Here is a 42,924-nt window from a genome sequence, read left to right on the forward strand (position 1 = left end):
GCAGATCGGCGGCCTCTCCGCCGCCTATCTCGACGCCATCGACGCGGGAGACTTCTCCACCTCGCAGATCGCAGCCTTCGGCGCGACCACGGTCGGCGATCTCTCCACCACCCAGATCGCCAATCTCACCTCGGCGCAGATCGGCGCCCTCTCGGCCACCGGCTTCGGCGCGCTCGCCTCGACCGACGTCCAGTCCTGGAACACGACCCAGCTCGCCGGCCTCACCGCCACTCAGCTCGGCCGCCTGACCACGACCGCCCTCGGCAATCTCTCCACCACCCAGGTCGCCGACCTGACCTCGACCCAGGTCCGCGGCCTCACCGCAACGCAATTGGATAATCTCTCGGCGAGCTATCTCGACGCCATCGACGCCGGCGATTTCTCCACCTCGCAGATCGCAGGCCTCGACGCGACGGCGGTCGGCAATCTCACCTCGACCCAGATCGGGGCGCTGACCGCGGCGCAGATCGGCGCGGTGTCGGCGAGCGCGATCAATTCGCTGACCACCACCGAGATCGACGCTCTGAGCAGCGCTCAGGCCGCCGGCCTCACCAGGACGCAGCTCGCCGCGCTCAGCACGACGAATTTCACCGCTCTGAGCGCGACGACCGGCATTCCGTCGCTGACGACGTCGGCCATCGCCGGCCTGACGACGACGGATATCTCCGCTCTCACCACGACCCAGGGCAACGCCTTCACGACAACCCAGATTCACGCAATGTCCGTGGCTCAAGCTATCGCGCTCGTGTCTCTCGTCGGCTGACGGCGGGAGGCGCGAGACGCGGTGACCTTCGTCACGCGTCCGCAACGGCGTTTCGGGCGAAATCGCTCGGGCGCCGCCCTCTCGAATGGACGTCGACATGCCTGCCCAGCCGAACGAATCGGAGTCCGCCCTCGCACTGTTCAAAAATGCGGTCGAAAAATCCCTCTCGCGCAAACTGAGCATCGCCGATCTGTTCACCGCCGCCGCGCAGCTCAAAGCGGCGGGGCTCGATCGGCGGGCGGTCGAGCTCTACAAGCATTGGATCGCCTTCAACGTCGACGATCCCGTCATCTATGCGGCCTATTTCAACTATGCGACCGCGCTGGCCGACGCGGGCGACCGCTCCGGCGCGATCAATGCGCTGCGTGAAGCGATTCGCATCCAGCCGGATTTCCAGCCGCCCTATATCAATCTTGGCCGGCTGCTCGAAGATTCGGGCCAGGTGGGCGCGGCGGTCGCGCAATGGATGGCGCTGGTCGAGCGCGCCGCGGCCGTCAATGGCGAGTCGGTCGCGCATAAGCTGAGCGCGCTGCAGCAGACGGCGCGCGTGCTCGAGAGCCTCAATAAGGACGAGGCCGCGGAAGATGCGCTGCGGCAGATTCTCGAGATCGATCCCGAGCGGGAGGAAGTGGTCCAGCATTGGATCGCGCTGCGCCAGCGCCAGTGCAAATGGCCGGTCGTGCAGCCCTCCGAGCGCGTGACCCGCGCAGATCTCGCCAATGGCATATCGTCGCTGTCCCTCGCCAATCATTGCGACGATCCGATGTTCCAGCTCGCCAAGGCGCATCATTACGAGAAGCGCGCCATCGGCCGGCCGAAGCGCCGGCTGCTCCCGGCCGAGAAAAGACGCGGCAAGGACCGGCTGCGCATCGGCTATGTCTCATCCGATCTGCGCGAGCACGCCGTCGGCTTCGCGATGACGGATGTGCTCGAATCCCATGATCGCGCGCATTTCGAGATCTACGCTTATTATTGCGGCATTGCGCGCAATGATCCGACGCGCGAGCGCATCGTCGCCGCCGTCGATCGCTGGACCGACATCAATGGAATGGACGACGAAACCGCCGCGGCGAAGATCGCCGAGGACGAGATCGATATTCTCGTCGATCTCAACGGCTACACCAAGGATGCGCGCACCAAGGTGTTCTCGTTGCGCCCGGCGCCGATCATCGTCAACTGGTTCGGCTTCCCCGGCACGATGGGCAGTCCCTATCATCACTACATCATCGCCGATCCGGTGATCATCCCGGACGAATCGGAAATCTATTATTCCGAGAAGGTGGTGCGGCTGCCCTGCTATCAGCCCAATGACCGCAAGCGCGTCGTCGCGCCGAACCGGCCGACGCGCGCCGAGGCGGGATTGCCGGAGAACGCCTTCGTCTATTGCTCGCTCAATGGAATGCAGAAACTCACCGCGCTCACCTTCGATCGCTGGGCGCGCATATTGACGGCGGTTCCGGGTAGCGTGCTGTGGCTGCTCACCGGCGCGGAGCAGACCAACGCGCGCGTGCGCGAGGAGGCGAAAGCGCGCGGCGTCGCGCCGGAGCGGGTCATTTTCGCCGAAAAAATGGCCAATCCGCACCATTTGGCGCGCTATCCGCTCGCCGATCTCTTCCTCGACAATTTCCCCTATGGCGCCCATACGACGGCGGCGGATGCGTTGTGGATGGGCGTGCCGATCGTCACCTTCGCCGGCCGCAGCTTCGCCTCGCGCGTCTGCGCCAGCCTGGTGCGCGCGGCGGGCGTCGGCGAGCTCGCCTGCGTCTCGGCGGAGGATTATGTCGCGCTCGCCATCGAGCTCGGCAAGGACGGGCGCAAGCTCGCCGGGGTCCGCGATCGTCTGGCAAAGGTCCGCGAAACGTCGCTGCTGTTCGACACGCCGCGCCTCGTCGGCGAGCTGGAGACTCTCTATCGCGATATGTGGAGCGATTACGAGCGCGGCGAGCTGCCGCGTCCGGATCTGCGCAATCTCGATATTTATCACGAGATCGGGCTCGATCTCGACCTCGAGAAAATAGAGCTGCTCGGCGACGCCGATTATGCGGCGCTCTATGAGCGCAAGCTCGCGGATTGGGACGCCGCCTATCCGATCGCGCCCGATGCGCGCATGTGGCGGCCGCGCTGAACGCGCGGCCATGCCCATGTCGCTCGGTCATAAGTCATTCGGCGAGCATTCGCTTCAAGAGCTCGATGACCTCGGACAGGCTCTTGTCCTTGGAGGCGAGATCCTCGACCTTGCGCACCGCGTGCAGCACGGTCGTATGATCGCGCCCGCCGAAGCGCCGGCCGATCTCGGGCAGCGAGCGCAGCGTCAGCACCTTGGACAGATACATGGCGATCTGCCGCGGACGCACGACATTGGCGGTGCGGCGCGAGGAGAGAATATCGGCGCGCGAGATATTGTAGTGGCTGGCGACGAGCTTTTGAATGTCGTCGATCTTGACGCGCTTGGGCTCGGCGCTGCGCACGAGATCGCGAATGGCGTTCTCCGCCGTCTCGACGCAGAGCGGCGCGCCGTTCAGTGTCGAATGGGCGAGCAGGCGATTGACCGCGCCTTCGAGATCGCGACCATTGGTGACGATCGTCTTGGCGATATAGGTGACGACCGCCGGCGGCACATGGAAGCTCGGCTGCGCCTCCTGCGCGGCGGCGATGCGCGCCTCCAATATCTTCATGCGCAATTCTTCGTCGAGCGGGCCGATGTCGACGCAAAGGCCGCCCTTGAAGCGCGACAGCACGCGCTCGTCGAGAGTCTCGAGATCGGAGGGCGGACGATCAGCGGCGACGACGACCTGCTTGCCGGCGTCGATGAGCGAGTTCAGCGTGTGGCAGAACTCCTGCTGAATCGATTTGCCTTGCAGGAATTGCACATCGTCGATGATCAGCACGTCGATGTTGCGCAGCTTCTCCTTGAAGGCGATCGACGAATGCTGCGTCAGCGCGGAGACGAAGCCGCTCATGAACTTCTCGGCGGTGAGATAGAGCACGCGGCGCTTATTGTCATTGGCCGAGCGCGCCACCGCCTGCAGCAGATGCGTCTTGCCGAGTCCGACGGCGGCGTGAGTGTAGAGCGGGTTGAACAGCGGATGCTCGCCGGGACGGGCGTCGGCGACGCGACAGGCGGCGGCGTAAGCGAGCTGGTTCGAAGGGCCGACCAGAAAGGTCGAGAACGACAGACGGCGATCGAGCGGGGAGCCGCCGAAGGACTCGCCGTCGGCGCGCGCGACGGCGCGCATCGGCGCTTTGGCGGCCTGAGGCTCGAGGCGTTCGACAATGGCCGCAGCCGGCGCCGGCGGCGTCTTCTCGACGGCTGCGCCGGAGGCCGTTTCCGCATCACGCGGGCGAGCGCGGCGCGTCGGCGAGCGCACGTCGATGACCACATGGTCGAGCGACGAAAACTCCGCGCACAGCCGCGTGCGGATGCGATCCGCATAATGAGACTGAATCCAGCTCTTCAAGAATTTCGTCGGCACGGTCAGCAGCGCGGCGCCGTCCTTCAAGCTTTCGAGCTCCAGCCGCGCAAACCACGAATTATAGACCGCCTCGCCGAGCTCGGCGCGCAACCGCCCGCGCACGCGCTCCCATTTTTGCCGGTTCTCGGTCGATAGCTCGCTGGAATTCGACTGGTCATCATTATTATCGGACATGGCTTTCTTTCGCGCAGAAGACGAGTCGAGGCGCGCCGCCTCGACAGCGTCGTCAGAGTGAAACGGATAGAGCGGTCGGTATTGATCGATATGCGCGATCGACGCTTAGGGGACGCTTACAGCCTGATCGGAGGACCCGCGGAACATTCACCGAGGTCGAGTGGATTGCATCCATCCTTTCGACCGCGGCCTCGCGCATCATGCCGCTGCGCCGAGTCGTCGCTCGTTCTCGTGTCGGCTCGCCGCCCAAAAGCCATCACATCACCCCTACATCCGCGATGAGCGAATGCTCGTCGCGGTCCTGATAATCGGATCTGAAGATACGCGGACAGAAACGCACCCAGCGGGAATTTGAGCCGATGCATTCGTAGCGTGGTCGACGCATTCCCCGAGTGCGTCGGGCAGTCTATCGCAGAGAAGGTGTCACCTGTGGGCCTACATGCGTTCACTCACCCATCCAAGCGACGCCGGACCTCAGCGCCACGTCACGTTCGGAACCTACACGCCCGCTTTTGCGCGCGCAACGATGGTCGAGCCGCAGAATGCGCGGATCGACGCCGCATCGCAGCCGCAGTCTCGCGTTTCGCCTGGATAAAGGCATGATTCGCCGCTCAGAAAAATTAATGGCCCGGCGATGCGCGAAAGAGCGTTCTGCGCATGAGCGCGGCGCGCGCCGCGGCAAAGAGACCGTGTCAAGCCCGGGGAGCGCTGACGGCGCAACGAGCCTTTAACGCAATTAACTGTTTTTAAACAAAATACGCTGCGCACAAGAAAAGCGTGTGAAAAAAAATCTCACACTACGCAGACTAGCGGAATCGGTTTCTCCGATCGTCGAACAATTACGCAGAACGCAAAAAAGCCCGGCGGAGCCGGGCTTTCGAAACGTGCTGTCTGGTTAAGAAAAGATCAGGCCGAAAGCGCTTTCACGCGCGCCGTCAGGCGGGACACTTTCCGCGATGCGGTATTCTTGTGAATGACGCCATGCTGCGCGGCGCGCATCACGACCGGCGCGACGCTCTTGAGCACGGCGGCCGCCGTCGCGGCGTCGCCGCTCGCGATCGCCTCCTCGACCTTGCGCACCTGCGTGCGCAGCTGGCTACGACGCGCGCGGTTGACGGCCGTGCGCCGGGCGATCTTGCGGACGGCCTTCTTGGCCGAGCTTGTGTTGGCCATCTGTGTTCCTTCGACGGTCGAGGCGAAGGGCGGGGTCGCCGCCCAAAAAAGCAAAGCGGCCGCGAAATCGCGGCCAGTTCGCGCGCCTTATACGCGGGCCGGCCGCGCTTCGTCAATGGCCGGCCGGAACGAGCGTTCAGCGATGCTCGAATTTGGGCGAGCGCTTCTCGATGAAGGCCGTCATGCCCTCTTTCTGATCATGGGTCGCGAACAGGGAATAGAACATTCTCCGCTCGAAACGCACGCCCTCCGACAAGGGCGTCTCATAGGCGCGCTCGACCGCCTCCTTGGCCATCAGCACCGCCGGCAGCGACAGAGCGGCGATCGTCTGCGCGCTCTTCAGCGCCTCTTCCAGAAGCTTGTCCGCAGGCGCGATTCGGGCGACGAGGCCGCAGCGTTCGGCCTCCTCCGCGCCCATCAGCCGGCCGGTGAGAACGAGCTCCATCGCCTTGGATTTGCCGATGGAGCGCACCAGCCGCTGGGTGCCGCCGGAGCCGGGAATGACGCCGAGCTTGATCTCGGGCTGGCCGAATTTCGCCGTATCGGCGGCCAGGATGAAGTCGCACATCATGGCGAGCTCGCAGCCGCCGCCGAGCGCATAGCCGGCGACGGCGGCGATGACGGGCTTGCGGGCGCGCGCCACGCCGTCCCAGCGCGCCAGAAAATCGTCGAGATAGGCTTCAGCGACAGTCTTGTCGCGCAGCTCCTTTATGTCGGCGCCGGCGGCGAAGGCCTCGGCCGAGCCGGTCAGCACGACGCAGCCGATCTCGGCGTCCGCCTCGAAATGCGTCAGAGCGTCGGCGATCTCGCCGATCAGCTTCGCATTCAGCGCGTTGAGCGCGCGCGGCCGGTTCAGCCGCAGCAGAGCGACGCGTCCATGGCGCTCGATCTCGATCGTCTCGTAATCCAAGGCCGGCCTCCTGTCTGTCTCGAACGCAGCGCGGTCCCTACTATGCGCTCGTCAAATTTCGAAGTCGCCTTCATTCGCCTCGATTTCGCCGAGACCCGCGGCGACCGCCTGCCCGTGCAGCTCGTCCAGCGTGATCGTGTCCAGCTTGGCCAGCGCCTGCCGTTCCGCCTCCGCGAAGACGGGATCGACCGCGAGCGTCAGCAGACGCGGCTCCTCCCCGTCCAGCGCGCCCTCCTCCGCGCGCAGAGCCACGCGCACGATCTCGCCGACATAGAGGCGGCGGCGCTCGCGCGCGAGCTCATAGCCGCCGGCCGGGCCGCGTACGCTCTTCAGAATGCCGGCGCGCACCATGGCTTGCAACATGCTCTCGAGATGGCGCGGCGGCAGATCGTGACGCGCCGCCAGCGCCCGCGACGACACCGGCCGCGACCGCGAATGCAGAGCAATGTCGAGCGCCGCCAGCACGGCGAGACGCGCGGGACGCGGCAGCAGGCTCATTCGGCCCCACCCCCGACCGCGTCCGTTCCGGTCGAGCCGAAGCCGGCCTCCCCGCGCGCGGTCTCCGCCAGCGCCTCGGCGCTCTCGACCAGCTCGACGCGCTCATAGCGCGCGACCACGAGCTGAGCGATGCGCATTCCGCGCGAAATCTCGAACGGATGCGCGCCGAAATTCACCAGCAGAACCTTCACCTCGCCGCGATAATCGCAATCGACGGTGCCGGGCGCATTGAGCACGCCGACGCCGAACTCCAGCGCCAGGCCGGAGCGCGGCCGCACTTGCGCCTCGAAACCGGGCGGCAGAGCGATGGTGAGGCCCGTCGGCACCAGATCGCGCGCGCCCGGCTCGAGCACGAGCTTGCCGCCCGGCGCGAGCGCGGCGCAGAGATCGAGTCCGGCCGCGCCTTCGCTGGCGTGAGCCGGGAGGGGAAGGCCCTCACCATGCGGAAGGCGGCGGACGACGATCTTGGTCACGGTGTTCATGGCGTTCCCCCGGCCGCGAGGCTTTCGCAAATATACGCGACGAGCCGCGCCGCGACCTCGTCCTTGCCGAGCCGCGGCCAAGATTGCACGCCCGTGCGCGTGACAAGATGAACCTCATTGCTGTCCGCGCCGAAAACCCCGGCGCCGACGTCATTGGCGACGATGAGATCGCAACCTTTGCGCGCTAGCTTTTCTTGCGCATGGGCGAGCACGTCGCGCGTCTCCGCCGCAAAGCCGACGACCAGCGCCGGCCGCCCCGCGCCCCTTTGCGCGACGCGCGCGAGAATGTCAGGATTCTCGCGCAGCGCGAGCGTCGGCGGCGCGCCCGAGGCGCTTTTCTTGATTTTGTCGGCGGAGGGTTCGACGCGCCAATCGGCGACCGCGGCGGCGCCGATGAAAATATCGGCCGGCAACGCCGCCTCCACCGCCGCGAGCATTTGCTGCGCCGTCTCGACATGGCGCGTGGCGACGCCCTGCGGATCGGCGATCTCGACCGGGCCGCTCACCAGAGTGACGCGCGCGCCGGCGCGCGCCGCCGCCGCCGCGATGGCGTGGCCCTGCTTGCCGGAGGAGCGGTTGGAGAAAAAACGCGCCGGATCGATCGGCTCGCGCGTCGGCCCGGAGGTGACGAGCACATGACGTCCGGCGAGTGGCCCCGGCGCAGCGCCGGGAAGCGGCAAGCGCGTGTCCACCCGCAGCGCCGCCTCTATCGCGGCGACAATGGCGAGCGGCTCCGCCATGCGGCCGGGGCCATATTCGCCGCAGGCCATCTCGCCCTCGTCGGGACCGACGAACAGCGCGCCGTCGCCGCGCAAGATCGCGACATTGCGCTGCGTCGCCGGATGCAGCCACATGCGCAGATTCATCGCCGGCGCGACCAGCGTCCGCTTATCCGTGGCGAGCAGGAGCGTCGTCGCCAGATCATCGGCGAGCCCCTGCGCCATGCGCGCCAGAAGATGCGCCGTCGCCGGCGCGACGACGACGAGATCGACCTCGCGCGAGAGCCTTATATGGCCCATCTCCTGTTCGTCGGTGAGCGAGAAGAGGTCCTCATAGACGCGCTCGCCGGTGAGGCTGGCGAAGGAGAGCGGCGTGACGAAGCGCGCCGCCGCCGCGGTGAGGACCGCGCGCACCGCGGCGCCGCGCTCGCGCAGTCGGCGCACCAGATCGAGCGCCTTATAGGCGGCGACGCCGCCGCCGACGACGAGCAGAATGCGCTTGCCCGAAAGGCTCTGTGGATCGGAAAAGACCACGCGACGGCTCCGCTGGCGATGGAAGGGCGGCAGAATACTCTTTTTCGCGCCGGCCCGGAAAGGGCGCGGGCCATCGAAGCCGTATCCGGTCGCGACGCCTTGGTCTATATTCGCGAGCGCCCGCGCGAGGGAAGGGATGTCGGACTATTTGGACAAGGTGAATCGCATTTTGATCTCGGCCGATCTCCTCGGCGAGGTCGTCGACATGCTGCGCGCGCCGCCGGCGGAGGAGGGCTCGGCCTCGGGCTCGCGCTCCGCCCGCCTGTTCGAGCTGCTCGAACGCCGCGGCCTGTCCGACACGGCCGATATCGTCGCCGTCGCCATAGATTTGCGCGTCACCGCTCTGCTGCGGCTGCAGAGCCTCGGCGCGCTCCGCGGCTGGACCAGCCCCGGCGACCTCGGCGTCGATCTCGCCCACCCCGATCTGCTGCGGGCCGCCGCCGCCGAGCCGCTGATCGAGACGGCCGACGGCGAGGCGGGGTTCGACGCGGCGAGCTTTCGCCTGCGGCTGCTCGCCGGGGCGGCGGTCTCTGGACGGGCGTGAGCGTTCGCGTTTCCCGCTCATCGCCCATGCCGGACGCGCAGAGCGAGGCGCTTCTTCTCCCCGCGAAGACGAAAAGCGATGAAAGCGTCGTCGCCGCCGATGGAAAGATTTTCTCTGACGTCTTCCATCGCATGACCTTCGGGCGCAGCGGCTCAGCCGAAGATTGATGAGCCATGCTCATAACCCCATGCCGATTTTTGTCATAACCAACAGAAAACAAAGCCGTTACCTTGTGCGCGTTCGGTTCGGTCCGGCCGACGCCCTCGGGGCCGACGCCTCACATTGAAGAAGCGCCTATGCGAATGAAGCTTTTTCTCGGACGGCCTCGATTGGCCGTGACAATTCTCGGCGCGACGGCTCTCGCGCTCTACGCATTCGGTCTCGGCGGCGCGAGACCCACACAGACGACAGAAGCGCCCAAGCCGCGCGTGACGGCGTCCAAGCCGACCGTCAAGACGATCGTCGAATGGGACCGATACACCGGGAGATTCAGCGCAGTGGAGAGCGTGCAGCTGCGCGCGCGCGTGAGCGGCTATCTGACCGATATTCATTTCACCGACGGCCAGCTAGTGAAAGAAGGAGACCTGCTGTTCACGATCGATCGCCGTCCCTTCGAATTGGCCGTGTCCGCCGCGGAGGCGGAACGCAGAGTCGCGGAATCGGCGGTCGCGCTCGCGCGTCAGGAGCTCTCGCGCGCGCAATCCTTGCGAAAAATCGGGGTCGCCGAAGAAGTCTACGAGCAGCGGCTGGCCGCTCTTCGACAGGCCGAGGCGCGTCTCGCTGCTGCAGGAGCCGCTCTGGATCGCGCCAAGCTCGATCTCGAATTCACCAATGTCCGGGCGCCCGTCGCCGGTCGCATCGACGCTCATGCCGTCAGTGTCGGAAACCTCGTCAATGGCGGCGATTCGAATGCGACGCTTCTCACCGATATCGTCTCTCTCGATCCGATCCGCATCACATTCGACGTCGATCAGGAGGCCTATCTGCGATACATGCATGGAGGATCGGACGGCGGACGGCCGAGCCTGCGCGACGCTCGAAATTCGGTGCGCATCGCGCTGTCGGGAGATGCGGACTTCACCCGTTCGGGAGAGCTGGATTTCGTCTCCAACCAGATCGATCGCGACAGCGCCACGATCCGGCTGCGCGCCATCGTCGATAATAAGGATCTCTCTCTCGTTCCGGGCCTTTTCGCCAGAATCGAGATCGCAGGAACCGGCGCGCATCGCGCGGTGATGATCCCGGACGAGGCGATCTCCGTCGATCAAGCGTCGCATGTCGTATTCGTCGTGGACCGCGGAAATGCGGAGCGGAGGACGGTCACGCTCGGACCGATCGTCGATGGTCTGCGCGTCGTGCGAAGCGGAGTCGGCCCAGACGATCTCGTCGTGACCTCGGGCTCGCAGAACATACGGGCGGGGCAAGCCGTCGCAATTCTCGAAGCAGCGCCATCGGCCGTCTCGAAACGAGCCGACGCAGGCGGGAGGACTCTCTCACAATGAATCTCGGGCGCTTTTTCATCGATCGTCCCGTCTTCGCGATCGCCTTGTCGATCGCTCTGCTGATCATCGGCGGCGTTTCGGCGAGCCGATTGCCGATCTCGCAATATCCTGAGGTGATTCCGCCGACCGTGACGGTGACGGCGCAATATCCGGGCGCCAGCGCGCAAACCATCGCCGAGACCGTCGCGACGCCGATCGAGCAAGAGGTGAATGGCGTCGACGACATGATCTACATGCAGTCGCAATCGACCAGGGACGGTCGATTCAGCCTCACCGTCACCTTTCGAACCGGCGCGAATCTCGACAAAGCGCAGGTGCTGGTTCAAAATCGCGTCGCGCTCGCCGAGCCGCGCTTGCCGGACGTCGTGCGCCGGATCGGCGTGAGCGTGAACAAGAATGCGCCCGACTTCCTGCTCGTCGTGCAGATGATCTCGCCGGATCGCAGCCGCGACGCCCTCTATCTGTCGAATTATGCGGCGCAGCAGGTCGTCCCCGTGCTTCGCCGGCTTCCGGGCGTCGGCAGCGCCGAAATCCTCGCCGAGCGCGAATATGCGATGCGCATCTGGCTCGACCCCGACAAAATCGCCGAGCTCGGACTGTCGGTCGGCGATGTCGTCGAAGCGTTGCGGTCTCAGAACGCCCAGGTGGCGAGCGGCGCTCTGGCGCAGCCCCCCATTCCGGGCGACCGGGCCTTTCAGCCTTCGATCTCCGTGCAGGGACGCTTCAAGGAGCCGACGGCCTTCGAGCAGATGATCGTCAAGCGCGGCGTCGACGGGCGCATCGTGCGCGTGAAGGACATAGGGCGAGCCGAGCTCGGCGCCCGCGAATATGGAACCAACGCCTATATCAACGACACGGCGGCGACGGCGATGCTCGTCTACCAGCGGCCGGGAACCAATGCGCTCGAAGCCTCGCAGGATGTGCAGAGCACGATGCGGCGGCTCGGCGCCACGATGCCGTCCGGCGTCGATTATATGATGACCTATAATCCGACCGAATTCTTCGTCCGAACGTCGATCGAAGCGCTCCAGCATACGATCTTCGAGGCCATCGTCCTCGTCGTCCTCGTCGTGCTGCTGTTCCTTCAGAGCGCCCGCTCCACGATCATTCCGCTGCTGGCGATACCGGTGTCGCTGATCGGAACTTTCGCGGTCATGGCGGCCCTCGGCTACACGATAAACACATTGACGCTGTTCGCGCTCGTGCTCGCCGTCGGCATAGTGGTCGACGACGCCATCGTCGTCGTCGAAAATGTCGAGCGCTATCTGCGCGAAGGGCTTTCGGCGAGAGAAGCGGCGCGCAAGACGATGGACGAGGTCGGCGGCGCGCTGATCTCGATCGCGCTCGTGCTCGTCTCGGTCTTCGTTCCGACCATGTTCCTCGACGGAATAACCGGGCAGTTCTTTCGCCAATTCGCTGTCGTCATCGCCGTCGCGACCGTCATTTCGGCCTTCAACTCCCTCACGCTCAGCCCTGCGCTCTCCGGTCTTTTCCTCCGGCGTCACGACGCCGTCCATCGGCCGGAAACGCTTCTCGCGAGAGTGACGACGCCGATCGTCGACGGATTCAATCGCTTCTTCGACGCGCTCTCCGAAAGCTATTCGGCGATCATTCGGCGCGTCGTCGAACGCATGACGATGATGCTGATTCTCTATGGCGCTCTGGTCGCGGCGGCGGTCTTCATATTTTCGATCGTCCCCCGCGGCTTCGTGCCCGTCGCCGACCAGGGCTATCTGATCGCCATAGCCGAGCTTCCCGCCGGCTCCTCCCTGCAGCGCACCGATGCGATCGTGCGCGAGATGGGCGCGCGCGCGCGCGGCATTCCGGGAGTCGGATGGGCGCATATGTTCCCCGGCCGTTCCGTCGCGACGGGAACCCAGAGCTCGAGCGCCGGCGTCGTGTTCGTTCAGCTCGAGGCGTTCGACAAGCGCTATGACGGATCGAAATCCGCGGCGGCCGTCAGGGCGGAGCTCGAGAAGCGTTACGCCGACATCACCGGAGCGCAAATCACGATCATCTCGCCTGCGACGATCCGAGGCATCGGATCGTCGGGCGGCTTTTCGCTGCGCGTTCAAGACATGGACAGCCGCGGCTCGGCGCGTCTCGCCGCCGTCACGCTCGATCTGGTGGCGGCGCTCAAAGCCGATGCACGCATTCAATTCGCTTTTTCGCCGTTCAGAGCGTCGGCGCCGGAGTTCTATCTCGATATCGACAGGACCAAGGCGGAGATGCTCGGCGTCCCGACCTCGCGCGTCCACGACACTCTGGAAGCCTATCTCGGCAGCGCCTATATCAATGACTTCAATTTGTCCGGGCGCACCTATCAAGTGATCGCCCAGGCGGAAGGCGCGAGCCGGCTAGACCCGGAGCAGATCGGGTCGTTGAAAGTGAGAAGCGACGCCGGCGCGATGGTCCCGCTGGGCTCGATCGCGAGCTTTCGCGCCAGAAGCGTTCCCGATCGCGTTCCGCGCTACAATCTCTATCCGACCGCCGAAGTGATCGGAGCGGCGCTGCCGACGATAAGCTCGGGAAGCGCCTTGTCGATCGTCGAAGACATCGCGGAGCGAACGCTGCCGAGCGGCTACACGATCGCCTGGACGGAGCTGTCCTATCAGGAGCGACTGGCCGCCGGCGGCGGCGGCCTCTTCGTCCTCAGCGTCATATTCGTCTTCCTCGTGCTCGCCGCTCAATATGAGAGCTGGCTCCTGCCGCTTTCTGTTATTCTGATCGTGCCTATGTGCCTGCTGTCCGCGATCATCGGCGTGATGTCGATGGGGCAGGACAATAATGTCTTCACGCAAGTGGGATTGATCGTGCTCGTCGGTCTCGCCGCCAAGAACGCCATTCTCATCGTGGAGTTCGCGCGGGACCTCGAGGCGCAAGGCCTATCGTCGACCGAGGCGGTGGTTCGCGCCTGCCGCCTGCGGCTGCGACCGATATTGATGACGTCTCTCGCCTTCATCCTCGGCGTCGCGCCGCTCATGATGGCCAAGGGCGCCGGCGCAGAATTGCGCCACGCGATCGGAACCGCCGTCTTTTTCGGGATGTTGGGCGTGACGCTCTTCGGCCTGCTGTTCACTCCGGTGTTCTATGTCGCGATCCGCGCGGCGGCGCGCCGACTCTCGCGGCCGCGCTCGTCTAGCGAAGCAACGACCGTCGCGTGAAGAAGACGGCGCTCTGGCGGCGCCGTCCTCGCCCGGCGACAGATCGCCGGGCGAAACAGCTCGACTGATGGACGACCTCATTGCAATCGCGCAACGCCTCGAAGCGCGCCGAGACCTTCGCTCCGCCGATATTGCAACAGTTCCAACGACCGCGCGATTCTATTGACTTGAAACGCCGGCTCCATGAGCTTGGCGAACGGAACGGGTGATCGCTCTGCGATCTCGCGAAAGCTCCAGAAGCGCGCGCTTGCGAGGCAAACATGATTTGGGCGGAATTTCTCGGCGTCGCGGCCCTGCTCATCGGCTGCGCCGCGCCTCTGCGCGCGCAGGCGAGCTGCTTCGACGATCTCACGGCGCGGCAGGTCTGTCTGGACCGTCCGGCCGAACGCGTCGTCACCATTCCAATGCCTTCCGCCTCCACATTCATCGCCGTGGACGGCGCGGCGCAGCGGCTCGTCGGAATGCATCCCGCCTCGAAGCGCGCGATCGACGAAGGGCTGCTCGGACGCATATTCCCGCAGGCGCGCGCGATCGACGCATCGATCGCGGGAGCGGGTTCCGACGGATTCATGCCCAATGTCGAGACGCTCGCTCGGCTCGACCCGGACATCGTGGTGCAATGGGGCGATCGCGGCGACGACATCGTCGGTCCCTTGCGCAACGCCGGCCTCACGGCGGCGCTGCTGCGCTATGGGACAGAGCCGTTCGCGCGCGGCAATCTCACGCTGATGGGCGACATCGCCGGCAAGCCGGAGCGCGCGAAGGCGCTCATCGCCTGGCGAGACGCGACGATCGCCGATATAGAGAAGGCGGCGCGCGACATCCGCGACGGAAGACGCCTGAAGGTCGTCTTTCTGCAGCGCGCCGCGAGCGGTCTCGCGGCCGCCGGCGCGAACAGCTACAACGACTTCTGCATCCGCCTGGTCGGCGGCGTGAACGCCGCGGCCGAGCTCGTGGGCGCGGGCGCGGTCAATGCGGAGCAGATCGCGCAATGGGATCCGGATGTGATCCTGCTCAATAGCTTCGAGGAGCAGCTCGCGCCCGCGCGCATCTATGACGACGCGATCTTGTCGGCGACGCGCGCCGCGCGCGAGCGGCGCGTCTACAAAATGCCGATCGGCGGCTATCGCTGGGATCCGCCGAGCCAGGAGAGCCCGCTGACCTGGATGTGGCTCGCGGATATCCTTTATCCAGGGGCGTTCCACTTTGATTTGCGCGCCGAGATCGCGCGCGCCTATCGCCTGCTCTACGGATTCTCGCCGTCCGACTCGGACATGGACGAGATATTGCGCATTCGCACGAATGGCGACGCGCGCCATTACGAGCGCTTCGCCACGAGCGCGACGCGATGAGCCTCGCGACCACGACCGACGAGACGCCACAGAGACGCGCGATTCCGCGCTGGGCCGGCGCGCTCGCCATCCTCACGCTGCTTCTCGCGGCTGCGCTGACCGCGCTCTGCGTCGGACGCTTCCAGATCGCGCCGCAGAAGGCCATCGCCATATTGCTGTCTCGCGTCGCGCCCCTATCCGCGGATTGGAGCGTGATGGACGAGCGCATCATTCTTCTCGTGCGCGCGCCGCGCGTGCTGCTCGCCGCGCTCTGCGGAGCGGGGCTCGCGGCCGGCGGCGCCGCGCTTCAGGGCGTATTCCGCAATCCGCTCGTCGCGCCGCAAATTCTCGGCGTTTCGCCGGGCGCGGCCTTCGGCGGCGCGCTCGCCATCTCGCTCGGCCTCGACGGATTCGCGCTCATCGGCGCGGCGTTCGGCTTCGGCGCCTTCGCGCTATTGCTGGTCGGATGCCTCGCGCGCGTCGACGGACGCAGCGACACTGTGATGCTGGTGCTGACCGGCGTCGTCATCGGCGCCCTATTCGCCGCATTGGTCTCTCTGCTGCAATTCGTCGCCGACCCCAACAGCTCGCTGCCGGCGATCATTTTCTGGCTGATGGGCAGCTTCTCGGCCGCGACCTGGGCGCGCGTCGGCGTCGCAGCGCCCGGCGTGCTCATCGGCATGGCGGCGCTGTGGCTGCTGCGCTTTCGCATCGATGTTCTCTCGCTCGGCGAGGAGGAGGCGCGCGCGCTCGGCCTGCCGGTCGAGCGTGACCGCTGGCTCGTCTTCGCCGCGGTCGCGCTGATCGAGGGCGCCGCCGTCGCCGTCGCCGGCGTGGTCGGTTGGGTCGGACTCGTCGTGCCGCACGCCGCGCGTCTGCTGGTCGGCGCGGATCAGCGCGCCCTGCTGCCGGTTTCGGCCGCGCTCGGCGCCGCCTATCTGCTCCTCGTCGATAGTCTGGCGCGCAGCGTCACCGCCGCGGAAATTCCGCTCGGCGTCATCACCGCGCTGATGGGCGCCCCAGCCTTCGCCGCCCTGCTCCGCCAGACGCGCCACAAGGAGCTCGGCGCATGATCGGCCTCGACAAGGCCGGCGTGCGGCGGGGCCCCCGCTGGATATTCAGCGACGTCTCCTTCCGGCTCGAGACGGGCCGCATTCTCGCCGTGCTCGGCCCGAACGGACGCGGCAAGACCACGCTCATCAAGGCGCTCGCAGGCCTCGTTCCGCTTTCTGCGGGACGCCGCATCGCGCCGCCCGTCATCGGCTATGTGTCGCAGTCGATCGGCGCCGACATTCCCTATCGCGCGCTCGATGTCGTGGTGATGGGCCGAGCGCTCGGCCTCGGCCTGTTCGGCGCGCCTGGAGCCACCGATTATCGCGCCGCACACGCGGCGTTGGAGCTCGTCGGCGCCCGCGATTTCGCCGAACGGCCATTCGATCGTCTCTCCGGCGGCGAGCGGCAAATCGTGCTGCTCGCCCGCGCGCTCGCCACCGGCTCGCCCGCACTCGTCCTCGACGAGCCCGCCTCGGCGCTCGATCTCGCCAATCAGGATCGCCTGCTCCGTGTGCTGAAAGACGTGAAGCGCCAGGGACGCCACGCCATATTGTTCTCGACGCATCTGCCGCAACATGCGCTGAGCGTGTCCGACGAGGCGCTGCTCATGCTGAGCGCGTCGGAACATGCGATCGGGCCGACGACGACGGCGCTGAACGAAGGCGATCTGACTCGACTCTATGGCCTGGCGGTGCGGCGCGTCACGCTCGACCTCGACGGGAGCGCGCCCATCGACACCGTCGTGCCGCTCTTCGCTGGAGCCGCGCCATGACCAACGCCGGAGGCGAAATTCTGCTCGTGCTGAGCGGCGACGGGCCGGCGCCCAAATCTTTCGACGCGCCGCTCGCTTCGGGCGCGCTCGCCTGCGTGCGGCAGACGGAGCTCGCCGACGCCCGCCTATCGGCGGCGCGCGGCGTCGTCACGACGATGCATCTCGACCAGATCGAGTTCGCGCGCCGCGCCGAGGCGCTCGAGACTTTCTTCGATCGGGGCGGACGAATGGCCTTCATGGGCCATCTCGCGCGGCCCTTCCTGCCGGAGCTCTCGCCTTTCGTTCCGCTCGGCGCCGGGCGCCGCGACGATTTCGCACTGGTCGCGCTCGGCGATCATTTCGTCTTCGACGGCCTCGACCGCGCGCGGTTGGAGACGCGGCGCGGCGTCGCCGGCTTCTACGGCCGCGGACACGCGCCGATCCCGCCCGGCGGCCGCGCGCTCACCGGGGTCGGCCCGCAGGCGGCGCCGATCGATTGGATCTGGGAGCGGCCCGCAGGCGGCGCGATTCTGATGCACGCGGGCAATGATCTCTGGGCCGTCTGCGACGAGCCGAGCGTCAATGCCGCGCTGGCCGAGCGCATCGTCGCCTGGTGCGCGGGAGCGACGGCATGAATCGCATTCTCGCCATTCATCCAGGCGCGGCCTATCACTGCGAAACTCTGGAGGCGCCGCGCTATGCGCATCTCTTCGACGCGCTCGCCCGGCCGGAGGAACTCGGCGTCGTCGATCTGACGCGCTTCGACATCGTTCTCGCGCCATGCCGAACGCCCGCGAGCCGGCTCGCGCCGCATCGCGCGCGTCTCGACGCCTATCTGGACGCCGGCGGCGCGATCGTGGCTATGGGCGAGACCGATCAGCATTTGTGGCTGCCATCGATCCGCTTCACCAGCGTTCCGACCAATTATTGGTGGTGGCTCGAGCCCGGCGCGAGCCTCGGCCTGTCGATCGCCGATCCTGCCCATCCGCTGTTCGCGCGCATCGGCGCGAGCGATATCGCCTGGCATTTGCACGGCGTCTTCGCGCCGCCAGAAGGCGCGCGCTCGCTCATCGACGACGCCGAAGGACGCTCTGTTCTCTACGTCGATGCGGCGACGACGAAGGGGCGCATTCTGGCGACGAGCCTCGATCCTTTCTATCACCACGGATCGCATTTCATGCCGGCGGCGACACGCTTTCTCGATGGCTTCCTGCCCTGGCTGAAAGAGGAGTTCTGAACCGATGACCGATGATACGCTGACGGTGCTCGATCACGGCGAACCGATCGCGATCTCCTTTGCGGATATTCTCAAATATCATGGGCGCAGCTTCATCGGCGGCGCGGCGCATGGCTTCAAGGCGATGCAGCGCGCCTTTCCGCTGCTCTGCGCCGACGGTCGGCCGGAGCGCTACGAGCTGACGATCGCCACCGCCTTTCCGGGTCCTGGCGGCCGCGACGCGATCGAGATGACGACCCGCGCCTTCACCGGCGGACGCTACACGGTGGATATCGACCTCGGCGACCCGGACGTCATCGAGAGTCCGCGCGGCCGCTACTTCTTCCGCTTCTCTTATCGCGATGCGAGCGTCGACGTGACATTGCGCGAGGGCGTGGTGCGCACGGAATTCATCGAGCTCTCCCGCCGCGGCGCCGCGACGCCGCAGGAAAGAGAGCGGCTCGAATGGCTGAAGCAAGACATGGCCGAACGCCTGATGAACCTGCCTCCGGAAGAGGCCTATGACGCGGCGGCGCGCGCAATTTTGTGATCGACTCGGGACAAAGCGAGGTCAAAAAAGAAGGCGGGCCCGACGACCCGCCTTCTTTCGTTCGGTCGGTCTCTTTTTAGAATTCATGCGTGAGCTTGATCACGAAATTGCGTCCGGGCTCGAGCAGAGGATTCGTGACGCTGCGGCCATAGGAGACATTGGCGAAAGTCGCAGCGTCCACATAAGCCGTGTCGAATACGTTCTCGAGGCCGATGCTGAGCCTCGTGTCGCCGAGCCGCGGCGAGACCAGCACGCCGAGATCGACGCTCGAATAAAGATTCAGCGTCACATAGCCCGACGTCCTATATTCCTGCGTCGTGTCGATGCGCGTCTTGGCGGCGGCGGCGTTGAGGACCGCCTGCAGCGAATAGCCGGCTCCGGGCGGCGCGATCTGAGCGCCGAAGCGCGCGCGGAACGGCGCGATATAAGGCAGGGGCCGCCCGGTCGTCGTATTCGTGCCTTCGAGCACGGTGAAATTACCGAAGAAGCCGAGCTCCGGTGTCGCTTGCCAGCGTCCTTCGAGCTCCACGCCGTCGATCTCGGCGCGGCCGACATTCTGGCTCTGCGTGTAGGTGGACGCGCCCATATATGTCACCGACTGCGTTTGCAGGAGGTTTTGATAGACGCTGTGGAATCCCGTGATGCTCGCCGTCGCCTCCGCGACATGGAGCCGAAGACCGCCTTCATAGGTCACGCCGGTCTCCGGCTGCAGATTGGGATTGGGCAATGAGGTGGCCGTCGAATTGAACAGCTCGGAGTTGGTGGGGTGGCGGAAGGCCGTGGAGACATTGCCGACGACGTCGAGAGCGGGCGTGACGCGCAGCACGGCGCCGATGCTGCCCGTCGGCGCCAGCCGATCGGTGTCGCTATTGGCGATATAGGCGGGCAGCAGCGCGGAGGAGGCCAGCGGCGACAGACGCGTGCGCGTGTTGAAGTAATCGAGCCGCCCCCCAGCGGAAATGGTGATCGCTTCGATGGGCGTCCATTCGTGCAGCATGAAAATGCCGCCATTCGTCTGGAACGACTCCGGCACGGATTGCGTGAGCGGCGAATATTTCAGCGCCGTCACCACGCCGTTGGACAGCGTCGCGGTGACAGAAGTTCCGAGACTGCCGGGACGCCGCTCGTAGAAGGCGTCGCCGCCGAATTTCGAGACCACCGAGCCCAGGCGGTCGATCGACCAGGGCGCGACGGCGAGCACGCGTCCGCCGAAAACGATCGGCCCGATCACATGGCTGTCCGAAAATACCGTCTGCCGCGCGCTGGTCGTGTTGATCGTCGCGAGATGCGTGTCGAAATAGTTCACATAGGCGGACGCTTCGACATGGGAAATGAGGCCGCCGGCGAAATCGCCGGAATAAGAGAGACGGCCCATCAGCAGCTCATTGGGGCTCTGCCGCACATTGAGGAACGGATATCCCGGCGCGCCGCCGACGCCGCCGGCGCGCCCGTCGGTCTCGACATAGCCGCGGAAGCTCGCCTCGAAATGCTGATCCGCAGTCGGCGAATAGCCGAGCGTGAAATTGCCGCCGATGCTCCGATAATCGCCATTGCGCGCTTCCCCCATCGGCGTCTGGTAAGAGAGCCCATTGCGCCCCGCCAATCCGCCCCGCACGGAGAATCCGTCGCCGGCGCCCTCGACCCATCCATAGCTATTGAGCGAGGTCGCCGCGCTTCCATAGCCGAAGGAGGCGCCGCCGCGTCGGAATTGGAACGGCCCTTCGACATTGCTCGACGTCCGTCTGGTGACGACATTCACGAGGCCGGTGAGCGCGTCGCTGCCATAGAGCACGGAAGCCGGCCCGCGGATCACCTCGACCTGCTCTATCTCCTCCGGCGCGAAATAATTCAGCTGCAGCGTGTTGCGTCCATGCAGGCGATCGCCGTCGACATAGAGCGGAGAGCGCATGGTGTTGGAGCTGAACCCGCGCAGATAGATTTGTCCGCCGATTCCGCCGGCGCGGGCGATGGCGACGCCCGGCGCCTGCGCGAGTATCTCCATCAGACCCGTCGGGTTGGTGAGCTCGATCTGCTGCCGATCGACGACGGAGATCGTCTGCGTGATCTGCTTCAGGCTCTGCGCCTCTGCAGGCGCCGGCCCCATAGGACCGACGATCGCCTTTCGCGATTTTCCACCGCCGTCTCTCGCCGGCTGCGCCGAAATATCGATCACAGGCAAAGCCTCCTGCGCCATAGCCGAGGCGGAGGCGAGCGACAGCAGAGCCGCCGTCACGGCTGTCGAGGACACTCGAATAGAGCGCGACATGAGATCTCCTTGCTCAACTGAATCTGATAGCGACGATTACGTGCCGCAGAGGAGTCGAACAAGTTCAGTGGCGTGTAATCATTCCAGCAAAGGCCCATATCTCCCGTCGATTGGAAATGTTCGCACATATTTGCGCTTCAGGCGTGTAATCCGAGCGCGCCGCGCGCGACTTCGAGACTCTATGCCGTCAATGCGGCGCCGCCGTCGACGACAATATCCTGCATGACGATGTGGCTCGCGAGATCCGACGCCAGAAAGGCGATGACATTGGCGATCTCCTGCGGCGTCGCGATCTTGCCGAGCGGAACGCCGAGCTTGAAAGTCTCGGGATTGCCGGCGATGACGCGCTGCTCGGCGTCCGGCGTGCGCCACATTGAGCGCTGCATGGGCGTGTCGGTCGAACCGGGAGAGACGAGATTGCATCGCACCCCATAGGGCGCCAGCTCCAGCGCGACGCAATGCGTCAGGCTGGCGAGCGCAGCCTTGGAGGCGCAATAGGCCGCCATCGACAGACGTGGAACATGCGCCGCATTGGAGCCGACTATAACCACCGCGCCGGAGCGCTGGCGCTTGAATTGCGCGATCGTGTGGCGGAGCAGATGAAAGGCGCCAGACACATTGACGTCGAAAGAGGCGCGCCAATCCTCGAGGCTCACCTCCTCCGTCGCGCCGAGCCGCAATATCCCCGCCGCGTTGACGAGCACATCCAGCCGCCCGCATTCGTCCAGCAGTTGCGCGCAGACGCGCTCCGCCTGCGCGTGATCGGCGATATCGACGACCAGCGTGCGAAAAGGATAGCGCGCTTCGGCGAATGCTCTGTCCAGCCCGACGACATTCGCGCCGAGCGCGACGAATGTCGTCGCAGCGCAAAAACCGATCCCCTGCCCCGCGCCCGTGACCCAGACGCGCTTGCCCGTGAAATCCATCTGCAGACCCAGCGCCGAATTCATCTCGCGCCTCCTTTCCCGACGATGATCGTCACGCCGCAGAGAGCTTGCGTTCGATCAGCGCCCACCAGCCTTCGAGCGTCGGATTGTCGGCGAGGTCGACGAAGCCGACATCGACGCCGAGCTTGCGCCATTCCGTCACCAGCGTCATGACGCGTACCGAATCGAGACCGTAATTGATTAGATTTTCATTGGGATCGAAAATCTCCCCATCGAGGGAAATGAGCGTTCGCACGCGCGCCTCCACCGCTGCGCGCGTCAGGGGCGGCGCGGGCGCGCGGATCAACGCATCCGTTCCGACGACGCCGCCGCAGCGGCCGGCGACATATCGCAAGGTCATGTCGTGGTCCTCCGGCGAAAAATCGGCGATGGCGTCGCCGACGACGAAGGTCTCGAAATCGCGCATGAAGGCGTCGAGCGCTGTCGCGAGGCATCCGATATGCCCATAGACGCCGCAAATCACCAGCTGATCGCGGCCCCAGTCCTTCATCATCTGCTCGAGCGGCGAACGCTGGAAGGCGCTGTAGCGCCATTTCACGAGCACCGTATCGTCGCTGTCAGGCGCCAGCGCCGCGGCTACGTCCTTCAGCTGCGGATGCGCGTTCAGGCCCGGCCCCCACATATCGTTCAGCAGGCCGCGATCCTTCGGGCTCTGGTCGATCGGCTGGGCCGTGTAGACGACCGGAACGCCGCGCGATTTGCAGAAGGCGCGCAGCGCCGCGATATTGGCGACGAGCTGCGCGACGAGCGGGCTCTCGTCGCCGAAGAAATGCAGGAAATAATCCTGCATGTCGTGAATGAGCAGCACGGCGCGCTCGGGCGCGAAGATCCAGCCGACCTTGTTCTTCGGGAAGTCCTCGGGCCGCGGCAGGGGATAGGTCGGAAGCCGGGGAATGGCCATTGTCGTTTCCTCTTCGAGTGTCAATGCGCCGGTCTGCTCGCGACGAGATCGCGCAGCGCGCGCTTGTCGATCTTGCCGGCGGCGGTGACCGGCAGCCGCTCGAGAAATTCGAATCGATCCGGCAGCTTGAATTCCGCGACGCCGAGCGCGCGCAAATGCTTGCGCAATGCGAGCGGCCGCACGTCGCCGCGCGCCACGACGCAGGCGCAGCTCTTCTCGCCCATCAGCGCGTCGGGCGTCGCGACCAGCGCGGCGTCGGCGATTTGGGCGTGGGTCAGCAGCAGATTCTCGAGCTCCTCGGCCGCGAATTTCTCGCCGCCGCGGTTGATCTGATCCTTCTTGCGCCCGACGACTTGAATATGTCCCGTTTCCGTCATGCGCACGAGATCGCCGGAGCGATAGAAGCCCTCGGCGTCGAAGGCGCGGGCGTTCTCCTCGGCGGCGCGATGATAGCCGCGGAATGTGTAAGGCCCGCGCGTCAGCAATTCGCCGATCTCGCCGGCGCCGACCGGCGCGCCCTGCGCATCGACGATCTTCACCTCATCGCCCTCGCACATGGGCCGACCCTGCGTCGTGAAGATCGTCTCCTCGTCATCGTCGAGGCGCGTATAGTTCACCAGCCCTTCGGCCATGCCGAACACTTGCTGCAGCCGGCAGCCGAGCGTCGCGGGAATGCGCCGCGCGACCGTTTCGGCGAGCCGCGCGCCGCCGACCTGCAGCAGGCGCAGGCTCGAAAGCGGCGCCTCATCGGCCGCGGCCTCCAGCCAGAGCATGGCGATCGGCGGCGCGACGGCGGCGATGTCGACGCCATGGCGGCGGATGAGATCGAAGCAGACGGACGGGCTCGGATCCGGCGCCAGCACGACCGTTCCGCCCATGTGAAACACGCCGAGCGCGCCCGGCGAGCTGAGCGGAAAATTATGCGGCGCCGGCAGCGCGCAGAGATAGCGGCTCCTCTCGGTCAGCCCGCAAATCTCCGCGCTGCGGCGCAGGCTGTAATAATAATCGTCATGCGTGCGCGGAATGAGCTTCGGCGCTCCCGTGCTGCCGCCCGACAATTGCAGAAAGGCGACCTCTCCCGGCGCGGAGCCGCGCAGCTCTCGCGCCGAGACGTCGTAGCGACGCACAGCGAACGGCGCGAGGCTTTCCGCATAAGACGTCTCGCCGAGAATCTGCACGACGCGCAGCGCCGGAATGGCGATCTGCAAGGCTTCGACATAAGCGCCATTGGCGAACAGCGGATGTCGCGCGCAAGCGATGAGCAGGGCGGGCCGTATCTGCTCGGCATAGGCCGAGAGCTCGAGGCGATTGTGGCTGAACAGCGCATTGACGGGCGCGACGCCGATTTTCAGCAGAGCGAAGAACACCGCGTAGAATTCCGCGACATTGGGGAGCTGCACGAGCGCCGTGTCGCCGGCGCGCAGGCCCTGGCGCGCAAAGCCTATGGCGAGGCTCGTCGACCAGGCGTCGAGCTCGGCGTAGCTGAAGCGACGCTCGCCGCAGATGATCGCCGTGGCGTCGGGCGCGATCTCCAGCCGCTTCGTGAGGAGAGCGGTCAGAGGCTCGCCGCGCCAATAGCCCTTCTCGCGATAGCGGCGCGCGAAATCTTCGGGCCAGGGAGTGAAATCGACGCTCATTGCGCGATCTCCCGCTCGACGCCGAAAGCGCGCAGCATGGTAGCGAGCTTGGCTTCGGTTTCCGCCCATTCGGCGCGCGGGTCGGAGGCCTCGACGATCCCCGCTCCGGCGAACAGGCGCACGACCATCTCGTTCACCGTGCCGCAACGAATGGCGATCGCCCATTCGCCGTCGCCGCTCTCATCGCACCAGCCGACGATTCCGGCGAAGAATCCGCGATCGAAAGGCTCGAGCCGCTCGATCAACATGCGCGCTTGCGCGGTCGGCGACCCGCATATGGCCGGCGTCGGATGCAGCAGGCTCGCGAGCTGCAGAACGGAGAGACGCCCGTCGGCGAGCTCGCCGGAGATAGCGGTGGAAAGATGCCACATGGTCGGCGTGCTCATCAGCGCCGGCTCGTCCGGAATGCGCAGCTCGGCGCAGAGCGGCTCGAGCAGACGGCGGATTTCGTCGATCACCAGCCTATGCTCGAAATTGTCCTTGCTCGATTGCAGGAGACAACGCCCGACGCGCGCATCCTCTTCCGGCTCTGCGACGCGCTTCGCCGAGCCCGCCAGCGGATTGGAGCGGATGGAGCCGCCGATCTTGCGGATCAGCAGTTCGGGGCTCGCGCCGAGCAGAACGCCGCCGTCGGGCAGAGGCGCGTGGAAATGATAGCCGGCGGGATTCTGGCGCCGCAGAATTTCGAGAATCGCGACGGCGTCGACGCGCTCGGCGAATTCGATCTCGAGAATGCGCGACAGCACCGCCTTGCGCGCATGGCCGTCACGAAAATTGGCGACGGCCTGGGCGACGGCCTCCTCGAAGCCGCTCTGTCCCGGCACGCTGCGATACCAGAGCGCGGGAACGCTGGCCTTCGCCGCTGGCGCGCTCGTCGCCATGCGCGGCGCGCTGATGCGATGCGTCTTCGGCGCGAAGAGGAAGGAGGGCTGACGCGAGTCGAAAGGGATCGCGCCGACGACGATCGGATGATCCTGTCCCGCGCGACGCGCTCTCGCCAGCGCCGCGTCGACCGCCGCCTGCAGAACGCTGTCTACGCCCCCGCCGCCGACGGCGGGCGTGCGTATTCGCTCGAAAACGCCATAGGCCTCTATGGCGAAATGGGGCGAGCTGAACAGAAACGACGGCTTTTCGGCCTGCGCCGAAATCTCTCTGGAAGGCCTTTCTGCGACAATCGCGTCCATCGGAACGCTCTCCTTTGTGGACGAATGAGATCGGTCGAGCGGGACGCGCGCTCCCAGCCGCGGCGGCAGGCGCCGTCGCGTCAGCGAAGAAGGCGGTTCCTCGTTTGGTTCTGAGCGTCGCGCCTCAGCCGGAGGGCGCGAGGCTCTGCTTTTCCTTTTCGATCGCCGCGCCCTCGGCGGCAGGTTCGGCCAGCGATCGGCGCAGCGCGCCGAAGGCCGCCGCCATCGGCAAGAAGGAGAGAAGAGCGGCGAGGCCGAAGACGCCCACCGCCGGCGCGGGTGGAAGTATCCCCCCGAGCAGGCCGAGCAGGAGCGCGCCGAGCGCGTCGCCAACGATGAATTGCGCGGTCCAGAGTCCGTTGACGCGCCCGCGCAGCCGGTCCGGCGTGTTCTTCTGCACCAGAGTGAATTGCAGCAGCGAGACGATGGAGCCGAGATAGCCGTAGACGACGAGGACGAGCAGCGCCGGAACCAGTCCGCCGACTGCGCCGAGCGCGGCCAACGCCGCGAATGCGGCCGCGGCGCAGGCGAGCAGAGCGAGGCCCGGACGCGCGAGGCGCGCGACGAAGCCGCTCGTCGTCGCGCCGAGAGTGGCGCCGAGCGGAACGGCGGAATACATGAGCCCCGCATCGGCCGGGCCGTCCCCATAGGCGCTCGCGAGCGCCGGAAACAGCACGCGCACGCCGTCGGCGAGGCTCGCCAGCGTCCCCACCGCGACCACGGCGCCGACGATGCGATTTTCGAAGAGATAGCGCACGCCCGAAAGAAGCGCGCGCGCCGGCGTCTCGGGGTTCCCGCCCTTGGGCGGCAGCGGCGGCAGGCGCATCAGCGGCGCCAGAGTCGCCAGCACGCCGGCCGCGGCGCAGGCGTAGGTCCAGCCGACGCCCGCCGACATGATGAGCAGCCCGCCGAGCGCCGGCGAGGCGACGCCGCCGAGCCGCATGGCGATCATGTTGAGCGCGCCGGCGGCGGCGAGATTTTCGCGCCCGACGATGGCCGGCGTCGCGGCGAGCAGCGCCGTCACGCCCAATGCGCTGAAGAAGCCGTCCCAGGCCGCGAGCGCATAGACGACGGCGAGCGAGGGCGAGGCCGCAAGCCCGTTGAGGGCGAGCGCGACAAAGCCGAGGCCGCAGGTTCCGCGCGCGAAGAGGATGAGCTTGCGGCGGTCGTGGCGATCCGCCAGCACCCCGCCGGCGAGGAGGCCGACGAAAGCCGCGACGCCGCCGAAAGCGACGACGAATCCGGCGGCGGCGGGTGAGCCGGTCAACTGCAGCGCCTGCACGGGAACCGCGACGGTGAGCAGGCCGAGCGCGAACAGCGACAGCGTCCGCGCCACGAACACGACGCGGAAATCGCGATTGTCCCGCAACAGGCTGAAATCGGTCAAAATGCGAGGTTGGGTCATGTTAGTCCGATCGCTGGAGAATCTGCAGAAGAAGCGTGCGAGAGAGCTCATTTGGGACCTCCCTTCGCGTCGATCGCGACGAGAATTTCGTTCAGCGCAGGGCCGAGCTCCCGCAGCATGCGCGGCGAAATGATTTCCGTGTGCGGACAATCGAAGGCGACGAAATTCAGCGCGCCGACATAGGGCCGCCAGGTCTCCTCGACGTCCATGCCCTCCGGCAAAGTGCGCAGCGCGACGAAGAGCGTCGCCTCGCCCTCGTAGCGAGGAGTCCTCGCGGAGGCGAGCAGCCGGACCGAGTCCTCGTAATTGGCCATGATATGGCCGAACATCTCGGCCTTCTCACGCGCGAGCGTCGAATCGAGCGCTTCTTGCGAGGCGTCCATGAACAGCGCCTTCTCGCGCTCGATCTCCTCTTCGCCTGCCGCGTCGAGCGGCTTGCTCCAATCCTGGATTTCCGAAGGATAGGTGTCGAGCAGGCCGAGAAAGGCGATCTCCTCCCCTTCGGCCGAAAGACGCGCCGCAATGGCCTGCGCCACGACGCCGCCGAGCGAATAGCCGAGCAGCCGATAGGGACCATGCGGCTGAATCTCGCGCAGCGTCGCGAGATGCCGGTCGCAGACCTCCTCCATATTGCGGCAGGAGGCGATCGGCCCCGAAGGCCGCGGCGATTGCAGCGCGATCACCGGCCAATCGCTGCGCAGATAGCGCGTCAGCACGCCGAATTGCCAGGAGAAGCCCGAGGCCGGATGGATGCAGACGAGCGGCGGCCCCTCGCCCGCGCGCAGCCGCAGCGTCTCGGCGAAGCCGGCGCGGCGATCCTCCTCGCGCCGCTCCGCGAATAATTCGCGCGCGAGGCTCTCGACGCTCGGCGCGGCCATCAGCTGGCCGACCGAGACGGAGACCTTCATCTCACGCTGAATATCCGCGGCGAGGCGCATCGCCAGCAGCGAATGGCCGCCAAGCGCGAAGAAATCATCGTCCGCGTCGAGCTGGTCGACGCCGAGCGCGCGAGCGAAGAGCTCGGCGAGCGCCATCTCGACGCCGGGCGTCGGCTTGCGGCCGTCGCGGCGCGGCGCAGCCTCCGGCTCCGGTAGCGCCTTGCGATCGAGCTTGCCGCTGGCGGAGAGCGGAAATTCCGGCACGCGCAAAATAGCGCTCGGCGTCATATGCGGCGGAAGCCTCTGCGCCACAGCGCGGCGCAGCGCCTCGACGTCGATCTCGGCGCCCGCGACCACATAGCCGACGAGCCGCCGCTCATCGGCGCCGGCGAGCCCACCCGCCGCGGAGGCTCGCGCGACGACCGCCGCCTGTTCCACGCCGGGCTGCTCGGCGAGGACGCTCTCGATCTCGCCGAGCTCTATGCGCTGGCCGCGAATCTTGATCTGATCGTCGCTGCGCCCGAGATAGTCGAGCGCGCCGTCCGGCCGCCGGCGGACGATATCCCCGGTGCGATACATTCGCTCGCCCACGGCCTGCGGATCGGCGACGAAGCGGCTCGCCGTCAGCGACGGCCGCCGCAGATAGCCCTCGGCGAGCTGGACGCCCGTCAGATAGAGATCGCCGGCGACGCCGATCGGCGTCTCCCGCAGCCAGGCGTCGAGCACGCGCACGCCCGTGTTCCAAACGGGCCTGCCGATCGGAACGCCCCTCGTCTCGAGGCCCGCGAGGCCCGCGAGGGCCGCGCCGAAGGCCGGCTGATAGGTCACATCCACGGCGGCCTCGGTCGGCCCATAGAGATTGTGCAGCGGCGCGCCGAACAGCGCCTCGAAATCCTCAGCCAGCTCCCGCGACAGCGCCTCGCCGCTGCAGAAGACGCGGCGCAGACTCTCGGCCTCGGCGGCGCGCGCGGCGTCGGTCGCCGACACGAAGGCCGCCAGCATGGAGGGAACGAAATGCAGCGTGGTGACGCGATGCGCGCGGATGAGCCGCAGAATCTCCGCCGGATCGCGATGCGCCTCCGGCGGCGCCATGACCAGAGCGGCGCCGGCCATCAGCGGCCAGAAGAATTCCCAGACGGAGACGTCGAAGCTCGACGGCGTCTTCTGCAACACGACATCATCGGCGCCGAGGCCATATTCGTGCTGCATCCACAGCAGCCGGTTGACGATGGCGCGATGCGAGACGACGACGCCCTTCGGCCGGCCTGTCGAACCAGAGGTGTAGATCACATAGGCCGGATCATCGGGCGTGACGGGAGAGACGAAATCCGCCTCCTCCGCTTCGTCGATCTGCGGCAAGCGGTCGAAGGCGAGCAGCGGCGCCAGCCCCTCGAACCGGCTTGCCGACGCCTCGTCCGTGACGATGAGGCGCGGCGCTCCGTCCTCGACCATGAAGTGGAGACGCTCGTCGGGATAGCTCGTATCGAGCGGCAAATAGGCGGCGCCGGCCTGCTGCGCCGCCATCAGCGCGATGGCGAGCCGCGCCGAGCGCGGCAATGCCACCGCGACGAGATCGCCGCGCCCGACCCCGGCCTCGGCGAGCGCGCGCGCCAATCGCGCGCCCCGCCGACGGAGCTGCGCATAGCTCAGCTCACTATCAGCGTCGATCAGCGCGGGCGCCTCGGGCGTGCGCCGCGCCTGCTCTTCGAGCAAGCCGCAGAGCGTCGCCGCCAGCGTCTCGACGCGCGTGTCATTGACGGCCGCGATCGTCTCCCGCTCGTCCGGCGTCAGCAGATCGAGCGAAGCGAGAGGCGTTTCCGGCGCGTCGACGAGCTGCTCGAGCAGTCGGACGATGCGGCGGCCGAGACGCTCCGGCTCGACGACGCCCTCGCGATATTCGAGCCGCAGCTCCAATTCACGACCGGGCAGCGCCATCAGCGTCAGCGGATAATGCGAATAGCTGCGATTGCGCGCGCCGACGAGGCGCAGGCCAGCGAAATCCTGCGCATAGAGACCCGCGTCCTCGGGATAATTCTCGACGACGAGCAGCGTGTCGAACAGCGTCGAGGCGCCGGCGAGGCGCTGGATCTCGCCGAGGCCGAGCCCGTCATGCTCCATGAGGGCGATCTGCCGGCTCTGAAGCTCTGCGAGCTGCGCAGCGAGCGGCAGATCGGGCCGCAGGCGCACACGCACGGGCAGCGTGTTGGTGAAGAGCCCGACATGCGCGTCGAGCCCGGCCTCCGCCTCCGAGCGGCCGGAAACCGGCGCGCCGAAAACGACGTCGCTGCGCCCCGTCATCGCGCCGAGAAAGGCCGCGAATACGCCCTGCAGCAGAGTGGCGAGAGTCGATCCGCGCCGGCGTCCGAACGCCTCCAGCTCCTTCGCCAGACCGGGCCGCAGAACGAGCGGCAATTCGCGCGTCTCGCCGAATGCGGCGGCGGGATCGAACAGCAAGGTCGGCGCGGCGCCGGCGAGCGCCTCCCGCCATGCGGCGCGGGCAGGCTCGGGGTCGCGCGCGGCGAGGCGGCGGACGACGCTCGGATAATCGGGAATGATCGGCGCGAGCGTGGCGCCGGCGTAGGCGGCGAGAAGATCGCTCAGCATCACGCCGGAGGACCAGCCGTCGCCGATGAGATGATGGCAGACGAGGAGAAGCACGTGGCGCTCTTCCGCCAGCCGAACCAGCACGGCGCGCGCCAGCATGCGGCGGCCGCCGCTCTCGGCGAGGAGGTCGCGGGCGAGCTCCTCGCGCTCGATTTTCTCGAGCGCGGCGGCCTGCTCCCGCGGACCAGGCTCCGCCAGCCGGCGCTCACTCCAGGGCCAGCGGCGCAGCGCCCCCTGCGGTCCCTCGACGAGCGGCAGCATCTGGAACGCTCTGCCCTGCTCGACGTCGAAAATCGCCGCGAGCTGCGGATGGCGGCGCAACAGCGCCTCGAGCGCGTCGCGCAGCCGACCGACATCGAGCGGCCCGTCGAGAGTGAAGCGCGAGACGGCGTTGTAGCGGCTCGCGCTCTCCCCGAGCCCGGCGTGGAACAGCAGCCCCTCTTGCAGCGGCAGCGCCGGCAGAACAGCCGCTAGCGCCCCATGGCGCGCCCGCAGCGCCTCGACCGTCGCAGCATCGACGCCGTCGTCGAGAAGAGTCCTCGCGTCCTGGTCGGCGCGGCGCAGCGCGGCCGCCATTGCGGCGATGTTGCGCCGCTCGAAGACGTCGCGCGGCCGCAGCCTATATCCGCGCTTGCGCAGCGCAGCGCAGAGGCCGATGGCGGAAATGCTATCGCCGCCGAGAAAGAAGAAATCATCCTGCGCTCCGACCGTCTCGAGGCGAAGGACCTCGACGAATATTTCCGCGAGCAGCGTCTCCAGTCCGGGCGCCGGCGGGCGGGCCGTCGGCGCGTCCACGGACGGATCGGGCAGCGCCTTGCGATCCAGCTTGCCGCTCGCGCCGAGCGGGAAGGCCTCGAGCACGACAATGACGACCGGCGTCATATAGGCCGGCAGGCGACGCGCCAGAGCGGCGCGCAGCGCCTCTGGATCGAGCGCGCCCTCCGGCGTATCCGGCGTCACATAGGCGACGATCTGGCGCGCGTCGCCCTCCCCGGCCGCGGAGCCGAAGAGACGCGCGACTGCCGCCGCCCCGCCGACGCCGGGCTGCTCGAGGAGCGCGCTCTCGATCTCGCCCAATTCGATACGCTGGCCGCGGATTTTGAGCTGATCATCATTGCGGCCGAGAAAATCGAGAACGCCGTTCGGCAGCCAACGAGCGATGTCGCCGGTGCGATACATTCGTTCGCCGTCGCCGTCGGGATCGGCGACGAAGCGGCTCGCCGTGAGCGACGGCCGCCGCCAATAATATTGGGCGAGCTGCGCGCCGGTCAGATAGAGATCGCCGGCGACGCCGATCGGGACCGGACGCAGCCGCGCGTCCAGCACGCGCAAGCCGCAATTCCAGAGCGGGCGTCCGACCGGCACGCCGACGCCTTCCGCCGACGCCAGCGCCGCGCCGAAGGCCGGCTGATAAGTGACCTCCACCGTCGCCTCGGTCGGGCCGTAGACATTGTGCAGCGGGGCATGGAACATCCGCTCGAAAGCTTCGGCGAGCTCGCGCGACAGCGGCTCGCCGATGCAGAAGACGCGCCGCAGCGCGGTCTTTTCCGGCTCGGCGCCCGGCGTCGCGCGCGTGGCCGACACAAAGGCAGAGAGCAGCGAGGGTACGAAATTCAGCGTGGTGACGCCATGCTCACGAATGACGCGCAGCAATTCCGCCGGATCACGATCCACTTCCGGCGGCGCCATCACGAGGCGCGCGCCCGCCGTCAGCGGCCAGAAGAATTCGCCGACCGACACGTCGAAGCTGCACGGCGTCTTCTGCAGCACGACATCGTCGCTGGTGAGGCGATATTCGTGCTGCAGCCAGAGCAGGAGATTGACCACCGCCCCATGCTGCACGACGACGCCCTTCGGCCGTCCCGTCGAGCCCGACGTATAGATGACATAGGCCGCATCCTCCGGCGACGGCGAGACGACGCGCGCGGGCTGCGGATCCGCTTCCACGCCCGCGAGCGCGTCGAAGATCAGCACGGGGGCCATGGACTCGAAGCGCTCGCGCAGCGCGCTGTTGGTGACGATGAGCCGCGGCTCTGCGTCCTCGACCATGAACGCCAAGCGCTCGTCGGGATAGCTGGCGTCGAGCGGCAGATAGGCGGCGCCCGCTTCGAGCGCCGCCATCAGCGCCAGGCTCAGATGGACGGAACGCGGAAGCGCCACTGCGACGCGATCGCCGCGGATCACGCCGGCGGCGGCGAGGTCCCGCGCCAGCCGCGCGACTTCACGGCGCATGTCGCGATAGGACAGCGTGTGTCCGCCATCGATCAGGGCGGGCGCTTTCGGCGTGCGTTCGGCTTGCGCGTTCAAGAGGTCGCACAGCGAGACCCGCGGAATGGCGCGCCGCGTGTCATTGGCCGCCGCGATCAGCGCCGCTTCGCTCTTCGTCATGAGGGCGATCTCGCCGATCGGCGCGTCGGGGCTCTCGGCGAGCCGACGCGCGAAGCGCGCTAGCCGCTCCGCGTGCAGCTCCAGCTCTTGCTCCTTGTAGCGCTCGCCATTGGCGACGAGATCGACGATCAGCTCGCGCTCGGCGAGATAGAGGTCGAACTCGATATCCTCGACGGGACCCGACGCGAGCTGATGCGTGATCCCTTCGACCCCCGCGAAATCGAGTCGGTAGTCGAACATTTTGAAATTCAAAAGCGGTCCATAGAGCGGACGTCCCGAGCCGAGGAAGCCGAGATCGCGCCGCAGCTGCTCGGCCTCGTATCGCTGACGGCGACGCACCACATCCAATTCGCGCCCGAGCGCGGCGGCGACTTCGAGAAAGGACATATTCGCATCGATCGCGATCTGCAGCGGCAGCACATTCACCACCGGCCCCACCGCATGCAACGCCACTGAGCCCATGCGGCGCATGAAATGCGCGCCGACCGCGAGGCGCGCCGCGCCCGTCATGCAGCGCAGATAGACGACGACCGCCGCCATCGCCATCACGCCGACGGAGACGCGCCCGGCTTTCGCCTGCTCGGACAGCAGCGTCGTCGTATGCGCATCCAGCACGATCCGCTCGCGCCGCGGGAGCACGAATTTTCCCTCCGCCGGAGCCCGCCGCGTCGACAGGCGCAGAGGAGGCGGCAGGTCGCGCGCGTGCTCCGCCCAAAATCGCCGATCGGCGGATTGCGCAGGCGAGCCGTCATAGGCCGCATATTCCTTCACCACCTCGGCGAAGGAGACGAAAGGCGATGGAGACGGCCCGAGCCCACGGCGCAGCGCGGAGTAGATTTCGCTGACGCGTCGCGCGATCGCCGTGAACCCGAAGCCGTCGACCGAGAGATGATGATAGCGTTGAAACCAGAACCAGCGCTCGGCGTCGCCGAGGCGAAACAGAATATGGCGGTAGAGCCGCGCGCCCTCCGCAATCGACGAGGGCGCCTCGAGATCGGCGCGCATCGTTCGCAGCGCGGCGCCGACGGGGTCGTTCTCGCCACGAAGATCGACGAGTTCCGGCTCCGGCAGATCGACCGCCTGCACGTCGCCCGGCACGATCTGCGCGGGGCCCTCCTCGGTCTCCACGAAGCGCGCATGGACGAGATCGGCCTCCGCGAGGCCGAGACGAACCGCGGCGCTGAAGCAGGCGACATCCAGCCTGCCGTTCAGCTCGACATATTGCGCGACGACATAGGCGTTGGATCCGGCGGAGAGCTGATCCGCCATCCATATGCCGGGCTGCGCCGCGACGAGCGGAAGCCTCTGCGCAGCCGTGCGCGGCCGCTCTGGAGCGATATCTATGAGCACGATTTCTCGTCCTTTGAAAAAATCGAATGGTCACACAACAGAAAATGTCGTGCGAAAAGCCGCTACGCCCCGGCCTCCGCGTGCGGGCGCATATCGATCCAATGGTCATCGACATATTGCGTGCATTGCTGGCGCGTCCCCGGACCGAAGACTCGGCGCCATCCTTTCGGATCGGCGGAAAAGTCGGGCCACAGGCTGTATTGCGCGCGGGAGTTGACGAGAACGACGAAGCTCAGCCGCTCATCATCGAAGGGATTGATTTGCGCGTCATCCATGGACGTCTCCATCTCCTGCGCCGATCGCCGCGGCGTGTTCATTCGAAGAAAGTGGAATTCGAAGGCCTCGGCTCCCCTCTCGCGGTCTACGCGCCGACCAGACGCTGTCGGCCGGTCCGAGTTCCGCGCGGCGCGCGGTGGCGCGCCCCAGAGCCGCAAAGCAGAGCGCGGCGCCGAAAGCGACGACGTCGACGCCCGCGCTCTCGGGATCTACGGCCGCCCAGGGCCCGAGGCCGGGCGCCGCCGATGCGGCCACGCTGGTGACGGGAAGCGCGAGAGCGCCGAGCGCCGCGGCATAGGCCAACTCTGCTCCGGCGCGCGCCGCGCCGCGCAGAAGCGCGAAGGCGAGAGCGCCGAAGAAGACCGCGTGATAAATTCCGCGTCGCCATGCGTCGACATCCTCGACATGGCCGTAGAGCCATTTGGTGGAGACGATGGCGACGGAGAGAGCGCAGACGCATCCGAGGCATACGCCGATCGACGCCGCCGCCATGAGGCGCGAGGCCGTCGTCTGGACGACCTGCTCCCCATGGCGGCGCGCGGTCCGCCGACGCGATTCGATCCACAAGAGATTGCCCGAATAGAACAGGAAAGCGCCGGCGAGGCCGAGAAAGAAATAGGCCCAGCGCACGGGCTCGCCGCCATAGCTGCCGAAATGCAGCGCGAAGAAAGGCGACACGGCGGCCGTCCAGCCGCTCTGCTTCTCGGGAAGATAATCGACATTGACGATTTCCGCGGTCGCGCCGCGCAGGACGGCGAAGCCGCCGCCGCGCGAGAGAAAGCGCGGGTCCTCTCCGATGACGCGCACCAGCGCGCCGCGTGCGCCGGCGTCGCGATAGTGCAGGCTGGCGGGCGAAAAATTCGGCGATGCCGAAGCGACGGCCGCAACCAATTCCGCGACCTTCTTCATCGGCGCCTTCTGCTCGTCGCGCTTCACTCCGGCGAAGGGGCCGGTCGAGCGCATGATGGTCGGCAGCCTGCCGTCGTAGACGGCATGATCCAACGCGTCGTAGATCGGCTCGTGCAGGCCGAACACGACGGCGGTCAGCGCAATGACGAGATGGAAGGGGAAGCTCGCGACGCCGACGAGATTATGCGCGTCCAGCCACATTCGCTTCAGATTCGCGGTGAGACGCAACGCCAGAAAATCCTTGGTCAGCGCAGGCAGAACCAGAATGAGGCCTGAGATGAGCGCAACGGCGTAGACGGCGCTCACGACGCCCATCACCGTCGTTCCCGTCTCGAGATCGAGGGGAAGGCCGGCGGTGCGATGGATCGCATCCACAAAGGCGCCGAGGCCCGAGACATTGGCGCGCTCGATGCGCGCCTCGCCATCGGCCCCGAGCGTCGCCGACCAGACGACATCGTCGCCGCGGCTCTTGCGCCAGCTCAGACGAGCCGGCTCGTTCGTCGTCGCGAGCCGGAGCGTGAAATCCTTGGCCGCCTCGGGCCGCGCCGCCAATGTCTTCTCGATGAGGCGATCGGCGGCCTCGATCGAAATCGATCCGCCAGCAGGCGGCGACGCCCAATGAGCGAGCGGCTCCGCGAAGATGGTGAGCGCGCCCGCGTAGAAGCAGATGAAGAGCAACATGCCGGTCACGATGCCGGTCCATGTGTGAACGCTCTTGTAGAGCCGCAAAATCTCGCCGCGCATTGCTCGTCCTCAGTGCAGAAGCCGTCGACAGAGATAGAGCCCGCCGAAGGCGAGAAGATTGGCGCCGCCGAGCCACAAAACAGCGGCGCGTCCGCTGCGAAAGAAGAAGACGAGGCTCGCGACGCCGAGCCAGACCGGCGCGACGAGCCACATGACGAATTGATATTTGTTGCGCGCCTCGAGGCCGCCCGGCCCCGCGACGGCGAAGAGGCCGGCGAGAGCGACCGCCAATGTGAAGCCGAGGACCGAGCCGGCGACGCTCTTGCTCAGCCAATCGCGGCGAAACTCGGCCATGCTTATCTCCTCCCTTTCAGCGCGGCGAGGCTCGGCAATGCGATCAGCAGCGGCATCGACGCCGCGAGCGTCGCGAAGAAGGCGGTCGAGGACTCGAGACGAATCCGCCAGACCATCCAAGCGGCGAAGAAAAAGGCCGCGGCAAAGAAGCCTGCCTTCCGCCGCCGAACGCGCAAAAGCGATTGTCGCGGCGAGGCGAGATAGAGACAGGCCGAGCCGGCGAGGATGAGCGCGAGAGCCGTTGAATGGATGGATGCCGCCGACATTTCGCTCTCCTCAAAAGTCGACGGTCGCGGATAGGAGAACCGTTCGCGGCGAGCTCAAAGTGACGATGCCGTCCGCAAAATAGGATCCCGCCCAATAATTGTGATCGAGCAGATTATTCGCATTGGCGCGGAAGGTGACTTTTTTGTCGAGCAGCTGTGTCGAATAGCGCAGGCCCGCGTCGAGACGCGCCCATTCGGGAATTTTCTGCGTGTTGGCGGAGTTGACGAATTGCGCGCTCGTGTAGACGACGCGCCCTTCGAGCGTCAGACCCGGAACGAAAGGCGTATCCCATTCGCCGCCGAGATTGACCTGCCATTTCGGCGTGCCATAGGCGGTCTTGCCGTCGAGCTGGCCATTCGCCGTCTTGGTGAGCACGCCGATCGTATAGGAGGCGCCGCCGAGAATGCGCACGCCTTCGACGATCTCGCCGAACACGTTCCACTCTATGCCTTGGTTTCTCTGGCGTCCATCGGAATTGTAGACATTGCCGCTCTTGATGAGGCTCGGCTTCTCGATCTCATAGAAGCTCAGCGTATTGGCGATCGTCCCAGCGTCCCATTTGACGCCCGTCTCGATCTGCCGCGATTTGTAGGGCGGAAACACCTGATTATAGTTCGCCGCCGCCGTGTCGGTGACGCGGTCGCCCTGGGTCAGGCCCTCGATGTAATTGGCGTAGAGCGACATGGGTATCGGCAGAGGCTTGATGATGAGGCCGAAAGCGGGAGTCACCGCGCTGTCGTCGTAATAATTCGTCTCGGCGCCGGTCGTCGTATTATAGCTCTTCGTCTGAACACGCTGCGCGCGCAGGCCGAGAATGAGCTGCGCGCGATCGTCGAAGGCCGAGAGCGTATCGGCGAGGGCGATGCTCGACAGCGTCGTATCTGTCGACTTCGGCGCTTCTCCCGGATCGCGCGCCATGAGCGGCGTGACGGGAAAATAAATGCTCGACACAAAGGCCGAGCTGCGCTGAAAGGTCGAGCCGGTCTTCGATTCGAGATTGGCCGCGCTCAAAGACAATCGGTGGCCGATGTCGAAAGTTCTGAAATCGGCGCGCAGTCCGCCTTGAAACGAAATCGTGTCGGTATAGCCGCGCAGATTGATGGCGGTTCCGCTGTAGCGGCCGAGGACATTGACATTGGTCGCGACGGTCGAATTCGTCAGCCCGTTGAAGCGTGCGTCGATCGCGCCGGCGCTCGCGAACAGGGTGACATTGTCGGCGAGATCATATTCCACGCGCCCCATGGCGCCGGAATTGTTCATTCGGCCAGAGAGTCCGCGGAAGATATTATTGCTGGAATCCGGCGCGGCGGCGACGCCGGTTCCGGTGAAGCTCGCCATTATCGGCACGCCGCCGCGCGCGATCTCCTGGTTGAAATAGGCGTCGAGCGCGATGCGCAGCTTCTCGCCGCGATAGTCGAGCGCCAGCGCCTCTAGCCCACGTTCGCGCGATTGATAATCGAGCGTCGTGTCGCCGCCGCGATAGGCGCCGTTGAAGCGAATGCCGAAAGCGTTGTCCTGGCCGAAACGCCTGCCGACATCGATATGCGTTCCGAATTGCGAATTCGACGTATAATCGGCGGTGACGCTCGTCACGGGCGTGTCGCCGGCCTGCTTGGTGACGAGATTGATCGATCCGCCGACGGCTCCATAAGGAGCCATGCCGCTCAACAGCGCAGCCGGTCCCTTCAACACTTCGACGCGCTCCAGAAACTCCGTCGGCACGCGTCCGTCCGGCGCGACGCCATAGAGTCCGTTGAGCGCCGTCTCGCTGACCAGAACGGAAAAGCCGCGAATGCGGAAATTCTCGCGGACCTGCCCGGAAGACACAGTGAAGCGCACTGAAGGATCATTCTCGAGCACATCGGAGAGCGTGCGCGCCTGCTGATTCTCGATGAGCTTCGACGTGTAGCTCGTCACATTGAAGGGCGTGTCGAGAAAATCGCGATTGCCGAGCATGCCGAGACGCGCGCCGCGCGCCGCCTGGCCGCCGGCGTATTCCTTCGGCAGATTGCCGAGTTCGGCTCGCGCGGGCGCTGCAAAAAGCGCGGGCGCGGTCGATGGCGCCGCAGCGGCGGCAGGGGAAGGCGCATGTCTCTGCGCAGCCGACGCCGCGGCGCGTGTTCGAGGCCGCGCAACGCGCGCCGCAGCTGCGTTCTGCCGAACGATCGGCCGCGGCTTCTCTTTGGGCGCGTCGACAGCCACGGCCGGCAAGGAAGTCACGCCGGGCTCCGCCTGCGCGGCCGCGTCGGCGCTGAAGAGCAAAAGCGCCGCAGCGCTCAGCAATCGACCCGCATCGATACGGCCTTCCGATCGTGTTTCTACTGTAGAACGTCTTGGCGTCGTGGAGCGGGATGGGCTGCGCTTTTGCATGTTTTCCTTCATTCTACACATATAACTACTTTTATTATCGTATAAACTGCACCACACGAGGTCAATTGCAGCAGCGCCTATGTTGAAATGTTTTCAAATAGCATTTTTTGTAATTTCAGCAATGACTTACATCGGTCTTTCCGGGAATTGTGGAATTGTTTTACTTTCAAACAAGGACAGCGCTCTCGAGGCAATGACGGAAAGCAGCTCGAAGCCGCGTCTTTTGCGAGAGCCGCGTGCGGAAGCGGCGGCGCACGGGATGCGGCGCGGGCTTTTCTGGCGTGATCGGGCAGCCGGACATCGCATCATGCCAAAGCCACGCCCGTGTTCGAGGCTCCGGCCTTGGAAGGAAACGAAAGGGCCGAGGTGGCGGTGATCGGCGCCGGTATTACCGGCCCCAGACCTTTTCGCTGGCCCGAGAGACAAATCTGCCTCTCCCACGCGCGAGCGGCGCGACTTCGATCGAGACAAATGTCCTTTATGCCGTCGCCGCGAAAAAGAGCGCCCTTGAAAGAATCGCCATAGTCGGCCAAGTCGGCCGACGCCGCCGAGCCGCCGTGAAAAATCGGCGGAAGCGGCTGGCCCCGAGAATATTGCGATATGTCAATTAGTTTCGACATTTCGAACTTTTTATGTCTGCCGACGCCGATCCGCGTCGACATTCCGGCCGCCGAAAAATTGCATTTGGCCTTCGGGTTGAGGGGCGCTCGATCGTCTATTGAATGAGGACTTCGCGCTCGGCCTCGACGAAGCGAACAGGCCGAGACGATCGCCCTCGATGCACTTTTTCGGAAGGGACGAAATCATGGATATCGATGTCGTCAAAGACTATTACGGCAAGACCTTGCGCAGCTCCGATGATCTGAAGACCATGGCCTGCTGCACGCCCGGCGACATGCCCGCGCGCGTCAAGGCGCTCCTCGCCAATATCCACGACGAGGTCCTCACCAAATATTACGGCTGCGGACTCGTCGTTCCGGATCTGCTCGAAGGCCGACGCGTTCTCGACCTCGGCTGCGGCGCCGGCCGTGACGTCTATGCGCTTTCGCAGCTCGTCGGCCCCAATGGGGAAGTCGTCGGCGTCGATATGACGCCGGAGCAATTGGAGACGGCGCGCGCGCATGTCGACTGGCATATGGACAAATTCGGCTATGATCGCCCGAACGTCAGCTTTCTCGACGGCCTCATCGAGAAGCTCGACGCGCTCGGCCTCGAGCCGGAGAGCTTCGACGTCATCGTCTCCAATTGCGTCATCAATCTGTCGATCGACAAGCCGGCGGTGCTGAAGGGCGTGTTCGATCTATTGAAGAGCGGCGGAGAATTCTATTTCGCCGATGTCTATGCCGACAGGCGCTTGGACGAGGCCGCCCGCATGGATCCCGTCGTCTATGGCGAATGCCTCGGAGGAGCGCTCTACTGGGGCGATTTCCTCGAGCTCGCGAAGGCCGCCGGATTCGGCGACCCTCGCCTCGTCACGAGCCGTCCGCTCGAGATCACCGATCCCGATGTCGAGGAGAAAATCGGCGCGGCGCGCTTCTACTCCGCCACCTATCGCCTATTCAAAATCGACGATCTCGAACCGGCCTGCGAGGATTATGGGCAGATCGTCGTCTACATGGGCGGGGCCGCGGACGCGCCGCACAGCTTCACGCTCGACAGCCACCACGTCATCGAGAAGGGACGCGCATTCCCGGTCTGCGGGAACACATGGCGAATGTTGAAAGAGAGCCGGCTCGCCCCTCATTTCAAGTTCCTCGGCGATTTCTCCACGCATTTCGGCGTCTTTCCGGGCTGCGGAACGAATTTTCCGTTCGCGAGCGATCGAGACGGGGCGACGACGGAATGTTGCTGAAGCCGAAGGCCGCAACAGCATCACGGCGAACGGCAGGTCGACGCGTGGCGCCAGTGTGAGAAACAACGGGGCGCAGCGATCGGAATCAGGCGAAAGCGCGGGCGCAGGTCGGTTCGGCGCGGATTGAGCCGGGACGATCTCGCCCCGGCTCACCAATCGAGAGGGACGAAGTCATGGATATCGACGCCGTCAAAACCTACTACGGCAAGACCTTGCGTGGTTCCGGCGATCTCAAGACCACGGTCTGCGCGGCGAATGATATGCCCGCGCGCATCAAGGCGCTGCTCGCGAACATCCACGAGGAGGTCCTGGCCAAATATTACGGCTGCGGACTGGTCGTTCCCGAATTGCTGGAAGGCCGACGCGTTCTCGATCTCGGCTGCGGCTCGGGTCGCGACGTTTATGCGCTGTCGCAGCTCGTCGGCCCCGTCGGCGAGGTCGTCGGCGTCGACATGACGCCCGAGCAGCTGCAAACGGCGCGCACGCATATCGACTGGCATATGGACAGGTTCGGCTATGATCGGCCCAATGTCGGCTTCCTCGAAGGATTCATCGAAAAGCTGGACTCGCTCGGCCTCGAGCCGCAGAGCTTCGACGTCATCGTCTCCAATTGCGTCGTCAACCTATCGGTGGACAAGCCGGCGGTGTTGAAAGGGGTGTTCGACCTGTTGAAGCCCGGCGGCGAATTTTATTTCGCGGACATGTATGCCGACAGGCGCATGAGCGAGGCCCTCCGCAAAGATCCGGTCGTCTATGGGGAAGGCCTCGGAGGCGCGCTCTATTGGAGCGACTTTCTCACGCTGGCGAAGGCCGCCGGCTTCGGCGATCCCCGCCTCGTCACGAGCCGTCCGCTCGAGATCACCGATCCCGAGGTGGAGAAGAAAATCGGCGCGGCGCGCTTCTATTCCGCGACCTATCGGCTGTTCAAGATCGAAGGTCTCGAACCCACCTGCGAGGACTATGGTCAGAGGATCGTCTATAAGGGCGGCGAGGCGGACGGCCTACGCAGCTTTACGCTCGATAGCCGCCATCTCCTCGAGCAGGGTCGAGCATACCCCGTCTGCGGCAATACATGGCGCATCTTGAAGCAGAGCCGGCTCGCTGCCTGTTTCGATTTTCTCGGAGACTTCGCGACTCATTTCGGCTCCTTCCAGGGCTGCGGAACCAATATTCCCGTCGCGGACGTCGGCGAGCAAAACGTCTCGTGACACCTGCGCCGCACCGAACTGATACGAAGATATTCGCAAAGCGCTCGCGCCCGAGAAGGCCGAGGCAGCGACCATGATCGTCGGTCAACGACCAGCAAAGGCTGCCACGGCCCACCGGAGGAGGGATCGCGATATCCAACCTATCGTTTTCTCGCCTCGGGACGGCCGGCGCGCTCCATATCGAGGAGCGCTCGCTTTCGGTCGACGCCCCATCGATAACCGCCGAGGCCGCCGTCCCCACGAAGCACACGGTGGCACGGCGCCAGCACCGCCAGGCGATTCGCTGCACATGCCGACGCCGCGGCGCGATGCGCTTTCGGCTTGCCTATTCCTGCCGCGACATCGGCGTAGCTGACGACATTCCCTTCACCGCGAACATAGCTCGAAGAATGAGGATCGCCGCTCCGCTTCCTGCCGCCAAATCCGTCCGGCCGCCTAAACGAGACGACGACCGCGATTTGACCACAAGTTCCGGAGTACGCATTCCGGTCGGGCGCCTAGCATTACAGTTGCGTATTTTAACGGTTTCTGACTCACTGAGCCACCATGATTCGGTTCGGGGGTCATGGGATGGCGGGAGCTTCGATCGAGACGACGCTGGAGTTGT

Annotated in this window: 32 protein-coding genes and 1 pseudogene; 13 read left to right on the forward strand and 20 right to left on the reverse strand. The window is 65.9% G+C overall.

Annotation, left to right across the window (positions count from 1 at the left end; translation table 11 throughout):
• Together FMZ75_RS16885 and FMZ75_RS16890 are read left to right on the forward strand one after the other, a co-directional pair.
• Positions 1-763: pseudogene (locus tag FMZ75_RS16885) on the forward strand (hypothetical protein); the annotation flags it as partial.
• 97 nt (positions 764-860) lie between these two features.
• The gene (locus tag FMZ75_RS16890) at positions 861-2,888 is read left to right on the forward strand and encodes a glycosyl transferase (protein WP_207783488.1); all 2,028 of its coding nucleotides are present in this window, start codon (positions 861-863) and stop codon (positions 2,886-2,888) included.
• A gap of 34 nt (positions 2,889-2,922) precedes the next feature.
• On the opposite strand, the gene dnaA is transcribed toward FMZ75_RS16890, so the two are convergent.
• From dnaA to coaBC, 6 genes are all read right to left on the reverse strand, one after another.
• Positions 2,923-4,410, reverse strand: coding sequence for a chromosomal replication initiator protein DnaA (gene dnaA / locus FMZ75_RS16895; protein WP_166144442.1), 1,488 nt, complete (start codon positions 4,408-4,410; stop codon positions 2,923-2,925).
• A 906-nt stretch (positions 4,411-5,316) separates the two neighbouring features.
• Entirely contained in the window at positions 5,317-5,583 is a 267-nt protein-coding gene (rpsT, locus tag FMZ75_RS16900) for a 30S ribosomal protein S20 (protein ID WP_108918235.1), read from the reverse strand.
• Positions 5,584-5,719: 136 nt separating this feature from the next.
• Positions 5,720-6,493: an enoyl-CoA hydratase gene (locus tag FMZ75_RS16905; RefSeq protein ID WP_108918212.1), complete on the reverse strand. Its 774-nt coding sequence runs from the start codon at positions 6,491-6,493 to the stop codon at positions 5,720-5,722.
• A gap of 51 nt (positions 6,494-6,544) precedes the next feature.
• Positions 6,545-6,991: an Rrf2 family transcriptional regulator gene (locus FMZ75_RS16910; protein WP_142863673.1), complete on the reverse strand. Its 447-nt coding sequence runs from the start codon at positions 6,989-6,991 to the stop codon at positions 6,545-6,547.
• Positions 6,988-7,473, reverse strand: coding sequence for a dUTP diphosphatase (dut, locus tag FMZ75_RS16915; protein ID WP_166144445.1), 486 nt, complete (start codon positions 7,471-7,473; stop codon positions 6,988-6,990). The genes FMZ75_RS16910 and dut overlap by 4 nt, the downstream gene beginning before the upstream one ends.
• Positions 7,470-8,726: a bifunctional phosphopantothenoylcysteine decarboxylase/phosphopantothenate--cysteine ligase CoaBC gene (gene coaBC / locus FMZ75_RS16920; RefSeq protein WP_166144448.1), complete on the reverse strand. Its 1,257-nt coding sequence runs from the start codon at positions 8,724-8,726 to the stop codon at positions 7,470-7,472. The genes dut and coaBC overlap by 4 nt, the downstream gene beginning before the upstream one ends.
• A 136-nt stretch (positions 8,727-8,862) precedes the next feature.
• On the opposite strand from coaBC, the gene FMZ75_RS16925 reads away from it, so the two are divergent.
• The 9 genes from FMZ75_RS16925 to FMZ75_RS16965 all read left to right on the forward strand — a co-directional run bounded on the left by FMZ75_RS16925 (position 8,863) and on the right by FMZ75_RS16965 (position 18,837).
• Positions 8,863-9,270 carry a hypothetical protein gene (locus FMZ75_RS16925; RefSeq protein WP_142863676.1) on the forward strand — a complete coding sequence of 136 codons (408 nt, stop codon included), beginning with the start codon at positions 8,863-8,865 and terminating at the stop codon, positions 9,268-9,270.
• Positions 9,271-9,605: 335 nt separating this feature from the next.
• A complete protein-coding gene (locus FMZ75_RS16930) occupies positions 9,606-10,772 on the forward strand; it encodes an efflux RND transporter periplasmic adaptor subunit (protein WP_246659924.1) in 1,167 nt (388 codons plus the stop codon).
• Positions 10,769-13,936 (forward strand): efflux RND transporter permease subunit, encoded by a 3,168-nt coding sequence (locus FMZ75_RS16935; RefSeq protein ID WP_166144454.1) that lies wholly within the window; start codon positions 10,769-10,771, stop codon positions 13,934-13,936. The genes FMZ75_RS16930 and FMZ75_RS16935 overlap by 4 nt, the downstream gene beginning before the upstream one ends.
• Before the next feature lie 260 nt (positions 13,937-14,196).
• Positions 14,197-15,288, forward strand: a complete 1,092-nt coding sequence (locus FMZ75_RS16940; RefSeq protein ID WP_142863679.1) for an ABC transporter substrate-binding protein — start codon at positions 14,197-14,199, stop codon at positions 15,286-15,288.
• Positions 15,285-16,340, forward strand: coding sequence for an iron ABC transporter permease (locus tag FMZ75_RS16945; protein ID WP_166144457.1), 1,056 nt, complete (start codon positions 15,285-15,287; stop codon positions 16,338-16,340). The genes FMZ75_RS16940 and FMZ75_RS16945 overlap by 4 nt, the downstream gene beginning before the upstream one ends.
• Entirely contained in the window at positions 16,337-17,092 is a 756-nt protein-coding gene (locus tag FMZ75_RS16950) for an ABC transporter ATP-binding protein (RefSeq protein ID WP_108918221.1), read from the forward strand. The genes FMZ75_RS16945 and FMZ75_RS16950 overlap by 4 nt, the downstream gene beginning before the upstream one ends.
• Positions 17,089-17,706 (forward strand): hypothetical protein, encoded by a 618-nt coding sequence (locus tag FMZ75_RS16955; RefSeq protein ID WP_166144460.1) that lies wholly within the window; start codon positions 17,089-17,091, stop codon positions 17,704-17,706. The genes FMZ75_RS16950 and FMZ75_RS16955 overlap by 4 nt, the downstream gene beginning before the upstream one ends.
• The gene (locus tag FMZ75_RS16960) at positions 17,703-18,308 is read left to right on the forward strand and encodes a hypothetical protein (protein ID WP_142863683.1); all 606 of its coding nucleotides are present in this window, start codon (positions 17,703-17,705) and stop codon (positions 18,306-18,308) included. The genes FMZ75_RS16955 and FMZ75_RS16960 overlap by 4 nt, the downstream gene beginning before the upstream one ends.
• 4 nt (positions 18,309-18,312) lie before the next feature.
• Positions 18,313-18,837 (forward strand): hypothetical protein, encoded by a 525-nt coding sequence (locus FMZ75_RS16965; RefSeq protein ID WP_166144463.1) that lies wholly within the window; start codon positions 18,313-18,315, stop codon positions 18,835-18,837.
• A gap of 76 nt (positions 18,838-18,913) precedes the next feature.
• Here FMZ75_RS16965 and FMZ75_RS16970 read toward each other — a convergent pair whose 3' ends face one another.
• The 13 genes from FMZ75_RS16970 to FMZ75_RS17030 form a co-directional block, all read right to left on the reverse strand.
• Positions 18,914-21,103 carry a TonB-dependent receptor gene (locus FMZ75_RS16970; RefSeq protein ID WP_166144466.1) on the reverse strand — a complete coding sequence of 730 codons (2,190 nt, stop codon included), beginning with the start codon at positions 21,101-21,103 and terminating at the stop codon, positions 18,914-18,916.
• 179 nt (positions 21,104-21,282) lie between these two features.
• Positions 21,283-22,053 (reverse strand): 2,3-dihydro-2,3-dihydroxybenzoate dehydrogenase, encoded by a 771-nt coding sequence (gene dhbA / locus FMZ75_RS16975; RefSeq protein ID WP_246729036.1) that lies wholly within the window; start codon positions 22,051-22,053, stop codon positions 21,283-21,285.
• Between the two features lie 28 nt (positions 22,054-22,081).
• Complete coding sequence (locus tag FMZ75_RS16980) at positions 22,082-22,951, reverse strand: isochorismatase family protein (protein ID WP_166144469.1); 870 nt, start codon at positions 22,949-22,951, stop codon at positions 22,082-22,084.
• Positions 22,952-22,971: 20 nt separating this feature from the next.
• Positions 22,972-24,588: a (2,3-dihydroxybenzoyl)adenylate synthase gene (locus FMZ75_RS16985; protein WP_166144472.1), complete on the reverse strand. Its 1,617-nt coding sequence runs from the start codon at positions 24,586-24,588 to the stop codon at positions 22,972-22,974.
• A complete protein-coding gene (locus tag FMZ75_RS16990) occupies positions 24,585-25,772 on the reverse strand; it encodes an isochorismate synthase MenF (RefSeq protein ID WP_166144474.1) in 1,188 nt (395 codons plus the stop codon). Before FMZ75_RS16990 ends, FMZ75_RS16985 begins: the two co-directional genes overlap by 4 nt.
• A 124-nt stretch (positions 25,773-25,896) precedes the next feature.
• Positions 25,897-27,177: an enterobactin transporter EntS gene (entS, locus tag FMZ75_RS16995; protein WP_166144477.1), complete on the reverse strand. Its 1,281-nt coding sequence runs from the start codon at positions 27,175-27,177 to the stop codon at positions 25,897-25,899.
• A 47-nt stretch (positions 27,178-27,224) separates the two neighbouring features.
• The gene (locus tag FMZ75_RS17000) at positions 27,225-34,397 is read right to left on the reverse strand and encodes an amino acid adenylation domain-containing protein (protein ID WP_370464739.1); all 7,173 of its coding nucleotides are present in this window, start codon (positions 34,395-34,397) and stop codon (positions 27,225-27,227) included.
• A gap of 62 nt (positions 34,398-34,459) precedes the next feature.
• Positions 34,460-34,672 (reverse strand): MbtH family protein, encoded by a 213-nt coding sequence (locus tag FMZ75_RS17005; RefSeq protein ID WP_108918238.1) that lies wholly within the window; start codon positions 34,670-34,672, stop codon positions 34,460-34,462.
• A complete protein-coding gene (locus FMZ75_RS17010; protein ID WP_166144480.1) occupies positions 34,665-36,326 on the reverse strand; it encodes a PepSY domain-containing protein in 1,662 nt (553 codons plus the stop codon). Before FMZ75_RS17010 ends, FMZ75_RS17005 begins: the two co-directional genes overlap by 8 nt.
• 9 nt (positions 36,327-36,335) lie before the next feature.
• The gene (locus FMZ75_RS17015; RefSeq protein ID WP_142863690.1) at positions 36,336-36,620 is read right to left on the reverse strand and encodes a hypothetical protein; all 285 of its coding nucleotides are present in this window, start codon (positions 36,618-36,620) and stop codon (positions 36,336-36,338) included.
• Positions 36,621-36,622: 2 nt separating this feature from the next.
• Positions 36,623-36,886 (reverse strand): hypothetical protein, encoded by a 264-nt coding sequence (locus FMZ75_RS17020; RefSeq protein WP_142863691.1) that lies wholly within the window; start codon positions 36,884-36,886, stop codon positions 36,623-36,625.
• A 10-nt stretch (positions 36,887-36,896) separates the two neighbouring features.
• Positions 36,897-39,107 (reverse strand): TonB-dependent siderophore receptor, encoded by a 2,211-nt coding sequence (locus FMZ75_RS17025; RefSeq protein WP_246659923.1) that lies wholly within the window; start codon positions 39,105-39,107, stop codon positions 36,897-36,899.
• A 455-nt stretch (positions 39,108-39,562) separates the two neighbouring features.
• Positions 39,563-39,919, reverse strand: coding sequence for a hypothetical protein (locus tag FMZ75_RS17030; protein ID WP_166144483.1), 357 nt, complete (start codon positions 39,917-39,919; stop codon positions 39,563-39,565).
• A gap of 143 nt (positions 39,920-40,062) precedes the next feature.
• Here FMZ75_RS17030 and FMZ75_RS17035 point away from each other — a divergent pair, with 143 nt between their 5' ends.
• Positions 40,063-41,109, forward strand: a complete 1,047-nt coding sequence (locus FMZ75_RS17035; protein WP_142863692.1) for a methyltransferase domain-containing protein — start codon at positions 40,063-40,065, stop codon at positions 41,107-41,109.
• Positions 41,110-41,282: 173 nt separating this feature from the next.
• Positions 41,283-42,317 carry a methyltransferase domain-containing protein gene (locus FMZ75_RS17040; protein WP_142863693.1) on the forward strand — a complete coding sequence of 345 codons (1,035 nt, stop codon included), beginning with the start codon at positions 41,283-41,285 and terminating at the stop codon, positions 42,315-42,317.
• 140 nt (positions 42,318-42,457) lie between these two features.
• Here the strand turns inward: FMZ75_RS17040 and FMZ75_RS17045 are convergent, their stop codons facing one another.
• Positions 42,458-42,775 carry a methylated-DNA--[protein]-cysteine S-methyltransferase gene (locus FMZ75_RS17045; RefSeq protein WP_370464740.1) on the reverse strand — a complete coding sequence of 106 codons (318 nt, stop codon included), beginning with the start codon at positions 42,773-42,775 and terminating at the stop codon, positions 42,458-42,460.
• Between the last annotated feature and the right edge of the window lie 149 nt (positions 42,776-42,924).

The sequence above is a fragment of the Methylosinus sp. RM1 genome (assembly GCF_011378635.1).
GTDB classification, from domain to species: domain Bacteria; phylum Pseudomonadota; class Alphaproteobacteria; order Rhizobiales; family Beijerinckiaceae; genus Methylosinus; species Methylosinus sporium.

Excerpts from the sequence above, each read along its gene's own strand:
- FMZ75_RS16890 (WP_207783488.1), top strand. The coding sequence starts at position 861 with ATGCCTGCCCAGCCGAACGAATCGGAGTCCGCCCTCGCACTGTTCAAA.
- dnaA (WP_166144442.1), bottom strand. The coding sequence starts at position 4,410 with ATGTCCGATAATAATGATGACCAGTCGAATTCCAGCGAGCTATCGACC.
- rpsT (WP_108918235.1), bottom strand. The coding sequence starts at position 5,583 with ATGGCCAACACAAGCTCGGCCAAGAAGGCCGTCCGCAAGATCGCCCGG.
- FMZ75_RS16910 (WP_142863673.1), bottom strand. The coding sequence starts at position 6,991 with ATGAGCCTGCTGCCGCGTCCCGCGCGTCTCGCCGTGCTGGCGGCGCTC.
- dut (WP_166144445.1), bottom strand. The coding sequence starts at position 7,473 with ATGAACACCGTGACCAAGATCGTCGTCCGCCGCCTTCCGCATGGTGAG.
- FMZ75_RS16925 (WP_142863676.1), top strand. The coding sequence starts at position 8,863 with ATGTCGGACTATTTGGACAAGGTGAATCGCATTTTGATCTCGGCCGAT.
- FMZ75_RS16935 (WP_166144454.1), top strand. The coding sequence starts at position 10,769 with ATGAATCTCGGGCGCTTTTTCATCGATCGTCCCGTCTTCGCGATCGCC.
- FMZ75_RS16940 (WP_142863679.1), top strand. The coding sequence starts at position 14,197 with ATGATTTGGGCGGAATTTCTCGGCGTCGCGGCCCTGCTCATCGGCTGC.
- FMZ75_RS16945 (WP_166144457.1), top strand. The coding sequence starts at position 15,285 with ATGAGCCTCGCGACCACGACCGACGAGACGCCACAGAGACGCGCGATT.
- FMZ75_RS16950 (WP_108918221.1), top strand. The coding sequence starts at position 16,337 with ATGATCGGCCTCGACAAGGCCGGCGTGCGGCGGGGCCCCCGCTGGATA.
- FMZ75_RS16955 (WP_166144460.1), top strand. The coding sequence starts at position 17,089 with ATGACCAACGCCGGAGGCGAAATTCTGCTCGTGCTGAGCGGCGACGGG.
- FMZ75_RS16960 (WP_142863683.1), top strand. The coding sequence starts at position 17,703 with ATGAATCGCATTCTCGCCATTCATCCAGGCGCGGCCTATCACTGCGAA.
- FMZ75_RS16965 (WP_166144463.1), top strand. The coding sequence starts at position 18,313 with ATGACCGATGATACGCTGACGGTGCTCGATCACGGCGAACCGATCGCG.
- FMZ75_RS16970 (WP_166144466.1), bottom strand. The coding sequence starts at position 21,103 with ATGTCGCGCTCTATTCGAGTGTCCTCGACAGCCGTGACGGCGGCTCTG.
- dhbA (WP_246729036.1), bottom strand. The coding sequence starts at position 22,053 with ATGAATTCGGCGCTGGGTCTGCAGATGGATTTCACGGGCAAGCGCGTC.
- FMZ75_RS16980 (WP_166144469.1), bottom strand. The coding sequence starts at position 22,951 with ATGGCCATTCCCCGGCTTCCGACCTATCCCCTGCCGCGGCCCGAGGAC.
- FMZ75_RS16985 (WP_166144472.1), bottom strand. The coding sequence starts at position 24,588 with ATGAGCGTCGATTTCACTCCCTGGCCCGAAGATTTCGCGCGCCGCTAT.
- FMZ75_RS16990 (WP_166144474.1), bottom strand. The coding sequence starts at position 25,772 with ATGGACGCGATTGTCGCAGAAAGGCCTTCCAGAGAGATTTCGGCGCAG.
- entS (WP_166144477.1), bottom strand. The coding sequence starts at position 27,177 with ATGACCCAACCTCGCATTTTGACCGATTTCAGCCTGTTGCGGGACAAT.
- FMZ75_RS17005 (WP_108918238.1), bottom strand. The coding sequence starts at position 34,672 with ATGGATGACGCGCAAATCAATCCCTTCGATGATGAGCGGCTGAGCTTC.
- FMZ75_RS17010 (WP_166144480.1), bottom strand. The coding sequence starts at position 36,326 with ATGCGCGGCGAGATTTTGCGGCTCTACAAGAGCGTTCACACATGGACC.
- FMZ75_RS17015 (WP_142863690.1), bottom strand. The coding sequence starts at position 36,620 with ATGGCCGAGTTTCGCCGCGATTGGCTGAGCAAGAGCGTCGCCGGCTCG.
- FMZ75_RS17020 (WP_142863691.1), bottom strand. The coding sequence starts at position 36,886 with ATGTCGGCGGCATCCATCCATTCAACGGCTCTCGCGCTCATCCTCGCC.
- FMZ75_RS17030 (WP_166144483.1), bottom strand. The coding sequence starts at position 39,919 with ATGTCGACGCGGATCGGCGTCGGCAGACATAAAAAGTTCGAAATGTCG.
- FMZ75_RS17035 (WP_142863692.1), top strand. The coding sequence starts at position 40,063 with ATGGATATCGATGTCGTCAAAGACTATTACGGCAAGACCTTGCGCAGC.
- FMZ75_RS17040 (WP_142863693.1), top strand. The coding sequence starts at position 41,283 with ATGGATATCGACGCCGTCAAAACCTACTACGGCAAGACCTTGCGTGGT.